Raw genomic sequence first — 56489 nt, 5'->3', positions numbered from 1 at the left:
CGTGGGGCGTTATGTGGGCGGGCAGAACAGTAAGCCCATGAACCGCATGATCATTGAGAACGCGGACATTATCGGGGTGAGCGAGCGGGAGCGCAAGATCATCGGGACAGTGGCGGACTGTGTCCGGACCATTCCCTTTGACGAATCCCTGCTGGACAAAGCCATGCCGGCCGAGGAACAGCTGGCCATTTCCTGCCTCACCGCCATTTTGAAGCTGGCCACAGCCTTAGATAAAAGCCACAAGCAGAAGATCAGTAAAATACAGTGCCGGATCGAGGAGCGGGAATTTATTATCACCGCGGTCACAAGCAAGAACGTACAGCTGGAAAGCTATTTCTTCAACGGGAGCAAGCTGGCCATGCGCAAGGTCTTTGGCCTGAAGCCTGTACTTAAAATCAAGAGGGAAAAAATATGAAAGAAAATTTATACATCAACCGAGAGAAGAGCTGGCTGGATTTTAATTACCGGGTGCTGGAGGAAGCCTATGATAAGACCAACATGATCATGGACCGGATGAAATTTCTGGCCATCACAGCCTCCAATCTGGATGAGTTCTTTATGGTGCGTATCGCCGGCCTCATGGACCAGGTGAATGTGGGCTACAACAAGAAGGGGCTGGACGGCAAAACGCCTACTGAGCAGCTGGCAGAGATCAACACTATTACCCAGGAGATGATGAAAAGACAGTATAACTGCCTGCTGAAATCCCTGGTGCCAGAGTTAAATCAGAATCATATCTTTTTTGTGGAGTATGACGAGCTGACCCCCGAGGAACGGGAATATGTGGACGACTATTTCCTGGAAACCTGTTACCCAGTGCTCACGCCCCAGGCCATTGACAACAGCCGCCCCTTTCCGCTGGTCAAGAACAACCAGGTTTATCTCTGCGTCCAGCTTCTGGATACTCAGGAGGACAAAAAGAAAAAGAAGAAGGACGGCAAAGAAGATGAGGAATACATGGCGATTTTGGAAATTCCAAAGGTACTGGACCGCATCATCGCTTTGCCGAGGGCAGACCGCGACGCGCCCTACCGCTATGTTTTCATCGAGAACATTATTATCCACAACGCCGGGCAGCTTTTTACCGGCTATGACGTCAAGCATGTCTCCGAGTTCCGGATCACCCGAAACGGGGACCTTGCCATTGACGAGGACGAAGCAGAGGATCTGCTGATCGAGATTGAAAAGTCCATCCAGCAGCGCAAATGGGGTGCCTGCATCAAGCTGGAGATCACTAAGGCCATGAGCAAAAAGGCCAAGCGGAAGCTCATCGAGGAGCTGGAAATCTCAGAGGAGGACGTCTATGAGCTCAAGGGACAGCTGGATTTGACCTGCTTTATGAAATTCCAGGGGCGGCCGGAATTTGACGAGCTGCGTGAGCCCATCTACAAGCCATTGCCGTCCAGAGATTTTTACGAGCGGGAGGATATCTTTGAAGTGATCCGTGAGAAGGACCGCCTGCTTCACCATCCCTATCAGTCCTTTGACACCGTGGTCGATTTTGTAAGAAAGGCAGCCGCGGACTCGGATGTGCTGGCCATCAAGCAGACCCTTTACCGCGTCAGCGGGGATTCGCCCATCATTGCCGCCCTTATCGAGGCAGCCCAGAACGGCAAGCAGGTCACAGTGCTGGTTGAGCTGAAAGCCCGGTTCGACGAGGCCAACAACATCGTCTGGGCTAAAAAGCTGGAGCGCGCGGGCTGTCATGTTATTTACGGCCTGGTGGGTTTAAAAATCCACTGCAAGATGATTCTGGTGGTGCGCAAGGAAGAAGACGGCATCCGAAGGTACGTTCACCTGGGTACCGGCAATTATAATGACGTGACCGCCCGTCTCTACACCGATATCGGCATGTTCACGGCCAAGGAGAGCTACGGCTCAGACGTCTCCACCCTGTTTAACGTGCTGTCCGGCTACAGCCATTACACCCTGTGGAAAAAGCTGGAGGTAGCGCCCACCACCATGCGGGAAGCCTTTAACCGCCACATTGACCGAGAGATCGAGAACGTGAAGCTGGGCGTGCGCGGCCGGATTATCGCCAAGATGAATTCTCTGATCGACGACCAGATCGTGGAAAAGCTGTACGAGGCCTCCCAGGCCGGCGTCGAGATCAAACTCATTGTCAGAGGCATGTGCTCGCTTATCCCGGGGATACTAGGAGTGAGCGATAATATCACAGTCCACAGTATCGTGGGCACCTTCCTGGAACACAGCCGGATCTACTATTTTTATAACCAGGGCAAGGAGGAACTTTATCTTTCCAGCGCAGACTGGATGCAGCGGAATCTGAACCGCCGCATTGAGACTTTGTTCCCGGTGGAGGACCTGGATTTGAAAAACGAGCTGAAGCATATACTGGACATCACCCTGCGCGATACCATCAAAACCCGCGTGATGACCGAAACCGGCGAGTACGTGAGGGTTGACAAGCGGGGTAAGGAACTGTTAAGCTGTCAGCAGTACTTCTGCGAGGAGGCCGAAGGACAGTTTGAGGAAGCGAAGCGTAAATTGCGGCTGAAGGCAGAGTAGCGGCGGGTTTGAAATTTGTTGAAAATCCTTAAATAGAGAAGGTGGAGAGAAATGGATAAAAGTATTGGAGTCATTGATATTGGCTCAAACAGTGTGCACCTGGTGGTGGGGGAATACCACAACAACGAGTATTTTCACATCATAGACGATGTCAAGGTAAATGTGCGTCTGTGCGAGGGGCTGTCTGAAACGGGCTGCCTGCGGGAAGACCGCATGGCGCTGGGGGAACAGACCCTTATGATGTTTAAAAATATGTGCGATACCTACAAGCTGGACAAGGTAATCGCCGTGGCCACCGCGGCAGTCCGCAAGGCCAAAAACGGTCAGGTTTTTGTCGATCTGATCAAAAAAACAACCGGTATTGAGATTGAGATCATCCCGGGTGAGACCGAGGCCGCCATGGATTATCTGGGCGCCATTAACACCATCGACATCCGCGACGCGCTGCTCATGGATATCGGCGGCGGCAGCGTGGAGTTTGTCCTGATCCGTGACCGCAAAATGGCGGACGCAGTGAGCCTGCCCTTTGGCTCCATCGACCTGACGGAAAAATTTGGGCTGGAGGATGTGGCGACACCGGGCAAGCTTCAGAAGCTGCACGCCTTTTTAGAGGAGGCCTTCGCAGGGGTTGAGCTGTTTGAAAAAGCCAGAGGACTGCCCGTGCTGGGTGTGGGCGGCACGATTCGGAATATTGGCCGTATCCATCGCCGGGTGGTCGACTATCCTTTGGAAATTGCCCATAATTACCGTATGTGCGAGGATGAGGTCGCTAAAATCTGTCACATGACTGCGAAGATGAACCTGGAGGAACGCAAAAACCTTAAGGGACTGTCCAAAGGCCGGACCGATATTTTTGTGGGCGCCAGCCAGGCGGTTTATAAGGTCATGCAGACCATTTTCTCACCAGAATTGATCATCTCTGACGCCGGTCTGCGGGACGGCTTGATTTTCAAGCATTTCGGCAACGGGCCGGAGGATCTGGTCCACAATATCTTTGATAACTCCCTGGTCAATACCATGCTCAACTACGATGTCAATATTCCACACGCCTACCACGTGTACGGGCTGTCTGTGAAGCTGTTTGAACAGCTGAAGTCTTTGCACGGCATCGAGGAGGATGTGTCCAGGATGATGAAAACCAGTGCCATGCTCCACGATGTGGGGATCAAAATCCAGTACAGCAACCACCACGAGCACAGCTTTTACCTGATTTTGAACTCCGGGCTCGAGGGCCTTTTGCAAAAGGAACTGCTCATGAGCGCTTTTATTGCCCTGAACCACCGGACCAACAAAAAGGTCAAGGTCGAGGCAGAATACATGACGCTGCTGCGTGAGGAGGACAAACGCCTCATTGACAAGCTCAGCCTTTTCCTCCAGATCGCTGAGTATCTGGACCGCAGCATGGACGGCATCGTGAAGGATATCGACTGCGACATTAAGGACGATGTGGTCGAGATGATGGTGCTGACCACCACCCACTCTGTCTTTGCGGATATGATCATCAGCGAGTGCGGTAAAAAATTTAAACGCGTGCTGGGCCGTGAGCTGACCATTAAGAACAAGGTCATCGCCGCGGTGTAGGCAGACATGATTGATGCTACAAAAAATACCGAAAAATCCCATCCGGGGACTTTTCGGTATTTTTGTATCTAAAGCCAGTGCCCGTTTAATTTTTCAGGATGGCGGTCATGGCCTCTTTAAAAGCCCGGGGATTGTCAAGCATTGGGCTGTGGCCTGCATCTTTGATCCGGAATTCCCTTTTGACCGGTGCGGTGAGGCGCTTCAGGTATTTCTCTGCTTCGCTGGCCGGGGTGGTCATGTCACGGTCCCCGGAGATAAAGTAGACGGGCACCTGATAGTCATGGCTGTAGTCATAGAGGGTGAAATTGCCCACTGAGACGAGCAGCGCGGTGTTGATTTTACTGCTCTGGAACAGGCCGAGGATATCCGAAGGTTTAAAAATAGGGCTTTTGAGCGCGGATTTGATGATCGCTCCGGTTTTGCCGTCCGGAAAGTATTTTTGCTTCAGGGCGCTGACTTTGGTCATTTTCTGGAGCATGACTTCATCGAATGGACGCTCTGGATATGGGCCGATACGGCGCAGCTTTTTAATGTCACGGCTGTTGCCGGAGCGGATCACCGCGCCTTTGAGCGCATTGTAGCCAGCCTGCTCGTTTTCGATCACGTCCACCAGCTGGCCTACGCCGATATAGGCCGCTACGTTTTCAGGGTGCTCCAGGGCGTAGAGGGCGCCAAGCACAGTCCCCCAGGAATGTCCCAGAACATAGAGCTTATCTTTATGATATTGTTTTTTAAGCGTTTCGACGGTCTCATGCAGGTCAGTCATGAGGCTGTGCAGGTCGGGAGCCGCGCCGGGATTGCGCATAAAGGTTTTGCCGGTGCCGCGCTGGTCGTAGTGGACCACAGTGCACAGGTCTGAGAAAATCGACTCCATCACATAGGCAAAATAAGCCTCGGATGAGCCGGGCCCGCCGTGGACAAAGAGCAGAACTGGCAGCTCGGGCGCGGCGGTGTAGTGGAGGGTATACTCCTCAATGCCGTTTACAGCAATGTATGTTTCTGTGAAATTATCGGGTATGGGTGCTTTCTTTTTCATGATGACCTCCTTTGGGATTAATATTAGTGTACCCCAGAAGCAGAGGAAAGAAAAGGGAATTCAGGTTTATAAAAGAAAATAAAAAGCAAAAAAGCGTATAATGGGGACAGCAAGATGATTGGAGGATATGGATGGAAGTATTGACATTAAGCAGCAGAGATTTTGAGGCCGGAGGCTGGATTCCCAGAAAAAATTCGGCCAGAGGTGAAAACCGCTCCCCGGCCCTGACACTGGAGGGGATCACGCCAGAGGCCAGGTCACTGGCCATCACCATGGACGACGCGTCGCATCCCTTATTTAAAAATTATAATCACTGGGTCATCTGGAATCTGCCCGTGCAGGCAGAGATTCCGGAGGGTATTCCGGCGGGCAAGATCGTGGACAGCCTGGGCGGAGCGGTGCAGGGGATGGCCTATGGCAGGCATGTTTACAAAGGGCCGAAGCCGCCGTTTAAGTCGGTTCATACCTATACCTTTACCGCCTATGTACTGGACTGTGAGATCAGCCTGCCACCGGAAAGCCACCGGGCTGAGCTGCTCGCAGTCATAGAAGGGCATGTGCTGCAGAGAGCGACCCTGTCGGCAAAGTTCCAGAGCAGGCGTAAGGAGTAGAAGGGATCTGCGGGGGATTTTCAGATTGTACAAAATTCAGGATTTTAAATAAAGAGATTGCGCAAAAGGCGAAAGCAGTTTATAATAAAGGGTAGAAAACTGAATAGAAAATGCGGCATCCGGAATAGTGTTCGCACCACTAATCAGGCTTGCGCAAGGTGTAGACCCACCGTACACAACGGCCTCTTGGGGCACGTACCGCATTACTTATTATAGATGATTTGAGTTCCAAAAACAAGGGATTCGTCCAACTATTTAAGTAGGCTTTTGTTTGTGTTAGCATTTTTAAGAAGAAGAATCTTTTTAGCTGTGTACAGGTGGCGTCTGCCCTGCACAGCTTTTTTATTTGGACTTTCTGATGACAGCGGGGAAGCAGGCCTTTTCCGCTGTCTGCTTATTCACTGAAAGGGAATAATAAGGATGGGAGGTGCCAGTAAATGAAAAAAGAACGATCTCCGGGGTTTTCCCAGAAGGGAGACAGGTACTATGCTAAAGGAAGCTTTTTTGATGAGGATAAAACCTTTGACGGCCGGCTGGCGCGTGTTGAGCGCCATGTGGCCCGGGACCCTGATGCGCCGGACTCCAAACGGCTTTACAGCTTTCACACTTTTGTGATTCAAAAGGGCGCAAAAACCCGGATCTATGTCTTTAAAGGCGTAAAGGAGATTGATCTGACGGGCTATTTTAAGGAAGGTGACCGGGTACGGCATCATTACGGCCATGCGATTCCGGAAAAGTATGATAAGTCTGGAGACTCGGAAGTGGTCTGTATTGTGTGTGGCGAGCCAGTCAGCTGCCGGCGGAGCGTCTGCCCCTACTGCGGAAGTGTTTTGCTGAAATAAGTTGATACAGAAAATACAGAAAAGTCAGCGTTTTGGACTTTTCTGTATTTTTTGTACCCAAATTAAAGCCATTTGCCGGCCTGTTCATGTTATAATGAATGAAAAGTAACTTGGAAAGGAAGAATGCCATGGGTTTAATCACCATTGTGGTCCCCTGTTATAATGAGGAGGCGGTGCTGCCGGCCTTTTATCAGGCCGTCTGTGAGGCGACCGCGGCCTTTCCAGCGTCGGAGGATTTTGAGCTTCTGTTTGTGGACGATGGCTCTGGCGACAGCACCCTCGCAGTGCTCCGGGACTTTGCCGGGCGTGACCGCCGGGTGCGCTACCTGTCCTTCTCACGCAATTTCGGCAAGGAGGCCGCCATCTACGCGGGGCTTAAGCACGCCAGAGGCGACCTGGTGGCGCTGATGGACGCTGATCTGCAGGACCCGCCGGATTATCTGCTCAAAATGTACTTAGCCATCACCGCAGAGGGCTACGACTGCGCAGCGGCCAGGCGGGTGAGCCGCAGAGGCGAGCCGAGAATCCGCTCCTTTCTGGCCAGACGTTTCTACCGGATCATGCGCCGGATATCCAATGCCGACATCGTGGACGGCGCCCGGGACTTCAGGATGATGACCAGGCCGGTCGTCGAGGCGATCCTCAGCGTGACGGAGTACAACCGGTTCTCAAAGGGCATTTTTGGCTGGGTGGGCTTTAAGACCAAATGGCTGGAGTATGAAAACATCAAACGTGCCGCCGGGGAGACCAAGTGGTCGGTCTGGAAGCTGTTTAAATACTCGATGGAGGGCATCACTGCCTTTTCAGTGGCGCCTCTGGCGCTGGCCTCCTTCGGCGGAATAGCCCTGTGCGGCGTGGCCGTTATCGCCATTCTGTTTATCATCATCCGCCAGCTGCTCTACGGCGGCTCCGCCTTTGGCTGGCCCTCCATGGCCTGTATCGTGATCTTCATCGGCGGCATTCAGCTGCTGTGTGTGGGCATTCTGGGACAATATCTGGCCAAAACTTATCTGGAGGTCAAGGAGCGCCCGGTTTACATTGTGCGGGAGGAATCCCGGCATGTGGATAGAGCCGATGGTGAGCGGCAGAGATAAATGGGAATTATTTAAGCATCGTCCGTTACAATAGGCTTCACGGGACATACGAAAAATGCCAAAAAGTCCAGAAAAAGACTTTTCGGCATTTTTTGTACCTTACCTGTAAGAAATGATGACCTGAAAGGATTTGATCATAGATGAAGAAAACAATTATGACCGCCCTGGCCGGGGTCGGCCTGCTGGCGGCTTACAGCATTCTTGTGGAGCCGAACCGCCTGGCGGTAAAAAAACACGTGGTGGGCAGCGGCGAGACGCGGCTACGGGTGGTCCAGCTCACCGATATTCATATCGGCCCCTTTTATCCCAGGCGCAAAGTTGCCCGTCTGGTGCGCAGGGTCAACCGGCTCTCGCCCGACGTGGTGGTGTTCACCGGCGACTTGTACGACCGCTTTATCCATTACCGGCGTGAGGACGCGGCCGGCCCGCTTGCAGAGCTGGAAGCGCCTATGGGTAAATTCGCGGTCTGGGGCAATCACGACTGCACCAAGATGGCAAGATGGTACGCGCCGGTGCTGGAACAGGCGGGCTTTACCCTGCTGGAAAACGAGGCGGTGTGCCTCCCGGCCGGAGAGGGACGGACCCTGGCCATCGGCGGCGTCGATGACTTGCTCTATGGCGAACCCGATGTCCGGCAGACGGTCCGGGGCACAGCGGGCGGTGATTACAGAATCATTCTCATGCACGAGCCCGACGGGGCGGACCGGCTGAAGGGAGCCGGGGTGGATTTGATTCTCTCCGGCCACACCCACGGCGGGCAGATCCGCCTGCCGCTGCTGCCCACCGTGACCACAGACCTCGGGAAAAAATATATCCGCGGCTTTTATACCATCGATGTGGAAAACAGCACGGAGTTGTATGTGAACAAAGGCATCGGCTGCACCCAGATCCCGGCACGCCTCGGCGCGGCGCCGGAGATTGCGGTCTTTGATATTAAGATGACGTAGTATGTGGGAGAGCAAAAAGGTTAAGGTGAAGCTGAATTTGAGAAAAATCTGGAGATAAAGGTTGAGATCATTCGAGTGGAAAATGAATGAACGTCTTGGCGATCACCAAAACGAAAAAAACGCGGCCGCAGGCCGCGTCAAATCAAAATGCGTCAGCAGTTTGCTCCTATAATTCTCCATTTTTAATTAATCCCTAACCCCGGTCAAAGTAAGGTGATTTTCCCTTAGCGGAAAGTGGAATCCCCAGCACCATGGTCATTTTTTCGTCCAGATAGCCCAGAGAAATGGCCGCCTTCCCCACAGAAAACATGATGCGGTTGTCTACATGGGCGGATGCGGCCACGCTCACGGCAGAGCCAAGGGCAATCCCCAGATCCATGGGGTCAAAGGCACAGAGTCCGTTTTCACGGGCGCACTCAGCACAGTTCTCGTGGCCGCAGTACTGGCAGGCCTCGTTCAGGCCTCTCTGGCCAGCGCTGGCGCCGATGAGCACCACAGCCGCGCTGTCGCGCACATTCTGCGCGTCGCGGATAAAAAAGGCCAGATCCTGCGCCTTGCCCAGACGGTCCATTTCAGCTGCCAGCGCCTCCTTTTCCACGTCCGTCAGGTAACAGGAATCAATGTGGTCGACGCCGCGGGCTTTGGGCGCTGTACGGGCAGCCACACACATGCTCTGGGCTACGCTTAAAATACCGGATGTCTCAGCATCCTGAGAATGACAAATCATTTTAAAAGCCTCCTTCTTATGACAATGCTTTTTAAGATTATAGCACAAAGTCCTGTAAGAAACCAAAATTGTATCAAAAAAGCCTTGACCTTCCCCTGCGCGGGAGATGTTATCCTAAAGATAAGAAAAAGCAGGAGGATACTCAGATGACAATCGCCAAGATGGATTATAAAAAAGAATACAAGGATTTATACATGCCGGGAAAAAAGCCCGGACGCATTACTGTGCCAGAGATCGCCTTTATAATGGTGGATGGCGCCGGCGCGCCGGAAAGCCCGTGCTACCAAAACGCGGTGGGCGTCCTGTACGCCCTCAGCTTTGGCATCAAGATGCAGAAGATGAAGGACAGGCCGCCAGAGGGCTATTTCGAATATGTTGTGCCGCCCCTGGAGGGCCTGTGGTGGTGTGTTTCAGATAATCGTGACGACTGGCAGTGGACCTCCATGATCCGCCAGCCTGAATTTGTGACGTCTGAGCTGTATGAAGCTGTGCTTCTGGAGAGCAGGGAAAAAAAGCCGGAGCTTGATTTTGAGACGGTCCGTTTTCAGCGTTTTGACGAGGGAGACTGCGTCCAGATCATGCACATCGGCCCTTATGCGGACGAGGGAAGGTCTTTTGATGAGCTGGCCGCCTTCATGGAAGCCGAGGGCCTGGCCCGCCGCCCAGGGTGGGAACAAAAGCATCATGAAATCTACCTCTCCGACCCGCGCCGGGCAAAGCCAGAGCGCTTGAAAACCGTGCTGCGCATGCCGGTCGCAGCCGTTTAAGATACAAATAATGCGGAAAAGTTTCAATTTTGGACTTTTCCGCATTATTTGTATGTCAAATCACTTTCTGTTTAAAAACTATGGATGGCTTTTCCGAACGATGGATAAGTAATGCCAGGCCACGCTCACCAAAGCCAGCAGTCCAAAATATCCAAACAGGGGAAAGAGGGTGGCGATGAGGTTTTTAAATCCGGCGATACTCCCGAGCGTGGCGGCGGTCATGATGGTGATCAGCAGGCCCTTTCCACGGACAGGGCCGATCCGGCGCACGCGGGTGGACACCGCGTAAAGGCAGGAAAGCCCGGAGCCGAACATGCCACAGAGCAGCAGCAGGGCATAGACAATACCCAAAACCGGATGAATGGCAGAGGCAAGGGTGAGCATGGGCAGGCTGGAGGCCTGGACCAGCGGTAAATGCAGGGCGATGGGCACCAGCACGCACAGGGCAATGACAAACAGCAGAAGCGATCCCCAGAATATCCCCCGGGTAATTGAACGATCCGAGTCCACATGGGGCGCGATGGGCGTGAGTACAGAAATGGCCACCAGCAGGTTGTAAGAGACAAAGGTTAAAGCCGCTATAAGCCAGTTGCCAACCAGTGGATTGCTGCCAGATACAGGTGAGGTGGTCAGTGGAGAGAGAGACAGGTTAAAAAAGGACAGAACACCCACCAAAAGACCGACCGCCACCATAAAGGGAACCACAAAGCCAAAGGCTGAGACCATCCCCCGGGCGCCGGTCGTTCCTGCCGTGGCCAGCAGAAGCCCCATGAAAACACTGCCTGCAAAGGCCGGAAAGCCCCAGAGTTGTTCAAGAAGCGCGCCGGCGCCGGCCACCACGACCATGACCACCGTGAACATAAAAAGCAGGGTAAAACCGCCGAAGATCAGGCGCAGAACCGGATGATAACCCCGGACCACCAGCTTTTCAAAATCCCGGATGCCCGTGCGGTGGGAAATGCGCATAATCATACAGCCAAAAATAAAAAAAACAAACACCGCCACCGCCATACCTGCAATGCCATAGCCGCCGAACACACCGAAAAACTGGTAGATCTCCTGGCCAGAGACAAAGCTTGCCCCCAGGTAGATACCGATAAAGGTCATCATGACCTGCCGCATGGTGATTTTTTTCATGGCCCTTCCCCCTTAAAGCTGATTAAAGGGATTATATCACAAAAACGTTCCACAAGAAAAGAAACAAACAAAAAAGCCCCGGAAGGCTTTTTTGTTTATGCTAAGGTTTCGTGCAAAGATTTCATGATGGCTTCGAAGGAGTCTGGCTGCCATGCGCTTCTGCCGATGAACAGCCCGTTGACATTTTCGAAAGGGGCGTACTGCTTGGCGTTGTCAATGTTGACACTGCCGCCGAACAGTAGCGGAATTTCACGTCCGGCTTTGCCGTAGAGCTCAACCGTGACATCCCGCAAATGGTTATGAATGTCGTTCACCAAAGGTGCTTCAGCGGGAATCCCGTTAACGCCGATGGCCCAGACAGGCTCATAGGCCACCCAGAATTTGCCGATGGCCTCTGCAGGCACATCGTGCAGGGCAATTTTGAGCTGGCGGGCCAGCACTTCTTTAGACACACCGTATTTTTTGTCCTGCATGCTGTCGCCGATGCAGACAAGCGGCGTAAAACCGTGCTTTAAGGCTGCAAGGGTTTTGAGGTTGACGGTGTAGTCGGTCTCGTTAAAGTACTGGCGGCGTTCGCTGTGGCCGATTTCCAGGATGTCCACGCCGATTTCCTTTAGCTGTGTGGGGGAAATCTCCCCGGTAAACTGTCCGGCGTCCTCATAATGCACGTTTTGGGCGCCCAGTTTTAAAGCGGATTTTTTAGAGTCGATGAGCTCACGGATTTTCCAAAGCTGAACATAGGGCGGAATGATGAAAAATTCAAATTCCGGGTAGTTTGGAATAATGTCCGTCAGCGCCTCCGTGTAAGACAGCCCCTCAGCGGTTGTCTTATTCATTTTCCAGTTTGTTCCTAAAAACATCTTTTTCATGATGGAACCTGGATTATTTCATGTAAGTTTTTTCGAGCTCGCGCATGCGTTCTACTTTTTTGGTAGAACCGCCGCCGGCAAATTCACTCTTCAGGTAAGCGTCAACGATCATTTTGCCAAGTTCAACCCCAATGCAGCGTGCGCCCATGGTGATAATGTTGGCGTCGTTAGATTTTGCCAGACGTTCTGCGGCAAAGGTATCGTGGCATGTGCCTGCGAAAGCGCCTGGTACCTTGTTCGCCATCATGGCAACGCCAAGGCCGGTACCGCAGATGATGATTCCTCTGTCATAGGTTTTGTCCGCTACCTTTTCAGCCAGATTAAAAGCAATGTCCGGGTAATCGCAGTCATGGTCAGCAGAATATTTTAAGTCCGTAATGTCGTAACCTTCGCTTTTTAAATGTTCGTAGATCGCATCCTTGAAATCAAAAGCAGCATCATCACAATCAATTGCAATTCTCATTTGTAAATCCTCCTGGAATTTTATTAGTTTCTTTAAGTCTATTATGCCATATTTTTAATTATTTGCATAGCAGAAATTAATTTCCGAATAAAATGTAAAGTTTTATTAAGGTTGCAGGAACACGACAAAATAAACACTGGAAAAAAGCATAAAAACAGGATAGAATGAATGCAATTGAAAAAGAAGGAGGGCGCAGCTTGCGAACAAAAAAAAACGTGACCATCGGCTACGAGAAGGGAATTCATACTCGGGTGGCCGCGATGGTGGTTCAGAAGACAACAGAGCTTGAGGAGCGTTTTGGATGCCGCCTGTACATTAAGCGGGTGGACCGTGCCCTGATCGTTCCCTGCAATTCCGTACTGCCGCTGGTGGGGATGAAGTTAAAGAAGGGCGAACAGATCCAGATCTTTGGCGACGGCACGGGGAGTGAGCAGGCTGTAACCGCCCTGGCCGAGTTTATGGACGGCGCCGGTGTGGTGGATCAGGATGAGGTTGACAACATCATCCAGAAAAATACCCTGACCAGTGAAAAGATTTTTGAGAGCATCCACAACGGCCTCATTGTCATGGACGGCGCAGGGCGCATCACCATTTTCAACGCTGCCGCTGAGGCCATGACCGGCATCGACGCCGCTGAGGCCATCGGCCGTCTGGTGGACGACCTGATCCCCGGCTTCGGCGCAGCGGAAGTGATTGCGACTGGCAGGGAAAAGCTGGGGGTAAAGGAGGCCGTGGGCGGCAACTGGGTCATTAGCGACAAAAGCCCAGTGGTGGTGGAAAACTGCAATGTGGGCGCTGTGGCCGTGCTTCAGGACATCACCCAGATCGAGGCGTTATCCTGGGAGCTGAGCAGTGTAAAAGAGCTGGAGGGCAAGCTTATCAGCATTCTGGAGGCTGTGTACGATGGCATCTGCCTGGTGGACAAGGACCATCGGATCACCTATGCCAATGATGCCTTTACGGGTATTTTGAAAAAGAGGGTGTCCGAGCTTACCGAACAGTGCATCAGCATTTTGTTCCCTGGGGAAAAAATCCCCAATGGTTTTTTTAACGGACAGAGCGGTACGGTCATCACCAACGCCGATGGGCGGGAATTCATGCTGGACGTGCGCCCGATCGCAGTGGATGGTGCGGTCAGCGGCAACGCCATCGTGGCCCGTGAACTGACTGAGATCACCAAGCTGGCCGCCAAGGTAGAGGAGCTTTCCGCCAAGACGGTCATGCTCGAAAAGGAACTGGAAAAGCGGGAGGACATCGGCGCCTCCTTTGAGAAAATCATCGGCAAGAGCGGCGTACTTTTAGAGGCGCTGTCTCTGGCCTCCAAGGCATCCAAAACCGACGCCACAGTGCTCATCCGCGGCGAGAGCGGTACCGGCAAGGAACTGGTGGCCAAGGCCATTCATAACGCCAGCACCCGGAAAGACGCAGCCTTTGTGAGTATGAACTGTGCGGCCATCCCGGCTGACCTTCTGGAGGCCGAGCTTTTCGGCTATGAGAAGGGTGCCTTTACGGGAGCGGTGCGCATGAAACCGGGTAAATTTGAGCTGGCCGACGGCGGCACCATTTTCCTGGACGAGATTGGAGATATGGACCGCGCCATGCAGGCCAAGCTGCTGCGGGTGCTACAGGAGCAGGAGGTTGAGCGGGTCGGCGGACTTGCGCCTGTCAAGATCAATGTGCGGGTCATCGCAGCCACCAACGCGCCCCTTGAGAAATTAATGGAAAATAACAGCTTCCGCAAGGATTTATACTACCGTTTGAACGTTATTTCAGTCATTTTACCGCCTTTACGCCAAAGAAAAGGCGATATTCCCTTGCTTGTGGAAGCATTTATTGATAAAATATGTATGCGATACCAATTACCGCCGAGGCGCATCACAAAGCCTGCGCTTCAGTGCCTGGAGGACTATGTCTTTCCTGGGAACGTCCGTGAGCTGGAGAACATCATCGAGCGGGGGGTTACCCTGAGCGCCGGTGAGTGGATCGGCGTGGACGATCTGCCGTCCTACGTCCGAGCGATTGGGGAAAATATCCCCGGATTTTCGGGTGTGCCGGATGAAAACGGGGAAAAAATACCCACCTTTGCGGAAATGGAGCGGGACCTCATCGCTTCTGCCCTGTCTAAATATAAAAGTTTCAGAAAAGCCGGGGAGGCCCTTGGCCTTGACCACAAGACGGTTTCAGCCAAAGCTAAGAAATATGGGTTAACATAAAAACAGACCCGGTCTTAAGTTTTGGCACGCATCTTGCGTTGTATAATCAGCGTGCCCATTTGGCAGCGTTCAACGGGCATGAAAGAAGCTTCACGGCGAAGTGAATCAAATTTTAGGAGGATATTTATGGCAGGTACAGGTGTTGTAATCGTTTCTCACAGCGCAAAGCTGGCAGAAGGTTTGGCAGAAATTGTCGAAGAAATGAATGATGGTAGTGTAAAGGTAATCGCGGCAGGTGGCGCTGACGGCGGAAGAATCGGAACCAGCGCGATTAAGATTCAGGACGCCATCGAGTCCCTGGAGGACTGTAAGAACATTTTGATTTACGCCGATATGGGCAGCTCGATCATCAGTGCGGAAACCGCCATCGATATGCTCGAGGACGACCTGCAGGAAAGAGTCCATATGGTGGACTGCCCCATCGTGGAAGGCGCTTTCGCCGGTGTGGTGCAGGCGACCATCACCGACGACCCGGAAGAAATCATGAATGTGTCCAAATCAGCTAAAGAGCTGTGTAAATGTTAATAACGGGAGTCACCCGTTAAAATAAAGAATTTCAGGAGGAAATTTATCATGACAATGAAACGTTTGATCAACGATCCCTACGACGTAGTGGAAGAAATGGTGGAAGGATATGTCAAAGCGCATGACCGCTATGTAAAAATGTGTGACCTTGAAGAAGCGCAGGGCCGTGTCGTTGTGGCAAAAGATGCTGGAACAAAAGACAAAGTTGGTGTTGTTATTGGTGGTGGCTCCGGTCATGAACCGCTGTTCATCGGTTATGTCGGTGAAAACTTTGCGGATGGCGTTGTAATTGGTAATATCAATACTTCTCCTTCTCCAGACCCATGCTACGCAGCCGCTAAAGCTGTTGACAATGGCAAGGGCGTTATCTATTTATACGGTAACTACGCAGGCGACGTGATGAACTTTGACATGGGCGCAGAAAAAGCCGATGAAGAAGACGATATCCGTGTTGAAACTGTTCTGGTAACAGACGATGTTGTTTCCTCAGAAAATATCCCTGACCGCCGCGGTATTGCAGGCGACTTCTTCGTATTCAAGGCTGCTGGCGCAAAAGCTGCCATGGGCGCAGATCTGGACGCTGTTGTTGCAGCCGCTTCAAAATGTAATGACAATACCCGCAGCATGGGCGTTGCCATGTCTTCCGCTACCTTACCATCTAAAGGCGGCCCGATCTTTGACATGGAAGACGGCGACATGGAAATCGGTATGGGTATCCACGGCGAACCTGGTGTCAGAAGAGGCAAGATCGAACCGGCTGACGCGGTAATCGACGAAATCATGGACCCAATCCTGAAAGACCTGCCATACGAATCTGGCGATGAAGTTTATGTACTGGTAAACAGTTTAGGCGCTACTCCGATTCTTGACTTACACATCTGCTACAGACGTGTTGCGCAGATCCTGGAAGAAAAGGGCATTAAGGTTCACAGAGCTTTAGTTGGTCCTTTTGCCTGTTCCATGGATATGGCCGGGATGTCCGTTACTTTATGTAAACTGGATGACGAACTGAAAGAATTATTAGATTACCCATGTGACACACCTTACTTCACACAGGTAAAATAATTAAGACGTTAACGAAATTAAGAGAGAATAAACTATAACTGTGTCTCGGGCCCTTAGCGGGGTCCGGGATTCTTTACTTCACAAAGTACGTCCTGTCCTATGTCCCTATCGATAGGACAGGGCGCATTTGGTGAAATAAGAACAAAAGGAGACCAAAAAATGAGCGAATATGTTTTAGATAAACAGTATTTTGTAGATGTTGTCAAAGATCTCATCAAGCTGGCAGAAGACCGTAAGGACTATTTTACAGAGCTGGACTCTGCCATCGGCGACGGCGACCACGGTATGAACCTGTCCATCGGCTTCAGAGAAGTGGATAAAAACCTGGACGAATGGCAGAAGGAAAGTGTTAACGGCTTTTATAAAAAAGTTGGTACCGCGTTACTTGACAAGGTTGGTGGTTCCTCCGGACCGTTATACGGCAGCTTTTTTATGAAATTTGGCCTGCCGGTCAAGACAAAGGGCCCGGACGACGGCGTTACCTTTGACGAATTCATCGAAATGATGGAAACCGGCGTCAACATCATTAAAAAGCGTGGCAAATCGACCACCGGTGAAAAAACAATGCTGGATACTTTAGTACCAGCGGTTGAAACTTTAAAATCCGCCTATGAAGGTGGTGCAGCTCCAAAAGAAGCCATGGCGAAAGCAGTAGAAGCCGGCAAAGACGGCCTTGAATCGACCCGCAATATTGTTGCGACCAAAGGCAGAGCCATGCGTCTTGGTGAACGTGCCATCGGCCATCTGGACCCGGGCGCTGCATCCTCCGCAGAAATTCTGGAAGTATTCTACAATCATATGCCGTAAGAGAACAAAAAGGCAGACAGGTGCGTCGCGAAACAGGACGCACCTGTTTTTTTGTAATTGAAAAGGTAAAGAAAAACCAAGGAAGGGACAACATATGAAAAATACGTTTGCGATCCGCTGCCAAAAGTGCGGCTATGAAAAGGACTTTTACCTGGGCGTTGGGCTGCTCCATTCCGGGGCGCCGGATTTCGATTCGGAGTACGCTGTGCTGCCAAGACTGGTCCGGGACCCGGAGGCGCTGGCCCGCATTAAGCGTCTGGTGGCAGAGGAGGGCGGAACCCTCGTCACCGATTACTGCTACGGCGTTTATCGCTGCCCGGCCTGCGGAGCTTTTTATAAACGCTTTGCCTACGCGGTGGAGAAAGCCGATGGACAGAAGATCATGCCAGAATATATTTGTGAATGCGGCGAAACGCTTGAAGCAGTGGAACCCGAGACCCTTGACCTTTCGGACTGCGTTTGCCCGGAATGTGGCGAAAAGCGGCTGCATGAAGCGGATTCAACCTTTTCGCCCCTGGATAGAGAGGATTAATTATGAGGAAAAGGCACTCTAAGGCTAATGGACAATAAATAAGTACAACAAATAAATAATAAAAAAATATGCATTTTATAGTAGCATTTTACTGTAATGAAGTGTATAATACAGGTATATGAATACTGTCATTTTAAAGGAGAGAGAAATGAAAAAGAAAAGTATGATGACCTTACTCATCGTTGCGCTTCTGTCCCTGGCCATGCTGTCAGGCTGCAGCAGCAGCGGTGGAAACGACAACCAGGCAGCAGGAAACAGCGCCAATGACGACAAAACCTTTGTGGTTGGTCTGGACGATTCCTTTCCGCCAATGGGCTTCCGAGACGATCAGAACAACATCGTCGGCTTTGATGTGGATTTAGCTACCGAAGCCGCCAAACGCATGGGTATGGAACCTAAGATGCAGGTCGTCAACTGGGATACCAAAGAGCTTGAGTTGGACAGCGGCAACATCGACGCGATCTGGAACGGCCTGTCCGTCACACCAGAGCGCCAGGAAGCCATGCTCATGACCAAGCCGTACCTGAAAAACGATCAGGTAATCGTGGTTAAGAAGGATTCCGGCATCGCTAAAAAAGCAGACCTTGAAGGCAAGAACGTCGGCCTCCAGAAGGGCTCCACCGCCTATGACGCCTTTGAAGCGGACGATATCCACACCAAGGTTGCGGGAATGAATGAATACCCCGAAAATGTATCCGCCCTTCAGGATTTAGGCATTGGCCGTATCGACGCCGTCATTGTCGACTCTGTGGTCGCGCGCTACTACATCTCAAGTGAAAACGCAGATTATGTGATCCTGGACGAAAGCCTGTCACCAGAAACCTATGCGGTTGGTGTCAAGAAAGGCAATACTGAATTACAGGAAAAAATTCAGAAAGCCATCGACGACATGGTCGCTGACGGTACTGCCGCTGAAATTTCCAAGAAATGGTTCGGCGAAGACATTTTCTATACAGGAAATTAAATGATTTGAGAATTGAGCATTGAAAATGGAGAATTAGAGGAGCGGATGCGCTGTGCGCATCCTACAGATTGTCAAAAGAGTGCCGCAGGCCGAGACTGCACCTTTTAAGATTTTTTGATACTCTGAAACCATACAGTGGTTTGCCCTTTTAATTCTCCATTCTGCATTCTCAATTCTCCACCTAAAAACGGGAGATATTATGGATTCAACCTATTTTATGAATGTGCTCACGCCAATGCTCCAGGGGTGTCTGGTGACATTGGCTGTTTTTGCGGTAACGATCATTTCGTCCCTGCCGCTGGGATTTTTGTTTACCCTGATGTCCAGAAGCAGGATCATGGCGCTGCGGGGCTTTGCAGAAGTCTATATCTACATCCTAAGAGGAACGCCGCTGCTCTTACAGTTGATGTTTGTCTATTTTGGCCTGCCGCTTCTGCCGGGCGTTGGCAAATTTTTGGTGTTTGACCGCTTTGTGGCAGCCTGCATCGCCTTTGGGCTTAATTACGCCGCCTATTTTGCCGAAATTTTCAGAGGCGGGCTCTTAGCCATTGACAAGGGGCAGTACGAAGCGTCTAAGGTTCTGGGGCTGACTAAGTTTGAGACCATGACCCGTGTGGTCATTCCGCAGATGATCAGAGTCTGTCTGCCCTCCATCAGCAATGAGACCATTACCCTGCTCAAGGATACCGCGCTGGTCACCACCATCGGTGTGGCGGAAATCATCCACTATGCCAAAACAGCAGTGAACCGGGACGCCAACCCCTTTGCCTTTGTTGTAGCAGCCGCCATCTATCTGGTCATCAATTTTGTGCTCACCTTTGTCTTTAAAAAACTGGAAAAGAAATACGAATTTTAGGAGACTGTCATGGAAGAAATCATCAACGTATTCAATTTGAACAAGAGCTTTGACACCAATCATGTGCTGAAGGGCGTCTCCTTTCAGGTGAACCGGGGCGATGTTGTGGCGGTGATCGGCTCCTCCGGCTCTGGGAAATCGACACTTTTACGCTGCCTGATCGATCTTGAAAAGGCCGATAGCGGCACCATCACTATGGAGGGCAAGGACCTGATGAAGGACGGCGTCTATGCTTCCCAGAACGAGATTCGGAGCATTATCATGAAGATGGGGATGGTGTTCCAGCATTTTAATCTCTTTCCGCACCTCACAGTCCGCCAGAATCTGGAGCTCGCCCCCAAGGTTGTCAAGAAGGAAAAGGGCGAGGCCATGGATATGCGCTGTGAGAAGCATCTGGCCCAGGTCGGTCTGCTCGAAAAGATCGACGCCATGCCGTCCACTCTTTCCGGCGGCGAAAAACAGCGCGTCGCCATCGCCCGTGCCCTTATGATGAACCCAGACATTCTGCTTTTTGACGAGCCGACCTCCGCTCTGGACCCAGAACTGACCGGCGAGGTTCTGAACGTTATGCAGCAGCTGGCCGAGGCACACATGACCATGATCGTCGTGACCCATGAAATGAGTTTTGCCAGAGAGGTCGCCAACAAGATCCTCTTTATGAACGACGGCATCATCTTAGAGGAGGGCACGCCTGAAGATATCTTCGAGCATCCGAAAAACGACCGGACAAAGGAATTTCTCAGCAGTATCACGCGCAGATAAGATACAAAAAATACAGAAAAGTCCAAAATCACAAAGGTTTTGGACTTTTCTGCATTTTTTGTACCCAGTTCAGGAAAAAACATCATTTTAAAAGCTGAACGTCTGAAAAATCATGGCTTCTGTAAAAAACCAGAGACTGGTAGCTGGTTTTATAGATGGCGGCCTCAGGAATACCGATACAGCGGGCTGTATTGGTCAGGAGGAAAATGCCGAAATCCTCAATGGGCATCTTCAAACGTCCCTCACAATAGGAAAGCAGACACTCGCGGCGGGCACCGAAGTCGGCGGTTACAATGGCGTTAAACTCAATGGGCCGAATGCGCAGACTGTAATCCCTTATAAAATCATGGTAAATCTGGCTGATGTTCCCGTGAAGAGAGCTGAACAACGTATCATTCTTAAAAACCTCGTAATAGAAATTCTGCGTGTGCGGGTCTGATAAGAGGTTGTGGTAGTAGATCATGGTCAGCCGGAAGTGGCTCTCAAAGGAATTCCACGGTTCGTATTGTTTTTGGCGGATGGCTGAGTCAAGATTGGTAAAGTAGTCGTCGAAAAGACGGCTCACAAAGGTGGCTTTGGTCGCAAAATGGTAGGTCATAGAGCCAAGCGTTGTCCCCGAATGGTCAGCGATCTGTTGGATGGTGGTTGCGTCGTAGCCCTGTTCGTAAAACAGCTCCTTGGCGCTCGCGAGAATGCGCTCCTTTGTCATTTCGCCTTTTGTCATTTTTCGCATAGTTGGGCTCCTTCTAAAAAAGTTCTAACAAAAATTTTAACATGGATTTTAGAGGAGGACAAGGCGTAAACACGCCGGAACAGACAGAATTTTGACGTGTCAATGTAAATATTAGCATCGGCATCAGACCAGGAGTTTTATTTTTGAATGATCGTGTTTTTGTTCAAATTTTTCGCCCCTTAAAAGGTAGGTCTGCATCTGGTCCTCGTCAATTTTAAAAAGCCGGCTCCGATAGAGGTAAAGGTGCGTGATGAGTCCCCTGACGGTGTGCCCCGGCCTTGGATTTTCAATGAAATCGAGGACGATCTCACGCCGCATGCCAAGATCGGCCAGACTGAGGGTGTAGAGCTCAGCGTCACTGAGGCTGTAGCCGCAGTCCTTGATGAACTGGCGGTAGACATGGCGGAAATTCTGGCCCAGAAAGGCCTGGATGGATTCCCGCCGGAGGGTATCGGCGTGAAAGCAGGCGGTCGCGTCATCCTTGAAGACAGCGGCGTAGTACAGAAACGCGGTGTAGGCGTTCTTCTCAATACTGTTGATGCCTTCGCTCTGAGTATGGTTTTCCACAAAGGCGTAGGTCTGGAGATGGAGATCGGAATAGACGGCCTTGATCAGATCTTCCTTTGTCTTAAAATAATAGGCGAAGGTGCCAGTGCGGATGCCAGCCTGAGCGCAGATGTCCTTGACCGACGTCTTTGCAAAGCCCTTGCTGTGAAAATCGGCCCGGGCGATCTCAAGAATTTTGTTTTTAGTTTTCAATCCCTTGTCGGATGCTGCTTTTGCCATAAACCTCTCCCTGATGCTGTTTTTAACAGTATAGCATAACTTTGTTCAGAAAAAAATTAAAAAACTCGAAAGACGTGATTTTATCAGGGTTTTAGAAGAAAAGATAATAGTAAAAACAAAAGTTTTTAATAAAAATGTTTGACAAACCCTGAAATAGGTCCTATAATGCAAACTATAAATCGGCTATTTTGAAAAAAGCCGAAAATATTGCATGGATTCTACGGTTATGTAAATTTAGTATTGGGAAAGGGGTAATCAAATGAATCAGAAACAGGAGCGGATCGAGAATATCCGTAAGGTTGTGGCGCTGGAAACACCGGACTATGTGCCCATTGAGCACGTGGTCACGCCAGAGCTGGCTATCGAGTACGCAGGGTATCCCATGTTTGAGGGGCTTTGGGACACCAGTCTCGCCATCGACGCGATGGGTAAGGCTATCCCGGCCTACGACAGTGATTTTATCCGGAGCACCTTTTACCGTTCACCGCGGTATTACAGCGCTCTGGAAGCCAAATCTTTTGTGCAGAGCAAGGACGGCTATGTCCAGCATCCGGAGGTGCACGCCATGGAGGATACCGAGTACGCGGTGCTCATCGCGGACCCGGCTGCCTTTCTGGCCGGCACATGCCTGCCGAGGCTTTATCAGGTCTTTGACAAGCCAGAGCCTTACCGCAGCATGGCGTTGGCCAGAGGTATGATGACCTTTAACCGGACATTTGGGCCTTTTAACGCAGCGGTGGGACAGATCCTCACGGATAACAGCCTGCCGCTCATCACTTCGGCGTCGGCGGAAGCGCCCTTTGACTTTCTGGCCGATCTGCTCAGAAGCTTTACGGGCATTTCAAAGGATATCCGCCGCCATAAGAGCGAGGTAAAGGAAGCTTGCGAAGCCCTGCTGCCGTTGATGATCCAGAAGGCCTGTGTTGCGCCGCCGGCAGCCCACCAGATGGTCTTTATGCCGCTGCACATGCCGCCATACCTCAGCGAAAAGGTCTTTGGCGAGCTGTGGTGGCCGACCTTTAAGCAGATGGTTGAGGCGCTGGTGGAAAAGGGGCACTATCTCTATATTTTCTTTGAGGGCGACTGGACCCGCTATTATGATTATCTGGAAGAACTGCCAGCCGGCCGGATTCTGGGGCGCTTTGAGTACGCAGACCCCAGGGTTATCAAGGACCGCCTTGGAAAGATCATGAGCGTTACCGGCTTTTTCCCTGTGACCACCATTGCCCAGGGAACAAAGGAGGCATGCCTTGACAAGACCAAAGAGCTGATGGATATTCTGGCCCCGGGCGGCGGCTATGCCTTTGGTTTTGACAAGATCACCACATCGGTGCGGGATATTAACATGGAAAACATTACCGCGGTCAACGCCTATGTCCGTGAGCATGGAAAATATTAGGAGGTGCAGAATGGATAACAACGTAAAAACAGGATTGTTCCCCTTTGAGGACGTAAAGGAAACCATGGCTCTCGATGCAGAAAGGGAGGCGCTGGTGCGCGAAATCTGGGAGGGCGATGAAGCGGCGTTCATGAATTTTGTCATCGGCCTGCTGCAATAGCTTAAGAAAACCGGAATAACACTTTTTCTGAAAAAGGCTTCACATAGCCTTATTTTCAGAAAAAGTGTTATTTTTTACTGTTAAAACAGTAAAAAATAAAATATTTAATAAAAAATCCTTGACAAAAAATCTGAAAAGGTTTATCATTTCAGTAAACAAAAAGAAATTTACTGAAAAAACAGTAATCAAAAAGATTATACTAAAAAATACATTGATCCGGAGCAATGTATTGGTTTCTAAGAGAGGGAATTAAAATGAGTGATGTAAAACAACTGCAAGAGGAAAGAACCCAGCTATTCAAAGATGTTTATGATGGCGTGCAGCCAAAGCGCGTGCCCATTGAATTATCCATCACATGGGACGCGGCTATTCCGTACGCGGGCATGGATATGAAAACAGCCCAGTGGAATCCTGAAACCTTCGAGACTTTTTTCGACAAGGTCTGTTCAGAGTTTCCAACAGATAAAGCGCCCATCGCCCCCACGCTGCGTCCGCCGGGATTTTACGAAATCTTAGGCGCAAAGGGCATTATCATGAGCAATACCGGCACCATGCAGCACCCTGAGGTGCACTGCCTGGAAGTGGAGGAATACGACGAATTTATCGCCGACCCTTACAAATGTATGGTTGAAAAGCTGATGCCCCGCCTGTTTGCAGCGCTGGACACAGAGCCCATGCGCGCAGCTCTCAACTTTGCCAAGGGCTACAAGGCAAAATGTGATATTGACGCGGCTATGGGCGGTGTTGCCGCCGCGATGACCAACAAGTACGGCTTTGCCGCGCTGCCGAAGGGCGGCATGACCGAAGCGCCGCTGGACTTCATGGCAGATTTTATCCGCTCCTTCACAGGGATCATCAAGGATATGCGCAGAAACAAGGAGCAGGTCGTGGCAGCGGTTGAGGCCATTCTGCCGCACATGGAAAAAATCGGTATTGTGCCTGCTTCCTCACGCTATGCGAGAACCTTTATTCCGCTGCACATGGCGCCGTTCATGAAGGAAAAGGACTTTGCCAAATTCTGGTGGCCGACCTTTGAGGCACTGATGCAGTACCTGTCCGACCATGGCGCAGGCGTCAAGCTGTTTGTTGAGCAGGACTGGATGAAAAAGATTGATTATCTGGCATCCCTTAAGGACCGTGTCGAAATGCAGTTTGAATTCGGCGATCCAAAGCTGGCCAAGGAAAAGGTGGGCAAGGACCATATTATTTCTGGCTTCTTCCCGATCACCATGCTCCAGACCGCAACCGAAAAAGAATGTGTGGACAAGGCCAAAGAACTCATCGACATTCTGGCGCCAGGCGGCGGCTTCATCTTTAACACCGACAAGAGCCTGTACTCACTGGCAGGGCCCATTGCAGACAACCTGAAGGCCGTGATCGAAACCGTCAGAACTTACGGCGTTTACTAAGAATTTAAAGGAGAGAAAATCATGAACAGCGAATATTACACAACCTGGGAAGAATACGTCAAGGAACGCCCTCAGTTAGAGGAGATTGCGGACGCCGAGGTGGTGCAGTCCTACGAGGAAGCTATTTACCGCTTTGTGTTCCAGTTGTTTTTATAAAATTTACGTACAGATATGTTACGGAGCCGGGTAAGGCCGGCTCCAGCTTCAAAACAGGGGAAAGAGGAGTAAAATTATGAAGCGAATTAACAGTAAGATTAAGAATTTCTTCGGCTTGGGGGACGCCGGATTTTCATTTATGACCACGGTCGAAACGTCATTCTTCCTCATCTTTTTAACAGACGTTGCGCACCTGCCACTGGCCTGGGCGGCCATTATTTCGACATTAACCGGTGTCTGCGACACGGTTTCCGCCATTGTGGCCGGAGCCATCGTGGACAAATGCAACCTGAAGCACGGTAAATACCGTTCCTGGCTGCTCTACGGACCACCCTTTGTCATTGTCTTTTTCGCGCTCCAGTTTACAAAGGTGGGCACAGACCTCACCGCTGCGATTGTCATTTGTTTAGGATTCATCATCAGTCATTTTATCTGGAATATCGCATGGACTGCCAACCGTTCACTGGTCGGCGCTCTGACCGACGAGCCCACCGAACGCGCCCACTTATCCGGCCGTATCTCAGCAGGCTCCAGCATTGGTAAACTGTTCGCATCGAAGCTTGTTCCGCTCATGGCAGTTGCCTTTGCCGGCCTTTTCGCAGGCGGCGGTGAAGTATGGGGCTATACCCTGACCGCTCTTGTCGGCGCGATCTTAATGTTCATCGGCTATTATGTCCACTACTATATTACCGCGGGCTATGACCTGCCAGAGCCAAAGGCTGAAAAAGGGACAGAGCTGGCCGAGGTTGAGAAGGTATCGGTTCTGGATATGCTCAAGGGCGTATTCGCCAATCCGCCGCTGGTCGCCACAGTGTTTTGTGACTTTATCCGTTTGATCGGCTACTATGCACTTATGGCCTTTGTCGCTTACTACTCAAAGGTTATGTTCCCGGAAAGCTCAGCGGCTGTAACTGGCAATGTACTGCTGGCCTTTAACCTTGGTACACTGGTCGGCTCGCTGCTCTCCAAGCACGCGGTCGCCAAATTTGGAACAAAAATGTCCACCATCATCGGTATGGCGGGCTGTGTGGTCTTTACAGCCATTGCTTACTTTTTCGCAGGCAGCCAGATTGCGGTCATCGTGCTCATCTTTGTGAGCCAGGTCTTCTTTGGTGTGGCTTACGGGCTCACCACCAGCCTTTACACCAACTGCGCCACCTACAGCGAGTACAAAACCGGCAAGAACACCAAAGGCTTTATCATGGGTCTGTGCTCCTTCTCCATCAAGATGTCCATCGTGCTCAGAGGCCTGGTCATCACGACGGGTCTTGGCATCATCGGCTACTCTGCCGAAGCGGCCATCACCGACAGTTTGGTAGGCGGCGCGACCGTCATGTGCTTTATCGTTCCGGCCATCTTCATCGCGGTTGCCATCATCCCGCTTCTGTTCTACAAGCTCAGTGACAAGGAAGTCATGGAAATGGACGGCGAGATTGCCCTCCGCAAAAAAGCCGCCATCGAAAAAGCAGAAGCAGACGACGCGGCAACAGAATAATCCTTCATAGAAAAGTACATAGGGGCTCTCTTTTTTCGGGAGCTCTTTTTTTATACCATCAATAAAAATAAGAATGAGGAATAAAATGAAAAAAAGACAACTTTTGGGCTTGATCGTGAGTGTTGTTCTTTTAGCGGCCGTTTTCGTTTTGCCAGCTCCTCAGGGACTTACCAGTGAAGGCTTTACCACCATTGGTATCCTGCTGGCGTTTCTGATGCTTCTGGTGACAGAGGCCCTTCCCATTGGTGTTATCTGTATTTTCTGTATCGCACTACTGCCCACACTGGGCGCGGCAGATAGTCTGAAAACCGCGCTCAGCGGTTATACCACGCCGATTCTATATTTTGTGCTGGTGTCCTTTGGCATCTCGGAGGCCGTGGCTAAGGTGCCGCTGTCCCGCCGGATACTCATCGGGCTCATGCGGGTCTTTGGCAAAAATGTCAAAACCATCCTGCTGGCCATTATGATCTGTGCGGCGGCCATATCGTCGCTGGTTTCCAATGTGCCCACAACTGCCATTTTCATGGGGATCGGTCTGGGCTTTCTGGAAATCTTTGAATCGGAGGCAGAGCGGAAACGCACTGGAAAGGCCATTATGATCGCCATCCCGGTGTCCAGTATGATCGGCGGCATCATGACGCCTGCGGGCACTTCTTTAAATCTGCTGACCATGGATCTGTTAGACCAGCTGGCAGGCATGAACATCACTTTTGTGCAGTGGATGTTCGTGGGGATTCCTATCGCCGTTGTTCTGCTGCCCATCGCCTGGTTCGTCATTATCAAGGCTTACAAGCCCGCGGAGGTGGGGCAGGAGAAAATTCAGAAGTACCTTGAGACCATCGCGGTGCCGGATAAAATCGAGAAAAAGGAGGCGCTGGTCATGATCATCACACTGGGCATGCTGGCTTTCTGGATTGCCAGCTCCTGGCTCCCGTTTCTGGATGTGACCATCATTGCCCTTTTGGGCTTTGTCTGCTACTTTCTGCCAGGCGTCGAGGTGCTGACCTGGAAAGAATTTGTGAAAAGCGTGAGCTGGGAGGCCTTTTTCCTGGTGGGGACAGTGCTCTGCATTGCCAACTGTATTGTGGACAACGGCGTGAGTGCCTGGTTTATCGATACTGTGCTGCCCGCCACCCTGAGCCTGCCTGCCGCAGGCGTGGTGTTTATCGTGAGCGTCATTGTATTTCTGATGCTGTTAGTCATACCGGTGGCCCCGGCGCTCATCGCGGTCCTCGCGCCAGCGATGGTCAGCTTTGCAGACACAACGGGGGTGAACGTCATGATTCTGCTGGTGGCGATGGGAATCTGCGCCAGCAACTGCTACCTGTTCCCACTGGACACGGTGCCGCTCATCACCTATTCCACCAAATATTACACCATGATGGACATGCCGAAATCCACGGCCTTTATCCAGATGGCACTGGCGGGTCTGGTGGCGCTGTGGGTACCGATTGCCGGCAGTCTTATGGGCTGGTAGGGCTGGCTGTTTTAGTCCTTTTTAGAAGCTGAAATCTTTTGATTTTGGCTTCTTTTTTATGTTTTGGACAAAAAAAGATAATATTATAAAAATATAATGAATTATAAAATTTGAGAAAATCAATAAGTCAGAACTCAACCGTAAAATAGCTTTAAATCCCTTTGAAATAGCCAAAAAATTAAGAAAATTTTAAAAATCCAAAGGATAAAAATTATAAAAGTTTTATAAAATACAAAATTATGGTTGACAAACCAGGTGATAGCGAATACAATAATATTGTAAATTTCATGAGGTTTATAAAATTTGATTGTGAAAAATTTGGAGGGGAAAATGGAAAAAGCAGCAAAAGAAAGCTCTGGTTTCCGTTGGTTTATGTTATTTATTTTGTTGGCCAGCTTTACCGTCACCTTTATGACGCGGTTTATCTGGTCGCCGCTCATTCCTACCATGAGTAAGGAATTTGGCCTGTCCGCCACCGAGGCTGGGGCTTATATGTCGGCCTTTTATACCGGATATCTGATTACACAGATTCCGGGCGGCATGCTGGCAGACCGTTTTGGCGTCAAGTTTGTCATGTCCATCTCGCTTTTGATCGGCGGCGTGGCAACCTTCTTCTTGTCCATGATGACAAGCTATGAGATGGGCTTTGCCCTGAGAGTGGCGACAGGTCTGGGCGCTGGCTGTATCATGGCCTGCTGTGGAAAGATGATCAGCAAATACTTCAAGCCAAACGAAAGAAGTATGGCTTTTGGGATTTTACTTGTCGGCCCGACTGCCGGACTGCTTTTAAGCAATTACCTTGGACCTGTTCTGCTGAGCAGCATGGGCTGGCAGGGTGCTTTCAGAGTAATCGGCATTATCGCCATGATTATTGCAGTTTTAGTTTTTGTTCTTGTTAAAAGCGAAAAGGTGGATAAAAGCCAGATTGCGAAGGTCGGCTTTTTCTCAAGCCTGGGCGATGTTCTGAAAAATAAAGGTGTTGTGCTCGTGGGGCTGGCAGGCTTTGGCCTGATGTGGGTTTCCCTTGGCACTGCGACCTGGGCAAACGCTTATATGGGCTCTCTCGGCATTGAAAGCTCTGTGGCCGGACAGGTTATGATGCTTTACAGCGCCGGCGGTATTATCGCTTCAGTAATTTCTGGCTTTATTGTTGATAAATTCCATCTGGACCGCCGTAAGTTTATTATGGGCTGTTATCTGGTTCTGGTGGTGATCACTGTTATTTTTGGCATGCAGACCAGCGTGGGCGCCCTGATGCTGACCGGCTTTTTGTTTGGCTTTTTCTCTTATACGGCCAACCCGCATCTCAATGCCATTGTCATTGACTACTCCGGCGCGGCCTTCTCGGCAACGGCCACAGGCTTTACCAATGTCATGTTCCAGCTGGCGTCTCTCATCGGCCCGCTGGTATTCGGGTTTATGTCTGACAGCACCGGCAGCTTTTCTTCTGTCTGGATCGCCATGGCGGCAGGCCCGCTTCTGGGGATTCTGGTTCTGCTGGCAGCCAAAAACGCTAAGAAGGCTGAGGAATAAAAAAAGCCCGGCGGCTGCGGGCTTCGTCTCTCCTTTACACAAGGAAGCGAATATCGTCGTGATAAATGGTTTTGGCAGTGTTGATGCCTTTGTAAAGCATGGTAGTGATGGTATTCTGGTCGATGCCCAGAAGCCTGGGAAGGATACCGTTAATAAGAAAAATTACATCGTCGGTGGTGTCCGCCAGAGGCTTTTCAAAGAAATTCAGAAAGTATTCCCGCCGGGCGCCAAAGTCGAGGTAGAGGAGATTTTGGAAATCATGGTCAGAGATCACGACATTGAAGTCCTCCACATAGCGGCGGTAAGTCTGGGTAGCGGTCTTATTCATGATCCGGTAGTTTGAGGTTTTCTTGAGGTTTTCATAGTAAAACCGACGGTTGTTTTCGTCGCTGAGGATAATCTCATAATAAATCCAGGACAGAATGGCGTGGCGCAGGATGGAATTGTCCAGGCCGTCCTTCATCGCTTCGGTGATACGGAGGCTGATCTGGGTGAAAAACTCAGAGTAAATGTGCTGAACAATCTTATCCTTGGTTTTAAAATAATAGGTAAAAAGACCGATGGGAACCTCAGCCGTGTCGGCGATTTCCTTGATTTTGGTCTTTTCGTAGCCTTTGTCATAAAATAACTGCTTGGCAGTTTGATAGATCATGTTACGGGTTTGAACCCCTTTTTCGTACATAAAGCGGCTCCTTTTCATAAACTGTCTCATTAGAATATCATATTTTCCGGGAAAGGACAAGCTTTATGCCTGCGAATGAATTTAAACAGGATGACAATTTTGGAAAAAAATAATTATAATTTTAAACATTAAGAGGTGTAAAATGAGTAAATATCAGGAAAGTTTAGAAAGATGCCAGAAGGCAGTCAATCTTGAACAACCGGACCGCATTCCGGTTATCTGTAAGGTCGATCCGACCTTTGCCATCGAGTATGCAGGCTTTGATATGAAAGAAGCCCTTTGGAATGTGGACCGTATCGCCGAGGCCTACTCAAAGGTTTATGAGGACTTCTATTTTGACGGCGGCGGCTATATGGGCCGTTTCCCGCTTTTCTACAAAGTTATGCAGTCTAAATCTTTTGTGCCCAACGACAGCAACGGCTACGTGCAGCATCCGGAGGTATCCGGCTTAAACGCTGACGAATACGATGAGTATATCGCAGACCCCTACAAGACCATTGTCAACAAGGTAGTGCCGCGTTTATACCCGGCCCTGGCGGCAGAGGGGATGGAAGGCGGCCTGAACTGGGCAAGAGCCATCAATGCCAATAACCGTATTATGGGCAAGATTGTGGCAGGCAACAACCTGGTGGCAGAAAAATATGGGGTTCCAAACCTGCGCCGCGGCATCACCGAAGCCCCCTTTGACTTTGTGGCAGATCAGCTGCGCGGCTTCAGCGGCGCGTCTATGGATATCCGCCGTCATTCCGAACAAATCCGCCAGGCGGCAGAGGTTTCCACACCGCTTATGGCCAAACTGGCCCGTCTGAGCAACCCTACACCAGGCGGCAGCGCATCTGTTTTTATGCCGCTGCACATGCCCTCCTACATGCGCACCAAGGACTTTGAAAAGCTATACTGGCCAAGCTTTAAGGCACTTATCGACGAGCTGGTGGGCGAAGGCTACACCATTCAGGTGTTCTTTGAAAAAAACTGGACCCGCTATTACGAGTTCCTTCAGGAGCTGCCAAAGGGTGTTATCGGCTATTTTGAAGAAGATGATCTGGGCGTGGTCAAGGAAAAGCTGGGCAAAAAGATGTGTATCATGGGCAATATGCCGCTCAGCATCCTGAGAACTGGCACTGTGCAGCAGTGTATCGACACTGCCAAAGAAATCATCGACAAGGCAGCACCGAATGGCGGCTACCTCTTTACCACGGATAAATCGCTGCTCACCGTCAAGGACGTGAAGGCGGAAAATTTCCGCGCGGTCAACGAGTTTGTGCACGAATACGGCATTTACAAATAGGAGGAAAATCATGGAAATCAAATCAGAAGCAATTAAATCCTGGGAAAGCCAGGTAGAAAAGGGCATTGAAAAAGAAGAAAACACAGAGATCATGCAGTCCTTCTGGGATGAAAATGAGGATTCTGTTTTTCAGTTTGTTATGAGTTTAATGGTGTAGAAAATACTCAAAAACGGTACGGTCTGTTTCGGACCGTACCGTTTTTTCTGCGCTTTATGGCACAGAGAATGTAGAAAAAAACTTATCCGCATTGTTTGTATCTCAGGGCAGGCCTATTCATCCTTCATATGTTCTTCGATGTAGGCAACAATTTCGTTTTTGCCGATGCGGTTAACGCCGCTATGCTCAATGTCAAAGCCTGGGTCGATTTCGTAGCCCAGCTCTTTCGACATGACTTCAGCGACGCGCGGGCGGCAGAAGGTGCCCTGGCACCAGCCCATACCTGCGCGGGTGCGGCGTTTGATGCCGTCGATGGTGGTGACGGGGATACCGCGGTGCATGGCGTCCAGAATCGTGGCCTCGGTGACCTGCTCGCAGCGGCAGACCATGCGCTCAGGATCACCCAGTGGCAGATCTAAAAGCGGCAGGATTTCCTTCATTGGTTTTAATTCCTTCTTAGTGATGATGGGATCGCGGTGCGGGTTAAAGCCCGGGTCCTCCCGAAGATCGAGACCAGCGTCTCTCAGAATTCCAGCGACCATCTGGGCGATGGCCGGTGAAGAGGTAATACCTGGCGACTGAATGCCCGCAACGTTGATGAAATGGGGCACACGACTTTCCTCAACGATAAAGTCATCGGTGGTGCTGACTGCCCGCACACCTGTAAAGCTGCGGATAAACTGCTTGATATTCAGCTTGTCTGTGGTCAGGGTCGCTTCCTTGAAAATCTTCAGAAGGCGTTCGGCGTGGGTGTCGCGGTCGACGCTTTCGTCATTGACAGCGTCCGGCCCGATGAGCAGGTTGCCATGGTAGGTTGGTGTGACGAGAATACCTTTGCCCATTTTGGTCGGCATCTGGAACAGCACCTGGTTGATGGCGGAGCCGGAGCCGCGCACCATGAGCAGATACTCGCCGGAGCGCGGGAGAATCTGAAAATCGTCCACGCCCACCATAGCGGAGATTTTATCCGAGTACAGCCCGGCAGCGTTGACCACGTAGCGGGTATCAAAAACCTGGTCGTCGCCGGCAATGACGTCAAAGCCGTTTTCGGTCCGTTCGATGGCTTTTACCGGCGTTTCAAGGTAGAGCTCCACGCCGTTGGCCACTGCGTTTTCGGCCAGAGCGATGGCCATTTCGTAGGGTGAGCAGACGCCGGCGCCTTTGCAGTACAGCGCGTATTTGACCTCAGGGTTCACATTCGGCTCGATTTCCATTATGGCGTCGTGGTCCAGAATTTCGAGATCCGGAAGCCCATTGAGGCGTCCGTTTTCAAGCAGGTCCTCCAGACCTTTTTTCTGTTCCTCCTCAAATGCAAGAACCAGCGAACCAATGGGCGCAAAACCAAAATTCAGCTCTTCGTTTAGCTTCTCAAACTGCCTGCGGCCCTGATAGCACACGCGGCCCTTGAGCTTGGCGTGGGCTTCGGCATAGCCGCCGTGGACAATAGCAGAGTTTGCCTTTGTGGAGCCCATAGACACATCGTTTTCCTTTTCAAGCAGGGCGATTTTGAGATCATATCGGGAGAGCTCACGGGCAATGCTCGTACCGATGATTCCAGCGCCGATTATTACAACATCGTACATTTATATTACCTCCTAGATTCGTTACCTTAATATATATCCTTATTTTATAACGAAAAACAGAAAAGATAAATGCAAATTTTTGCTAAATGCGAATTATTTTAATTTACACGAACTCGAAAAACCGCTCAGCGCGCATGTAGTCAGCCGGATCGGTTTCTTTCTGGTTATAGGCAAAATAAAGCTTGGTGACCGCGGCCTCAAAGGAAATATTTTCCAGAGGGATGCCGCCCTGGCTGATGAGGTCATGTCCGGTGGCGTAGAGGTCGCCCTGTGCATTTTTAAAGGAGATCAGATAATGGTCGGACTCCGGACGGCTGGCGATAAAATCCGCAAGAGAAGCGCCGTCGGGGCCTTGGGTGTTGCCGGTGGCCGAGTGGTAGAGCGCGTGAAGAACCGCGGCCGGCGGCGTGCCGCCCAGATCAATGTAGCGGTAGTCCATGCCCGGATAAGCGCGGAGCGCCAGCACCTTCTGGTTGAACACTGGCGTGGCGGCCCAGCCGGTGTGGTGTGGTCGGTTCTTTAAAGCGTCCATGGACGGGCTCAGCCGCGCGTTTCCATGAGAAAGGCAGTGCCGGTCATTGACGGCGAAGGGGCGTCCGCCAAAGCTCAGGAAATTGTCGTTGACCCAGTCCGCTTCCAGAAGCCGCGTCCCCAGATGAATCTGCGTTTTGCCGTCTTTGTTTTCATAAACGGTGAAAATGCCTGGCAGGCCGGTGTTCAGGATAAAATCCACCGCGCCGCTGAAATTGGGCAGTGCGTTGCTCTCGGGATGACCCAGCGGATGGTTTGAGCAGACCAACACAATGGGAATGGGCGTGGTATTAAAAAAATAGCTTAAAGCCGCCGCTGTGTAGGGCAGGGTATCGGAGCCGTGTGTTACGATAATACCCTTGTAACGGTCAAAATCGACGGTTTTAAGGGCGTTGATGATCTGGGACCAGTGGGCGGGCACCAGGTTTTCGCTCAGAATGGTAAAGGGGCGGCTGACCTCGAAATCGACCAGCCGGGACGCATTTTTCAGATAGGTCTGGATCAGAGCGTCACCCTTTTCGGGGTCTATGTCAATACAGCCGTCATGAATGGCGCTGCCGATGGTACCGCCGGTTTGCAGCAGAAAAATATTTTGGATGATGGGATACATAAGCACTCCTCGATTTTCGTTTTGTCTTAGATTATTTTAACACAGAAAAGAGCCGGAGACCACTGCAAAACCTGAGGCGGCCGCGCCGAAAGAAAGCGAAATGGGAGAGACTTCCAGGAAAATATTTGTTATAATGGGTTCATCACAGACAGGTTTTAAGACAGGAAGGAAATTTCGATGCAGACAGTATTAGGAATTGATACGGGCGGAACGTATACCGACGCCGTTTTACTGGAACAGAAAACAAAAAAAGTGTTAAAAAAAGCAAAATCACCGACCACCAGGGACAATCTGGCCGTTGGGATTGGAAAGAGTATCCGCGGCCTAGGCTTAGGCCCGGAGGATACCATTGAGAAGGTGGTGCTGTCCACCACGCTGGCTACCAATGCTATTGTCGAGGGCGAAGGACGCCCCACAGGGCTGATCATCATCGGCGAACTGCCAAAGGGCGAGCTGCCCGACACACACAGGGCACAGGTTCAGGGAAAGGTCAATATCAAGGGAAAAGAGGTGATCCCGCTGGATACGGCGCAGGTCATCGAAGCCTGCAAAGCCATCGCGCCCCAGGTGCAGGCCTTTGCCGTGTCCGGCATGATGAGCGTGCGCAACGCGGGCCAGGAGCTGGCGGTCAAAAACATCATTAAAGCGCAGTGCGCCCTGCCAGTGGTCTGCGGCCACGAGCTCAGCAGCCAGCTGGGGTTCCACGACCGGACCGTCACCACAGTCCTCAACGCCAGCCTGATCCCCATTCTCGAGGATTTTATCCGTGCTGTGGAGGTGACGCTGGCAGATCAGGGCATTGACGCGCCCGTGTATATGGTAAAGGGCGACGGCAATCTGGCCAGCCTTTCCTTTATTCAGGAAAAGCCCATCGAGTCCATTCTGTCCGGCCCGGCCGCCAGCGTTATCGGGGCTTTGAGCCTGGCAGGCTGCGATGACGGTGTCGTTGTCGATATGGGGGGCACTACCACTGACAGCGGTATTGTCATAGACAACACCCTGACCCTGGCGCCCATCGGCGCGCGCGTTGGCGACTGGCAGACCCAGATCGACTCTGCTCAGATCAACACCTGCGGGCTGGGCGGCGATACACAGATCATTCCAGTGGACGGACGCCCCACCCTGACAGGGCGGCGTGTCCTGCCAGCCTGCCGCGGCGGCAGCGACGGGCTGACCCCTACCGATCTGCTGCACTACACCGGAGATTTTGAAGGCTGGGACCGTGAGCGGGTCGTCCGCGCCGTGGACGCGCAGACAGATAAAAACCCCGATGCCTATGTCGGCGAAGCCGAAGCGCAGATCCTGGGAATCATCAAAAAAGAGGTGCTCAGCCTGTACGAGGAGCATGCGGTTCCCATCATTGCCATCGGCGCGCCGGCCAAAACCTGGTATGAGAAAATTCACGAGGAAACAGGCCGCACTGTCATTGTCCCAGAGCATTACGAGGTTGCCAACGCTGTGGGCGCAGCCATGGCTGCTGTCGAGGAGCGCGTCACCGCGCTGGTGCGCCCCGATGAAGAAAACGACGGTTATGTCGCCCATGTGGCCGGCCAGTGCAGAAGCTTTCAGGATAAAGCCGAGGCCGTGGCGTTTGTGCAAAGGGAAGCCGAAGCCCGGGCGGCCGCAGCTGCGAAAGCGCAGGGCGCTCCGGACATCAGCGTCCAGGTATTCTGCGACGACATCGTGGAGAAAATCGGCTGGCGTGAGCGCTATATCGAGACCCGCGTAAAGGCTGTGGCCAAGGCCACCACCCTCAAGCTGAAAATGCAGGAAGAGAAGGACGAAAGACGGCCGTAGGGGGCGTTAGCGGCAAAATACGCGCGGCTTGAAATTTTTTAAAACTTTTTTTAAAAAAAGACTTGCAATCTTTTGGAAAGCTGTTATAATATGAAAGGTAAGCACGACAGGTGCTCACGATGCGTGCCACTAGCTCAGCTGGATAGAGCGTTCGGCTACGAACCGAAAGGTCGGGGGTTCGAATCCCTCGTGGCACGCCATATATACAGTAAACAGACAGGCTTTCGAGCCTGTTATTAGCCTGTTATTTTTTTATTTGCAGTTTGTTCTTAGTATTGTTCAAAGTTTAATTTCATTACAGATGACGGCTGTATCTGTTTCAAAAGAGTTAGCATTTTATTTTCCATAAAAATTAATCCAGAAAACTTTGACGTGCAAAATATAAAAAAACTTGTGAAAACCTTTTATGTCTGCTATACTATAGCTTATAAACGTACAGAAAATTGTAAAAGTGAATAAAAAATATTAAAGCTTGAAGGCTGTTGATTTGATTGTAATCATGGCTTTTGAGCTTTTTTTGTTGTTCGACAAAAAAAGTAAAGGTAGAGTTTAGTGAATCGAAGAGAAGAATTTTGGATAAAATGCTGGAGGGATGCGGCAGAGTGTTCCCTGTACCGGGAGGCCTTTCCGGAGGAGCGTAAATGCTGGGATGCTTCGGCAGACTACTATGACACGGGTATGGGGAGCAGTAATGAGCGTGTAGATGTTCTGCTGGAGTATTTAAAGTGTCAGGGTTTTTGGGAAGGCACACAAAAACGTGTTCTGGACATCGGCAGCGGCACAGGCTCCTTTGCACTGCCCCTGGCAGAGTGTGGCGCCGCGGTGACGGCTTTGGACTGTTCAGCGGAGATGAACCGTATTGTCTGCCAGAAGGCCCAGGAAAAAGGTGTTGATGTGAAGGTGCAGACCGGCGATTTTAACCGGCTGCCATTTGAAACACAGGCTTATGATCTGGTAATCGGCAGTATGAATCCTGGCCTTTATCATCCGGAGCCTTTTTTAAAAATGCTGAGTCTCAGCAGGGATCTCGTGGTTTACGTGGGAATTTGTGACACGCCTGTTAAACAAAAAAGTGAGAAGTGCCGTAAATCCTTAGACGAAATCCTGCTCGGGCACACCCTGACCCACGGCGGCAGCAATCAGGTAAAGTACCCGTATCAGCTTTTAAAGGCAATGGGCTATGAGCCCATTGTGTTGCCAGTACAATGCCAGTGGCACTGCGCAGAGGAGGAAAACCAGGCGGTGGAGCGTCTGGTCCGCCATTACGAGACTGTGGAAACAGGGATCACGGTTAAAAAATGGCGTGAAGCAATCCGGAACTATGTAAAAGATAATTTGGAAGAAGGACATTTTATCAACGAGGGCAAAACCGTTATGGGTGTTTTAGTCTGTTCGCTAAAATTGGAAGAGACGGCGCTGGAGATGACAGTATGAAAAAAATATTGTACTATCTGCTACGCGCTCTTGGGTTAATCCTTGTCGCAATCAGTCTGAATTTTTTACTGGTTCACCTGATGCCTGGAGACCCGTTATTACACATACTGGGAGAAGAAGAATATTTTACGCTTTATTACAATTACCCGGAAATTCTGGACAAGGTAAGGGTTCAGTACGCTCTGGACGGTTCTCTCTTTGAGCAGTATATCCGGTTCCTTTGGAATACAGTGACCTTCCAGTTTGGAAAGTCTTATATCAGCGGCCAGAATGTGGTTCAGGTGGTGCTGTTCCGGCTCCGCTGGACTCTGATTTTGTCGGTTACGGCCATTATTCTGTCAGCCTTTGTGGGCGGCGCCTTAGGCATTTTTGCCGGGTATCATAAAGGCGGACGGGCAGATTCGGCGCTGACCTTTATTTTTCTGCTGTTCGAGACCATACCGGCCAACTGCCTGGCCCTCATCGTTCTGGTGATCTTCGCCTTTAACCTGCACTGGTTCCCCGTTGGCGGCATGGCCTCGGGCGGGTTGGCCGGCTGGGCGAAATTTGTGGATACCCTGTATCATATGGTGCTTCCGGTCAGCGTATTAGCCCTGTTTAAGACCTCGACTAATTTTTTGATGATGAAAAGCTTTGTCTCACAGATTCGGGATGAAGAATATATCCTCACCGCTGAGGCCAAGGGGCTGCCGCGGCACAAGGTGTTGTTCAGGCATGTACTGCGCAATGTGACCGTCCCCTATGTGACACTGCTGTGCATGCAGTTTGGCTATATGCTTGCGGGTTCAATGCTGATTGAGGTAGTTTTTTCGTGGAAAGGTCTGGGAACGCTCATCTACGACGGCGTCATCCAGCATGACTATCCAACCGTCCAGCTGTGCTTTTTGCTCATTGCAGTCTGTGTCATCTTTTTTCAATTCATTGCGGACATTCTCGCGTGGAAATTTGATCCGAGGATAAAGGACGGTGCGGTCATTCATGAAGCTTAAAAGGTATCAATTAAAACAGGTACACCTTTGTGTCTGGGCAGGCGCCATTATTCTGGCTTTTTTTATCTTTGTTGCTGTCTTTGCAGACGCGCTCATGCCCTATGGGATGGAGGAGCTCACAGCGCCCTTTCAGAGACCGTCCTCAGAGCATCTGCTCGGAACGAATGATATTGGGCAGGACATCTTCAGCGAGCTCATTCTGGGTACCCGGACAACTCTGCTGACTGGAATCACTGCGGCGGCGTGTATCATCATTATCGGGACAGGTATCGGTCTGGCAGGTGGCTATTTTGGCGGACGGCTGGACAAAGCTTTGCAGTCCCTGACAGCAGTCGGGATGACGATACCGCAGTTGCCCTTTGCCATTGTGTTTGTGGCGTTTATGGAGCCCAGCATGTGGAATATTGTGATTGCCATCTGCGTGACCGCGTGGCCGACCACGGCCCGCCTTGTCCGGGCAAAGGTACTGGAAGTCCGCCAGCTGCCCTTTGTCCGGGTTGAGGAGATGATGGGGCAGAAATCCAGCGTCATTATGCTGCGGCATATCTTACCCAATATGAGCGATATCGTCCTGATGCGGGCAACTCTGGCAGTGGCCACCTCAATGGTGACAGAGGCGAGTCTGAGCTTCTTGGGGCTCGGCGTCTATAATCAGAAAAGCTGGGGCTCCATTTTATACTATGCCTTTCATAAAAATGGTGTCGTGGCAGGCTACACCTGGTGGTACGTGCCGCCAATCATCTGTATCAGCCTTTGTATTTTTGCCTTTGTGCTGATCGGCTATTATGGGCTTGGAACCAGGAGTCCGGGAAAACGTGAGGAATATCAGGTAATACAATGATCGAGATCAAAAATTTGACCATACAGTTTAACAGGCAGCCGCCAGTGGTGGAGGATATGAGCCTTACGGTGCCAGAAGGAGGCCGCACTGTTATTTTGGGCGAATCCGGCAGTGGCAAAAGCGTGACTTTGGCGGCCATATTAGGCATTTTGCCAAATGACGCCGCAGTTCGGGGAAGCATAAAAATCGGCGGGGCCGAGGTGCTGGGCCTTAAGGAGCGCGAGCTGCGCAAAATAAGAGGGAAGGTCATCGGCTATATTCCGCAGGGAAGCGGAAACGGGATGAACCCGCTGATGACTGTTGGAGAACAGGTATCCGAACCCCTTGTTGAACACAGCGGCCTCAAAAAAGACGAAGCCCTTCAAAAGGCAAAGGCGTGGATGGAGAGGCTGAGCCTGACGCCGGCCGATAAACTGGCAAAGGCGTACCCCCATACGCTCAGCGGCGGTATGCGCCAGCGTGCGCTCATGGCAATGGGCGCCGCCGGAGGCGCCAGAATCCTTTTGGCAGACGAGCCCACAAAGGGTCTGGATGAAAAACGGATTGCAGAGGTAGAAAAGCTTTTGCGGACATTGGATGACCGCACATTGCTGTGCGTCAGCCATGATATCCGTTTTGCCAGCAGAATCGCAGATACCGTCTGTGTCATGTATGGCGGAAAAACCGTCGAGGTGGCAGCGGCCAAGACATTTTTTAAAAAACCAAAGCATCCCTACAGCAAAATGCTGCTGGAAGCACTGCCGGAAAACGGATTAAACTGCCCGGGCGGTTACGCGCCCTCCATTGATAAACGCTTTGCTTGCACTTTTGCGCACCGCTGTCCACAGGCCAGTGGAAAATGTCTGGAGGCACCCAAAATGGTCAGAGCAGAACAGCATTATGTGAGGTGTCATCTCTATGGGGCTTAAAATTGACCATGTATCACATCGCTATCCGCAGCAGGAAGATTTTGTCCTGAGGGATGTTTCAATCACACTGGAAGACAGCCAGATTGTTGGACTTTTAGGGACAAGCGGAAGCGGAAAATCAACGCTGGGACAGATTGCTGCCGGGCTGATCCGTCCGGCACAGGGAAGGGTACTCTATCAAGGCGAGCCCTTTCAGGCCCTGCCCGCAAAGGAAAAAAGGCGTAAACGCGTCCAGATGATCTTCCAACATCCCGAGGCATCCTTTAATCCCAGGCTTTCGCTGGATAAAAGCATGGCTGAGGTATACAGGCTCTGTAAAAAAGAGTATAACGAAGCGGCGCGGCGCGAAATGACAGAATATTTTGGTATCTATCCAGAGCAGCTGAAACGAGTGCCGGCACAGCTTTCAGGAGGCGAGCTCCAGCGGCTTGCCATTGCCAGAGCGCTTTTGCCAGAGCCGGATATTCTCATATTAGATGAGCCCACGTCCATGCTGGATGTGATTTCACAGGCGCAGGTCATGCGCATGCTGCTCGCACTGCAGAAAAAAAGAAAGCTGTCCTACCTTTTTATTACCCATGACGTGGCCCTCTGCCGTTATGTGTCTCATAAGATTTATACCATTGAAGAGGGCATTATTGTTGAAGACAAGCAGCTTAATCCAGCTGCTGTTGATAAATAACCATTTATTAAAGGAGTAAAAAAGAAATGAAAATTAAAAGAGTGATCGCAGCCTGCTTGGCAGCTGTGATGGTGGTACTGTCCTTGTCGGGCTGTGGAAACGCAGGAGGCGGGCAGCAGGGAAATGGGTCAGGGCACGTAGAGGTGCTGCGTATCGGGACAACCTACAAAAACGATGGCTACAGCGCCATGAACAGTGAAAGCGCTTATGGCCGCCTCAACTACCATTCCTTTTCGCAGCTGAATTTATGGCGTTTTGATGAGGAAGGAAAGCTGACTGGAGACGGCTGTTTTTTCAAAAAATGGGAGATCAGCGATGATAACAGGCAGGTTACCCTTCACTTCGATCCGCTGGGCAGCTTAAAATGGCATGACGGCGAGCCAGTGACCATTGAAGATGTGCTGTTTACCTTCGATTATTATAAGCAGCAGAACATGACCTGGTTCTTAAAAATCACATCTGTCGACCAGATTGATGATACCAGCATCCGTCTCAATTTTGATGACAGCGAAGCGTTTGCGTTTATGAATGAGGCAACCCTGTCCTACTACATTTTACCAAAACACATCTGGGAAAATGTCGCCGAATCCAAAAAGTATACAGAGCCCAACGCCGCAGTCGGCTGCGGACCCTATAAGTTCGTCTCAGCCGACGAGGACGCCCAGACCTCTTACTATGAAGCAGTGAGCGATTATCCGATGGGAGAGATCACTGTGGATAAAGTTGAGCTGAAGAGCTTTGATAACCAGTCCTCCCTGATCATGGCGATGCAGTCCGGAGAGATCGACGTCATGTACGGCTACTCCTCCTCACTGGACACGACGTTGCTGCCAACCATCGAAAGCGACCCCAATATCGACCCGGGAGAAAGCCTGAATTCCGCCACCTATCAGATCGTTTTTGGGTTCAATCAGTACCCGACAAACGACCTTAATTTCAGAAAAGCCGTTCGTTATGCTCTGGATTACGAGCTTCTTGCCCAGTCCATCGGCGGCGGACATGGCCAGATCGCCAATGAAGGCGCTGTATCTCCGGCGTGCCTGGGCTATGACAGCAGCCTTCCAGAAAATAAACGGGACTTGAAAAAAGCCGCTGAGCTGCTGGACCAGGCGGGCTTTGTGGATAAAGACGGCGATGGCATGCGCGAGCTTCCAGACGGCAGCCCCATGAATGTGAAAATCGCCCTTCAGGGATCAACCGAAATTTATAAGCGCATCGCAGAAATGCTTCAGACCAATCTGGCAGAAGCAGGAATACGGGTATCTGTTGACGAGCAGACCATTTCAAATCCAGACTATACCAAACAGCTGAGAACAAACAGCGCGTATGAAATCTATCTGGGTATGACCACGGTCGGTATTGCCAGTTGGACAGGCATTGCCAGCTACATTGCCGATATTACCATGACAAGCAACCAGCATTTTGGAACCTACGCCGACCCGGCCTATCTGGACGCTTACTCAGGAATGATGAAATCTGAAAACTACGATGAATACAGCGCAGCTTTTAAGGATATCCAGAAAATGAACGCCGAACAGGCTCCTGGCATTGCTCTGGCCATCATGAAAACCTACTTCCCTTACCGTACCGATAAGATCACCGGCTGGGTAAACTACCCTTCACGCGGCGTGATCAATGGCGAGACCTGGTATAAGGCCGTCGCCAAATAATACGCGAAACCCGAATTTATAAAAGCTGCATTGCGCCAAAAAAGCGGATGCAGCTTTTATTTTGTTCAGGCATTTACGATTTAAGATTAGAGCTTTCTTAAGAGATTCAGCCTTTTTATAAAGAGAATTTGACAAAAAGCATCCTGTGGGTTATACTAAGAGTGTATTTAAGAGAGTATCAATTGATTTCACATATTTTTGCAAGTCGTTTTTGTCTACTTAAGTTCAATGTAAGCTTGGTGACAAGAGGGTTTGCAAAAATATGTGTTTTTTTATTCTACGATTGCGAATATAATATTTCAGGAGGTACCAATTAATGAATAATGGTACAGTAAAATGGTTTAACAGTGACAAAGGTTTTGGTTTTATTTCAAGAGAAGAAGGCGATGACGTATTCGTTCATTTTTCTTCAATCATGGGCGGCGGCTTTAAGTCTTTAAATGAAGGCGACAAGGTAAGCTTTGATATCGAACAGGGCGCTCGCGGCCTTCAGGCTTCAAACGTAACTGTTATCTAAATAAAACGCCATAAATAGCTTTAAGCCGGATTTTTAATCCGGCTTATTTTTGTGTTTGCGCGCGTTGTTTTTCCAATATCCAGGCACTGGCCTGTTCTGATTTCAAGTGAATGGTGTAGCCAAGATCTCTGGCCGCGAGGACAATTTCGTCTGGTAGACAACAGTTGGAAAAATAAAGCGTTAACTGTCCTTTGGGATTAAAGGTTTTGTATAAGGTTTGTTCAGTGATGTAATCCTTAATGGCTGCTAACCGTTTCATCTATAGGCCTCCTTGCTTTTTTTATAAATATATCCAAAAGAATTTTTTTTAACTACTATAAGATGTTTTAAAGTTTACGGAAAGGGTATAAATGCTTTTGTCAGCATATACAAATCTCCTATAATTTGTATGGTAACCTCTTTTCATTTAGCTCAGTCTCCCTGCGGGACACCCATAAAGCCACTTTCCGAAGTGGCTTTATGTTTAAATACTTTTGTATTGGATATAAATAGTTCTGAACAACATACCTCAAATTTAATTTACATCTCCCCCAAATTTTACTCTCCCTTTTAAAAGTCTCCGGTCCTGAATCGGAGGCTTTTTTATTTCAGGCATAAAAAAAGACCAGACAGCGCTGGACATCAATCAAATCTAACAGGTTTGTCTCAGATGGCTGCGGTCTACTAAAAAGATAGGGGTAGTACCGTGCTCTGAGAAAAACGTTAGACTTCTAATTACTTTTTTATTATACCACATCAGCGTCCATTATGCAAAAATTCTTAAGACATTCCTAAAAGAAGATAAAAAGAAGGGAGCATGTTTAAACGCCCTGGCCAGGGGTATAAATAGTTTTGAACACACATACCTCTTACTTAGATTAAGCGAAATACCTAATCTCCCCCAATACTTTTCCTTTCAAGCGCCCCCGGTTTTTAAGCCGGGGGTTTTTTGTTTGAAAAAGAGGCGCGGAGAGGACAGGAGGGTAGCTTTTTTATTAGGACAGATATAAAAAATGTGTTAAAATAACAGAAAAGGGGAGCGTTGACAGCGCCCTATAAAAAGGCGGTATACTTCATGAATTATAAGATCATTTATTTTGAGGGCGAGGGCTTTACCTCGCTGGCAGATTTTAAGAAGGCATATATCCTTGACATCGACCGGGTGCCCACCATCATTGCCTATGACAAGGGACAGCGGCTTGAGTTGCGGAATATCCGCAGCGTTACCACCGAGGAGCTGAAGGATTTCGGCACCCTGCTCAAAATCACGACAAACCGCCAGAGTGTTTACGCGGCAGTTGTGATCGTCAGCTTTAAGGGCGGCCTGGCTGTAGCCCACAACGTCAAAACCGCCAACCTGAAGGTCCAGCTCGAAAAGCTGGCCGGTCTGGACGATTCGGTGGAGCACTACGGGTATTATGAGGTCCGGAAGAAGTAGAATCAGCCTGAAGAAAGCAAAGAAAGCCACCATCCTGCCGCATGTGCAGGATGGTGGCTTTCTTTTTAATATGAATTTTTATTGTTCGTTCCAGTAAATATTCATGATCTCAATCAGACGTGACCAGTTCTGGTAGCGCTTTTCATAGAGCTCGAAGTTTTCAGTGTGCGATGTGACAGGCGGGTTGATCTTAACGGCCTGCTCAAAAGCTTCCTCGTAGCTTTTGTACAGACCAGTGCCAACCCCCGCGGTGATGGCGCAGCCCAGGGCACCTACTTCATTGCAGTCTACGGTCTCGATGGGAAGCTCGATAATGTCGGCAAAAATCCTTGCCCATACCTGACTTTTGGCGATGCCGCCAGTCAGACGCACCACATCCGCTTTACAGCCCGAGTCCCGCAGAAACCGTATGTGGTAGCGGTGCATAAAAGCAACGCCCTCGGCCAGAGCGTAGGCCAGCTCGGCATAGGTGGTGTTCTGGTCGATATTGAAAAATTCAGCCTTTGCATTTGGGTGGACACTTGGCTGAGCAACAAAAGGAAGGTACATAACTTTGGATGTCTCAATGGGAACTGATGCGATCAGCTCGTTTAAAACCTCGTAGTAAGAGCCGCCCTGCTTTTCGGCAATGTATTTTGCTTCCCCGCCCATAGCTTTGCAGAACCATTCATAATTTGAGCCGGAGGCACCTGTGAAGGCGCAGTTCAGATATTCCCCTTTTGTGAGGTAAGGCATATTTGCCGAAGCGCCTGGGATGATCCGCGTGGAATGAGTCTCATTGATACACCAGGTCCCCGCGACGGCAGTTACAATACCGTCTGCTGTGGCTCCAGCCCCCACCAGGCAGGCCAGGACATCCATCATACCGGCAACCACTGGCGTGCCTGGATTCAGGCCAGTTTCGTCTGCGGCCTTTTCGGTAACCGTGCCGACAATCTGTGAGGAGGCGGTTGCGAGCTCAGGTAAAAAAGGCTCAATTTCTGGGATACCGTACAGGTTCAGGAGCTCTGTGGAGTAGTCGGTGGTCGTCAAATCCAGCATGGCTGAGCCGCCAAAAATATTGGCGTCGGTTGCGAATACGCCGGTCAGACGATACATCAGATAATCCTTGAATAAGAGAATTCCGCCTATTTTTTCATAGACTTCTGGCTTCTGGTCTTTAAACCATCGCAGGATCGGTCCAGGTTCCCCCGCATAGAGGGTTCCCTTAATAATATCGTTGATCCGGTCAAAGGAGCCTTCGCGCTTGTAGCCTTCGACGATGCTGTTGGCCCGGTAATCCTGGGAAAAAACACCGGGCGCGATGGATTTTCCGTCTCGGTCTAAAATGATCAGCCCGTTGCCAAAAGAGCACATGCCAATGCCGGCAATTCTCGAAGGGTCGACGGCGGCTTTAGCAAGCATGGATTTGATGCTGGCTGAGGTGGACGCCCAGAGCCGGTCGACGTCAAACGTCTCAAAGCCGGGCGTGTGCGATTCCAGACGCATCGTCGGGTTAGACGCGCTGGCAATTTCTTTTCCACATTGGTCAAACAATACGGTTTTAATCGAGGTGCTTCCGCCGTCGATTCCAATTAAATAGCTTTCCATAGTGATTCCCCCCTGTTTTGATAATCAAAAGATCAGTGCTAAGCGCGGTTGTCTGAACCCAATAACACGATTTTTTTGCTTACGGCTTCTTTTAGCGCGTTAAGTGGACGAAGATTGGCGGTTGAAGGCCAGATGGCCATGTTTTCCATTTCGTTGAGCTGCTTTTTCATTTCGCGGTAATAGGCGTCAATGATTTCTGAAAAAACATTGAGCTTGCAGATACCAAGGCGGACGGCTTCCCGTACCTGTTCGTCGGGAGTTCCAGAGCCGCCGTGCATAACCAGAGGAACCGATGAGAGTTTGTTCAGTTGCTCGAGCCGGTCAAAATGCAGCCTTGGCTCGTGGACATAGACACCGTGGGCTGTGCCTACGGCAACCGCCAATGCGTCCACATTAGTCTCTTCGATGAAAGCGCTCATTTCATCTGGATTAGTCAGTGAATCATCTGGATTGTCGTAGGTGCCATCCCTGTTTTTCTTCACGTCTGTTTCTGAACGGCCGACAATCCCATCGCCGACATGGCCCAGCTCAGCCTCGACCGATACGCCGTGGGTATGGGCGTACTCGGTTACTTCCCTTGTGTTTTTAACATTTTCTGCAAAGGGCAGAACAGATCCATCGTACATGACAGAGGTAAACCCGCTGTCAACAGCCTTCTTGATAAAGGCTGTGTCTGTGGCGTGGTCGAGGTGCAGACAGACAGGGACAGAGGCGCGGCTGGCCATTTTACGGGCGCCGTCAAGCCAGTATTCCATTTTGTCGCCCTCAATGTCGACACATAAGGCCATGAGAATAACAGGAGAGCGCAGTGCTTCCGCTGTCTCTAAAATAGCGAGGGTCATGTCATTATTGCTGGTGTCAAAGGCGGCGACGCAGTAGTGGCCATCCCTCGCGGGCTTCAAAATTTCAGATAAGGTTACGAGTGCCATTTTTATTCCTCTTTCTGTGGTATATTTTTTGACAACAAGGCTTACAAAACGTCAGGATTGACCAGGAAGCGGGAGGTCTTATCCTCCGGAAAAGACAGCATCTCACGGGCCAGCATTCCAGGTGACTGGGTAAAGGCGTCACGACTGCCGCCGGCCATGTGAGGGCTCAGGGTCACGTTGTCAAGCGTGACCAGTGGGTAGTCCTTTCCAGGCGGCTCTCTGTCGTATACATCCAGCGCTGCGCCCATGATTTTATGGTCTTTTAGAGCCTGCCACAAAGCCTTTTCGTCGACAAGGCCCGATCGGGAGGTGTTGATGAAGTAAGCGGTGGGCTTCATGAGGCTTAGCATATGCGCGTCGAAAAGTCTCTCCGTTTCCTGTGTAAGACGGCAGTGCAGGGTGACAAAATCAGAGCGCTGCAGAAGTGTCTCCAACGAGACCAATTCGATGCCTTTGGTTTCCGCTGTCGGTTTAAAGTAAGGGTCATAGACCAGCAGCTCCATCTCAAAACCCTTCAGGCGCTGGGCCACCTTTTTTCCGATGGCCCCAAACCCCACAATACCGGCAGTTTTTCCCGAAAGGTCGGGCATTGTCTCCTTGTTGGTATAGTCCCGTACCCAGTTTCCAAGCTTTAAGTTCATATGTGCCTTTGCGATGTTTCTGCACTCAGCGATCATCAGCCCAACCGTGTAATCTGCCACAGAGTTGGCGTTCCGGCCCGGTGTGTTATAAACCGCGATGCCCTTCTGCGTGGCATAGGCGACGTTGACATTGTCATAGCCGCCGCGCAGAACACCGATGGCTTTCAGGTGGGGACAGCGGTCGATCATGTCTCGGGTAACCGTACAGAATTGTGTGATGATAATATCCGCGTCCTCAACGGCTTTTTTAATTGCCTCGGGCGGCTCATAAGCCTCGCTGCCACCTGTCTCTACCGCGAGGTTGATAGCCTGCAGCGTATCATAGCTGTCGCAATGCCATTCAACGGTTTCAATGACGTCGCCTCTTTCAGCAAAGGCAGCAAAGCCCCTTTTGATATCCTCTTCAGATATCCAGACATCTCCAATACCCACGATTTTCATTTTTCTCACCCCTTCATATTAAAGTTATCTCAATCATATCACCGTATATAACATTTGTCAATTACAAATGTTATATACGGTGGTGCAAAAAAAGACTGGAAGGCCAGTCTCATTGCAGAAAATAGTCAAATAAGAAAAAACAGGTAAGTTGCCTGTCAGGAAAGCCTTTCGATGATGCCCTCCGCCAGGGCTTCATCGATGATGATGTCTGTTACAATGCCCAGCTTCAGTGCTCCGGTTACCGCGTCGATTTTTTCAGTTCCATTGACAAGCGCCAAAACGCGTTTAACCTTTGCCAGATTTTCAAAGGGAATACGAATCATGGAGGCAGCACCGATGGTTTCGGTGATCCTGCCCTGGAGGTCAAAGTAATGGGTGCAGATGTCGCCGATGATATTGGCAGAGTCTTCGGCGAGGAGCTCGCTCTCACCCGGGTAATATGAGCGGTGCTTCAAGTTGCCGATAGCGCCGATACCGATCACTGCGAGATCAATTTCCTGCCATTGGTCCAATATTTCGGCGTAGGCCTGGGTCCTGGTAAAAAGCTCATAGTCCTTTGGGGACAGGGGGCCCAAGGGAAGGTTGATAAAATGGGCTGTGCCGCCCGTTTTTTCGGAAAGCATCCGTACCATCTCGTTGATCATAAAGTAGGCGGCGGCCTGATTGCTGGCGCCGACCAGAGGGAAAATATCTGCCCGCTGTAAAAGGCTGCTCTCGCTGCACTGCTCGACAAAGCTGTAGACAGAACGGCCCCAGGAAATACCGATTTTATGCAGCCCTTCGCGGCAGAGGTCGTCAAAATAAAGGGCTGCCCGCTGCGCAAGCATCTTCCGGGCCAGCGCGTCATCGTTAAAATGGCCGGGGACAATGGTGACATTTTGAATTGGGAAAATTTCCTTTATCCTTTGGGCGGCTTTGCTGAGGTTGGTCTCGACATCATTGATCTTAATTTCGACGATGCTGCGTTGGCGGGCCTCGCTCAGCATTTTTGATATGCTCTGTCTTGTCGTACCAAGTTTTTTTGAAATGGCCTGCTGTGTCATGTTTTCTTCGTAGTAGAGCCGGGCGACCTGGACCAGCTTCTGTAAGTACTCGGTATCATTCATTGATGTTTTCTCCCGTTTGACGATTCATTTTAGACCATTCTATCACAGTTTGACAGAGGGGACAATTTTATTTTAAACTGTGCTGCCGCACAGCATTTTTGTTTTAGACTCCAGCCGTGCTATAATAAAGAAAACAATCCAAACGAAAGAGGAAAAGATATGAAAAAAAAGATCCGCGTCGCTTTTTTTGATATTGACGGCACGCTGGCCAGCCATAAGGTGGAGAGCAGCAATTTTCTGGACAGGGTGCCGGTCTCGGCGCGCCGGGCGCTGTCTGCGCTCAGGGAGAACGGCATTCAGCCGGTCATTGTGACGGGCCGCGAGCCCAGTGTGATCCGGAGCTTTGTGGCGGATCTGGAGATGGACACCTATATTGCGGCCAACGGCCTGAGTCTGACCCACGGCGGTGTGGAGGTCTGGCGGCAGCTCCTTGCGCCGGAGGTGGTCGCCGCGCTGCTGCGTGAGCTCAGGGATGTCCGCGATGTGGCGGTCGTGCTTGAGAGCACTGCCGGCAATGTGCTGTGCTGGAACGAAAGCCCCTACGCCGTTGATTTTGACGTGAGCATTGAGGGTGCTCTGGGGCGGGCCTGTGAGTACAGCGTGTACCAGCTTGCCATTATCGGCGACGGGCTGAAGGGCCGTGTCCGGACAATGCAGGAGGGGCTGAAGGCGCGGGTGGTGGCGCCGCGGGTGCTGGATATTCTGCCTGAGGCGGTGTCTAAGGCGTCGGCCATTGAGCGGATGCTCGGCCTGCTGAGGCTTGACCGTTCACAGGCCATTGCCTTTGGCGATGAGGAGAACGATCTGGAGATGTTTGGCGCAGTGGACTACACGGTGGCGATGGGGAACGCCATCGACGCGCTCAAGCAGACCGCCACCTATGTGACCGACAGTGTGGATGAGGACGGTGTCTACAACGCATGCCGCTATTTTGGCCTGATTTAGTGTCAAAAAAAGGTAAAAGCCCTTTCGGGCTTTGGGTAGGAATCTCAAAGATACAGGCGGTTTGAGCAGAGGATTGCCTGTTTTTGAGATGAGCAAAATTGGCAATTAAATACGATGATTCCTGTTTCTTTGGAGAATGGATTCGGATGCTGTTATGGATAGAACATAGAGTTAGGCGTGGGCTGAGGATTGGGGAAATCGTCTGCCCGCAAATCAAACAGAGGAGTACTGTTTCGACTGATGAAAAAAACCATCCGAAAAAGGTAAAAAAACTTTATCAGGATATTTTCTTGCGCGCATCATATTTAATTGAATTAATATTATAATAATTGCATGGGTTTGTCAACGATAAAACTGTAATTGATTACGAATATAAAACCAAAAAGGCATTCTTTTTGACCCCAAAACAGGCTGGACTTTGTTTGATAAATGTTTATCAAGCATAAATAGCGTTAAGAATGTGTTTTCCGCTTGTAAAAATATAAAAAAGAGTGCTAAACAAAGCAAAAAATAAAGGGAATTCCGGTAAAAAATAGAGGGTTTTTATAAATATTAAAGTTATTTTTAAATTTTAAAGATTATCTTTAATTGAATAAACAAGATAATAGAGCTACGCTTATTAAGCGATTTTAGAAAAAAGCGGTGCTTTTTGTTGCCTTTTTTACAAAGCGGGCAGGATGGCCCGAAAATGAATTTTGTAAAATAAGCAAAAAAACGGCATTAAAAACGAATTTTTTCCAGTTTATAAGCAATTTACTTTAAGAGTGTTTATTAATCCGTATAAAATATGCTATAATGAAAGCAAAAAATAACTAAAAATACTTTATATCTGCGCGGTGGCGTGTGCCTGCGGGGCGGAGAGGGATGGTGAGACCCATAAAGACAATTAAATATGTTCTGACTGTTTTTTTATGCCTTCTGATGGGTCTGGTCGGTGTGGGCTGCGGCGGTTCGGAGGCGTCGGAAAGCGGCACCTACACGCTGCCGGAGCTGGTGATCCCGGCCTATTCGGGCGCGGACACCTCGAGCTGTGATGTGGGCGGCTTTGACACCACGGGCGCGGACAGCGGCTATGTGATGGCAAGCTACACGGGCGGTGTGCCGGCCAAGCTTCAGGTGGTTAAGGACAGCGTGAAGTACAATTACGATATACCGGCCACGGGCGAGTACACGATTTTTCCGCTCCAGATGGGAAGCGGTACCTATTCCATACGGCTGTTGGTGAGCGTGGGCGATAACCGCTACACCGCTGTGCTGGAGGAGGATGTAGACGCCGCTGTCTCCAGTGAGTTCGCGCCCTTTGTGGTGCCGAACCAGATCGTAGATTACAACGCGGACAGCGCCTGCGTGGCCTTTGCCAGAGAGCAGGCCGCAGGCGTGAGCTCGGACGCGGACGTGGTCAAGGCTGTTTATGCCTACATCAAAGACCATGTGACCTACGACGTTGCCAAGGCCCAGTCCCCGCCGGCAGGTTATATCCCGTCGGTGGACGATACCTTTTTAACCAACATGGGCATCTGCTTTGACTACGCGTCGCTGGCAGCGGCCATGCTGCGGTCCTGCGGTATCCCCACCAAGGTGGAGACTGGCTACATATCGCCGTCGGGCATCTACCATGCCTGGAATGAGGTCTACGTGAAGGATTCGGGCTGGATCGAGGTGGGCTTTAAGATTGACGCGAATACCTGGACGCTGCTGGACCTGACCTTTGCGGCCGGCTCCTCGAAAGGCGACCTGTCAAATTTTATCGGCGACGGCAATGAGAATACCTATGAAACGCAATATACCTATTAGGGAGGTACAGAATGGGAAGAGTAAATAAGAAGCAGGCCATGAGCTCCGCGGAGCTGTCCGCGCTGTTTACCAGCATGTCGATGGTGCTGGATTCGGGCGTGACCGTGAACGACTGCCTGTCAATGATGGCACAGGACGCGGAGGACAGCCGTTTTAAGCGTGTTCTGGATTCGGTTGAAAAAAATCTGCTGGAGGAGTACTTCCTTTATAAAGCCATGGAAAAAACCGGCGGTTTTCCGGAATACGCGCTGGGCATGATCGAGGTTGGCGAGACCTCGGGCCGTCTGGCAGAGGTGCTGGGCGCTCTGGGCGATTACTACCTGCAGGAGGATGGCATCAAGAAACAGGCCAAAAGCGCGGTCCTGAGCCCGCTTTTACTCATCGCCATGATGGCGGTGGTCGTGCTGTTTCTGGTGTACGCCATTATGCCAGTGTTTAAGGATGTGTTCCGCCAGCTGGGGGTGGACCTGAACGGCGCCTCGGGCAACGCGCTGGCCTTTCAGGCTGGTAATGTCATGATGATCGTGGTGGGCGCTGTGCTTGTTTTGCTGCTGGGCTGTGTGCTGTTCTACGTGTTCAGCCCGGCGGGCAGGCGGCTCTTTAACGGGTTGGCGGAGCGGTTTGTGGCCACGCGGGATATTTTTTACCGGCTGGACGCGGCCCGCTTCATGGGCGCGCTGTCCATCCTCATGACCAGCGGCATCGCCATGGAGCAGGCTCTGGGGCTGGCCAGACAGACGGTGTCGAGCGAGGCCTTCGGCGGGAAGATCGACGCCTGCATCGTCTCGGTCGGCCAGGGCGAGCCCTTTGAGGAAGCGGTGTTAAAAAACGGCCTGCTTAAGGGCGTTTACGCCAAGGTGCTCATGGGCGGCAGCAAGAGCGGTTCTTTGGACCGGGCGGCCGCGCGCATTTCAAGGATTTATTTTGAGGAGGCTCAGGATAAGATTGACGGGCTGATCGCCGTGATCGAACCGGCGCTGGTTTCACTTTTGTCCATTGCCATCGGCGTGATTCTGGTCGCGATTCTGCTGCCGCTCATCGGTATTATGGCAGGTATGGGCTGACGGGCAGCTTTATGAAAAGAGGGAATTTTAATGGAAACGAAAAAGAATAAGATACATTTTCTGCCCTCGGTCATCATCTTTGCGGTCATTGTGCTTTTGGTGTGGCTGCTGTTCAGCCGGGCGTCTGCCAGCATGGATACGGACGGCGGCCAGACGCTGGAAACGGCCCTTGAGAACTCAGCGGTGCTGTGCTATTCCCTGGAGGGCTTTTATCCGCCGAGCTTAGATTACCTGAAGGATAACTACGGCGTGGTGGTGGATCAGGATCACTACATTGTCCACTACGATGTCTTTGCGTCCAACATAATGCCGGACATCCGTGTGGTGCCCAAATAGGAAAGGAGCGGGAAATGTTTCATAATAGACAAAACGAGAGCATGCTGTCATCCTTTGTCCTGCCGATTTCACTGGTCTGTCTGTTTGCCCTGTCGGCCCTGATCCTCACCTTTCTGGGCTCGGAGAGTTACAAACACATCAAGGTCAACTACGACGACACCGCGGAAGCCACTGTTGCGGTCTCCTACCTGAGCACCAAGGTGCGCCAGAACAACCGGGAGAATGCCATCACAGTGGTCCACAGAGGGGACGGCGACCGCCTGGAAATACTGGAGCACATCGGAGAAAAGGCCTACCGGACGGTTATCTACTGCCAGGACGGCGTCCTGTATGAGAGCACCTTTTTGGACGGGCAGCCAGACGGCCTGGCAGCCAACGCCATGCGCGTCGCAGATCTGGACGCCCTGCGTGTGCGCGCGGAGGGAAGCGGACTCCTGAAATTTGAGGTGACGGGTAAGGACGGCGCGGTACACGCCTTTTCGCAGAGTGTTGTGGGAGTGGGCAGCCTGGAAGCGGGTGATGCACAGTGAAACAGCGCTTCAGATCATCGGGCTTTTTTGTGGAGCTTATCATCACCATTGTCTTTTTTGCCATTGCCTGCTGCATCATCGTGCAGCTCTTTGCAAAGGCCGGGCTCATGAGCAGCGAGGCTTTAGACAAACGCGGCGCGGCGGCCCAGTGCCAGACCCTGTGCGAGACTATCAAGGGGACCGGCAGCCTGGACAGCGCCCTAAAGGAGGGCTGCTATGAAAAATCTGGCGGTAGTGTCCGCGTTTTCTACGACAGGGACTGGAAAATGACAACAAGGGATGCCGCGGTGTTCAGTGTTACTGTGACCACGGAGGCTGTGGCCCAGACCGCGGGGAGCCTTGAGAAAATGCGTTTTGAAGCCCTCAAAGGCGCTGCGCCGCTCTACACCATGTCCGGCGCTCAGTATTTTAAAGAACCAGCGGAGGTGCAGTGATGCGTAAAAACAGGCAGGGCATGAGCGTGGGCGTCGTGTCACTCATTATGATTTTTGTGGTCTTTCTGCTGGTGAGCCTGGCGGTCCTGAGCCTGACCACCGCGTCGGCCAACGCGCGCATGGCGGACAAATCCCTGTCCATGCAGAGCGCCTACTACGAGGCTGACGCCAACGCCCAGGAAACGCTGGCGCAGATCGACGGCGTGCTGAGGGCCAGCGGCCCAGACCCGGGCGCTCTCGAAGCCCTGAACCGGGGCGTCACCTACGATCCGGAGAGCGCCACGATCCGGTTTGACACAAGGATCAGCGACACCGCTACCCTGAAAAGCGAGCTGCGCGTCGAGGGGGACAGTGTGTCCGTAATTCAGTGGCAGACTGTGCCGGACGGCGAGTGGCAGACAGACAGCGATACTAAGAATTTATGGAAGGGAGGCGTTTAGTCAATGGAATTACTGGATTATCTGGAGGAGTCAGTGGCCCGGAAGGCTTCGGATATTTTCATCATCACCAATTTTCCCTGCTCCTACCGCATTGACGGTAAGATCGTCCGGGGAGGGGGCGAGGTGTTCACCCCTCAGGAGACCGAGCGCCTGATCCGTGAAATCTACGACCTGACCGGCGGCCGCTCCATTGAGAAATTTGAGGAAAACGGCGACGATGACTTCTCCTTTGCCCTGAAGGGGATCGGCCGTTTCAGAGCCAATGTGTACCGCCAGCGCGGCACGCTGGCAGCGGTGATCCGGGTGGTATCCTTTGGGCTGCCAGACCCGGCGGCGCTGTCGATTCCGCAGACGGTGCTGGATCTCAGCCAGAAGAAAAACGGGCTGGTGCTGGTGACTGGCCCCGCGGGCAGCGGGAAATCCACAACGCTGGCCTGTATCATCGACAAGATCAACCGTGAGAAGAGCGGGCACATCGTGACCATGGAGGACCCGATTGAGTATATCCACCGCCACAACCAGTGCATTGTGACCCAGCGTGAAATCCCCCACGATTCCCAGAGCTACGTGACCGCGCTGAAGGCTGTGCTGCGGCAGTCGCCGGACGTTATTCTCCTGGGTGAGCTCAGAGACCTTGAGACCATCGAGATCGCCATGACAGCGGCCGAGACCGGGCAGCTGGTCTTTTCGACCCTGCACACCACCGGCACCGCCAACACCATCGACCGGATCATTGACGTGTTTTCCGCCAACCAGCAGCACCAGATACGCACGCAGCTTTCCATGATTCTGCAGGCCGTGGTGTCCCAGCAGCTGGTGCCCACCGTGGACGGCAGCCTGACGCCAGCCTTTGAGATCATGCTGGTCACGCCGGCCATCCGCAACATGATCCGGGACGGCAAGGTGCACCAGATCGACTCGGCCATTTTCTCGGGCGCCAAGGAGGGCATGTGCACCATGGACGCCAGCCTTCTCGAGCTGTACCGCCAGGGCCGCATTACCGAGCAGACAGCCCTCATGTACAGCCAGAACCACGAGACGCTGGCCCAGAAGCTTAAGGCGGCTAAATAAAAAACTTTACTTTTCAAGCTGCCTTCGGTACAATATATATGAATGATCATTCATATGAAAGGAAGAATCCATGATTGATAAAAATGGCATTGAGCGCTGTGATTTTGCCCACGCGCATGAAGATATTGTGAGAACCGTCATGGACCGGATGCCCGACGAGGAGACCCTTTACGACCTTGCAGAGCTGTTTAAGGTTTTTGGGGACTCCACACGGGTCAAGATTCTCTGTGTTCTCTTTGAGGCTGAGATGTGCGTCTGCGACATCGCCGAGCTTTTAAGCATGAGCCAGTCCGCCATCTCCCATCAACTCCGGGTACTCAAGCAGTCCAAGCTGGTTAAAAACCGGCGGGAGGGAAAAACGATTTTCTATTCACTGGCTGACGAGCACGTCCGCGCGATTTTTAACCAGGGAATGGAGCATATAATGGAATAAGGGTACGGTCTGGAACGGACCGTACCGCTTTTTTAATGGAAAATGGAGCGTTATTCGCTGCGCAGCATGTGTGCTGGGGGAGATTTTATTCCAGCAAAATATTTTTTGTGAATGTCAAGAAAAATTGTCCAAAAAGTTAAAAATTTAAGACAAA

At 50.9% G+C, this 56489-nt stretch carries 59 protein-coding genes and 1 tRNA gene (1 of these 60 running past the window's edge); 45 read left to right on the top strand and 15 right to left on the bottom strand.

What is annotated here, in order from left to right; all coding sequences use genetic code 11:
- The 3 genes in view from DW091_RS14965 to DW091_RS14955 are tightly spaced (at most 51 nt apart) and all read left to right on the top strand, a layout consistent with a single transcriptional unit that may run on beyond the window.
- On the top strand, positions 1-415 hold the 3' portion of the coding sequence (locus DW091_RS14965) for an exopolyphosphatase (protein WP_118518557.1). 1133 nt of this gene lie to the left of the window's left edge; the window shows 415 of its 1548 coding nt (coding positions 1134-1548); the start codon falls outside the window, past its left edge; it ends in the stop codon at positions 413-415.
- Positions 412-2529, top strand: a complete 2118-nt coding sequence (locus DW091_RS14960; protein ID WP_118518556.1) for an RNA degradosome polyphosphate kinase — start codon at positions 412-414, stop codon at positions 2527-2529. Before DW091_RS14965 ends, DW091_RS14960 begins: the two co-directional genes overlap by 4 nt.
- A gap of 51 nt (positions 2530-2580) precedes the next feature.
- A complete protein-coding gene (locus tag DW091_RS14955; RefSeq protein WP_096919075.1) occupies positions 2581-4110 on the top strand; it encodes a Ppx/GppA phosphatase family protein in 1530 nt (509 codons plus the stop codon).
- Positions 4111-4195: 85 nt separating this feature from the next.
- Here DW091_RS14955 and DW091_RS14950 read toward each other — a convergent pair whose 3' ends face one another.
- Positions 4196-5146 carry an alpha/beta hydrolase gene (locus DW091_RS14950; protein ID WP_096919076.1) on the bottom strand — a complete coding sequence of 317 codons (951 nt, stop codon included), beginning with the start codon at positions 5144-5146 and terminating at the stop codon, positions 4196-4198.
- 131 nt (positions 5147-5277) lie between these two features.
- On the opposite strand from DW091_RS14950, the gene DW091_RS14945 reads away from it, so the two are divergent.
- The 4 genes from DW091_RS14945 to DW091_RS14930 all read left to right on the top strand — a co-directional run bounded on the left by DW091_RS14945 (position 5278) and on the right by DW091_RS14930 (position 8640).
- Positions 5278-5757, top strand: a complete 480-nt coding sequence (locus tag DW091_RS14945) for a YbhB/YbcL family Raf kinase inhibitor-like protein (protein WP_058696083.1) — start codon at positions 5278-5280, stop codon at positions 5755-5757.
- 437 nt (positions 5758-6194) lie between these two features.
- A complete protein-coding gene (locus tag DW091_RS14940; protein WP_118518555.1) occupies positions 6195-6599 on the top strand; it encodes a hypothetical protein in 405 nt (134 codons plus the stop codon).
- A 128-nt stretch (positions 6600-6727) separates the two neighbouring features.
- Positions 6728-7693, top strand: coding sequence for a glycosyltransferase family 2 protein (locus DW091_RS14935; RefSeq protein WP_118518554.1), 966 nt, complete (start codon positions 6728-6730; stop codon positions 7691-7693).
- A gap of 266 nt (positions 7694-7959) precedes the next feature.
- Positions 7960-8640, top strand: coding sequence for a metallophosphoesterase (locus DW091_RS14930; protein WP_207665244.1), 681 nt, complete (start codon positions 7960-7962; stop codon positions 8638-8640).
- Positions 8641-8833: 193 nt separating this feature from the next.
- Here DW091_RS14930 and DW091_RS14925 read toward each other — a convergent pair whose 3' ends face one another.
- Positions 8834-9367, bottom strand: coding sequence for a DUF2148 domain-containing protein (locus DW091_RS14925; protein ID WP_058696079.1), 534 nt, complete (start codon positions 9365-9367; stop codon positions 8834-8836).
- Between the two features lie 146 nt (positions 9368-9513).
- Here DW091_RS14925 and DW091_RS14920 point away from each other — a divergent pair, with 146 nt between their 5' ends.
- Complete coding sequence (locus tag DW091_RS14920) at positions 9514-10134, top strand: GyrI-like domain-containing protein (RefSeq protein ID WP_118518552.1); 621 nt, start codon at positions 9514-9516, stop codon at positions 10132-10134.
- Between the two features lie 78 nt (positions 10135-10212).
- Here DW091_RS14920 and DW091_RS14915 read toward each other — a convergent pair whose 3' ends face one another.
- The 3 genes from DW091_RS14915 to DW091_RS14905 all read right to left on the bottom strand — a co-directional run bounded on the left by DW091_RS14915 (position 10213) and on the right by DW091_RS14905 (position 12603).
- Positions 10213-11271 (bottom strand): hypothetical protein, encoded by a 1059-nt coding sequence (locus tag DW091_RS14915; protein ID WP_118518551.1) that lies wholly within the window; start codon positions 11269-11271, stop codon positions 10213-10215.
- Positions 11272-11366: 95 nt separating this feature from the next.
- A complete protein-coding gene (locus tag DW091_RS14910) occupies positions 11367-12131 on the bottom strand; it encodes a triose-phosphate isomerase (RefSeq protein ID WP_224168814.1) in 765 nt (254 codons plus the stop codon).
- A gap of 22 nt (positions 12132-12153) precedes the next feature.
- Entirely contained in the window at positions 12154-12603 is a 450-nt protein-coding gene (locus DW091_RS14905) for an RpiB/LacA/LacB family sugar-phosphate isomerase (protein ID WP_058696075.1), read from the bottom strand.
- Positions 12604-12800: 197 nt separating this feature from the next.
- On the opposite strand from DW091_RS14905, the gene DW091_RS14900 reads away from it, so the two are divergent.
- From DW091_RS14900 to DW091_RS14865, 8 genes are all read left to right on the top strand, one after another.
- The gene (locus tag DW091_RS14900; protein ID WP_118518550.1) at positions 12801-14816 is read left to right on the top strand and encodes a sigma 54-interacting transcriptional regulator; all 2016 of its coding nucleotides are present in this window, start codon (positions 12801-12803) and stop codon (positions 14814-14816) included.
- A gap of 126 nt (positions 14817-14942) precedes the next feature.
- Entirely contained in the window at positions 14943-15341 is a 399-nt protein-coding gene (gene dhaM / locus DW091_RS14895; protein WP_058696073.1) for a dihydroxyacetone kinase phosphoryl donor subunit DhaM, read from the top strand.
- Positions 15342-15389: 48 nt separating this feature from the next.
- The gene (locus tag DW091_RS14890; RefSeq protein WP_339622556.1) at positions 15390-16406 is read left to right on the top strand and encodes a dihydroxyacetone kinase subunit DhaK; all 1017 of its coding nucleotides are present in this window, start codon (positions 15390-15392) and stop codon (positions 16404-16406) included.
- Between the two features lie 159 nt (positions 16407-16565).
- Positions 16566-17213, top strand: a complete 648-nt coding sequence (dhaL, locus tag DW091_RS14885; RefSeq protein WP_058696072.1) for a dihydroxyacetone kinase subunit DhaL — start codon at positions 16566-16568, stop codon at positions 17211-17213.
- A 94-nt stretch (positions 17214-17307) separates the two neighbouring features.
- The gene (locus DW091_RS14880; protein WP_118518549.1) at positions 17308-17745 is read left to right on the top strand and encodes a hypothetical protein; all 438 of its coding nucleotides are present in this window, start codon (positions 17308-17310) and stop codon (positions 17743-17745) included.
- 148 nt (positions 17746-17893) lie between these two features.
- Positions 17894-18709, top strand: coding sequence for an amino acid ABC transporter substrate-binding protein (locus tag DW091_RS14875; RefSeq protein ID WP_058696070.1), 816 nt, complete (start codon positions 17894-17896; stop codon positions 18707-18709).
- A 199-nt stretch (positions 18710-18908) separates the two neighbouring features.
- Positions 18909-19565, top strand: a complete 657-nt coding sequence (locus DW091_RS14870; RefSeq protein ID WP_118518548.1) for an amino acid ABC transporter permease — start codon at positions 18909-18911, stop codon at positions 19563-19565.
- 9 nt (positions 19566-19574) lie between these two features.
- The gene (locus tag DW091_RS14865) at positions 19575-20327 is read left to right on the top strand and encodes an amino acid ABC transporter ATP-binding protein (RefSeq protein WP_074617917.1); all 753 of its coding nucleotides are present in this window, start codon (positions 19575-19577) and stop codon (positions 20325-20327) included.
- Between the two features lie 82 nt (positions 20328-20409).
- Here the strand turns inward: DW091_RS14865 and DW091_RS14860 are convergent, their stop codons facing one another.
- Together DW091_RS14860 and DW091_RS14855 are read right to left on the bottom strand one after the other, a co-directional pair.
- On the bottom strand, positions 20410-21060 hold the full coding sequence (locus DW091_RS14860; RefSeq protein WP_118518547.1) for a TetR/AcrR family transcriptional regulator: 651 nt from the start codon (positions 21058-21060) through the stop codon (positions 20410-20412).
- Positions 21061-21183: 123 nt separating this feature from the next.
- Positions 21184-21846 carry a TetR/AcrR family transcriptional regulator gene (locus DW091_RS14855; protein WP_118518546.1) on the bottom strand — a complete coding sequence of 221 codons (663 nt, stop codon included), beginning with the start codon at positions 21844-21846 and terminating at the stop codon, positions 21184-21186.
- 259 nt (positions 21847-22105) lie between these two features.
- On the opposite strand from DW091_RS14855, the gene DW091_RS14850 reads away from it, so the two are divergent.
- The 7 genes from DW091_RS14850 to DW091_RS14825 all read left to right on the top strand — a co-directional run bounded on the left by DW091_RS14850 (position 22106) and on the right by DW091_RS14825 (position 29475).
- Positions 22106-23245 carry a uroporphyrinogen decarboxylase family protein gene (locus DW091_RS14850; RefSeq protein ID WP_118518545.1) on the top strand — a complete coding sequence of 380 codons (1140 nt, stop codon included), beginning with the start codon at positions 22106-22108 and terminating at the stop codon, positions 23243-23245.
- A gap of 10 nt (positions 23246-23255) precedes the next feature.
- Positions 23256-23405, top strand: a complete 150-nt coding sequence (locus tag DW091_RS20190; RefSeq protein WP_158501407.1) for a hypothetical protein — start codon at positions 23256-23258, stop codon at positions 23403-23405.
- 254 nt (positions 23406-23659) lie between these two features.
- A complete protein-coding gene (locus DW091_RS14840; RefSeq protein WP_058696064.1) occupies positions 23660-24814 on the top strand; it encodes a uroporphyrinogen decarboxylase family protein in 1155 nt (384 codons plus the stop codon).
- 21 nt (positions 24815-24835) lie between these two features.
- Positions 24836-24970, top strand: a complete 135-nt coding sequence (locus DW091_RS20725; RefSeq protein WP_263422116.1) for a hypothetical protein — start codon at positions 24836-24838, stop codon at positions 24968-24970.
- A gap of 76 nt (positions 24971-25046) precedes the next feature.
- Positions 25047-26465: an MFS transporter gene (locus DW091_RS14835; protein ID WP_118518543.1), complete on the top strand. Its 1419-nt coding sequence runs from the start codon at positions 25047-25049 to the stop codon at positions 26463-26465.
- An 85-nt stretch (positions 26466-26550) separates the two neighbouring features.
- Positions 26551-27942 carry a DASS family sodium-coupled anion symporter gene (locus tag DW091_RS14830; protein ID WP_118518542.1) on the top strand — a complete coding sequence of 464 codons (1392 nt, stop codon included), beginning with the start codon at positions 26551-26553 and terminating at the stop codon, positions 27940-27942.
- A gap of 330 nt (positions 27943-28272) precedes the next feature.
- The gene (locus tag DW091_RS14825; RefSeq protein ID WP_058696061.1) at positions 28273-29475 is read left to right on the top strand and encodes an MFS transporter; all 1203 of its coding nucleotides are present in this window, start codon (positions 28273-28275) and stop codon (positions 29473-29475) included.
- A 34-nt stretch (positions 29476-29509) separates the two neighbouring features.
- On the opposite strand, the gene DW091_RS14820 is transcribed toward DW091_RS14825, so the two are convergent.
- Positions 29510-30157 (bottom strand): TetR/AcrR family transcriptional regulator, encoded by a 648-nt coding sequence (locus DW091_RS14820; protein WP_058696060.1) that lies wholly within the window; start codon positions 30155-30157, stop codon positions 29510-29512.
- A 142-nt stretch (positions 30158-30299) separates the two neighbouring features.
- Here DW091_RS14820 and DW091_RS14815 point away from each other — a divergent pair, with 142 nt between their 5' ends.
- Together DW091_RS14815 and DW091_RS20185 are read left to right on the top strand one after the other, a co-directional pair.
- A complete protein-coding gene (locus DW091_RS14815) occupies positions 30300-31445 on the top strand; it encodes a uroporphyrinogen decarboxylase family protein (RefSeq protein WP_074617923.1) in 1146 nt (381 codons plus the stop codon).
- Positions 31446-31455: 10 nt separating this feature from the next.
- Positions 31456-31602, top strand: coding sequence for a hypothetical protein (locus DW091_RS20185; RefSeq protein ID WP_158501405.1), 147 nt, complete (start codon positions 31456-31458; stop codon positions 31600-31602).
- Positions 31603-31715: 113 nt separating this feature from the next.
- Here DW091_RS20185 and DW091_RS14810 read toward each other — a convergent pair whose 3' ends face one another.
- Positions 31716-33185, bottom strand: a complete 1470-nt coding sequence (locus DW091_RS14810; RefSeq protein WP_058696058.1) for an NAD(P)/FAD-dependent oxidoreductase — start codon at positions 33183-33185, stop codon at positions 31716-31718.
- A gap of 103 nt (positions 33186-33288) precedes the next feature.
- The gene (locus DW091_RS14805; RefSeq protein WP_118518541.1) at positions 33289-34326 is read right to left on the bottom strand and encodes an asparaginase domain-containing protein; all 1038 of its coding nucleotides are present in this window, start codon (positions 34324-34326) and stop codon (positions 33289-33291) included.
- Between the two features lie 177 nt (positions 34327-34503).
- On the opposite strand from DW091_RS14805, the gene DW091_RS14800 reads away from it, so the two are divergent.
- The 9 genes from DW091_RS14800 (at position 34504) to DW091_RS14760 (ending at position 43164) form a co-directional block, all read left to right on the top strand.
- Complete coding sequence (locus DW091_RS14800) at positions 34504-36123, top strand: hydantoinase/oxoprolinase family protein (RefSeq protein ID WP_118518540.1); 1620 nt, start codon at positions 34504-34506, stop codon at positions 36121-36123.
- 123 nt (positions 36124-36246) lie between these two features.
- Positions 36247-36323, top strand: a tRNA-Arg gene (locus tag DW091_RS14795).
- 352 nt (positions 36324-36675) lie between these two features.
- Entirely contained in the window at positions 36676-37557 is an 882-nt protein-coding gene (locus tag DW091_RS14790) for a class I SAM-dependent methyltransferase (RefSeq protein ID WP_118518539.1), read from the top strand.
- On the top strand, positions 37554-38546 hold the full coding sequence (locus DW091_RS14785; RefSeq protein ID WP_118518538.1) for an ABC transporter permease: 993 nt from the start codon (positions 37554-37556) through the stop codon (positions 38544-38546). The genes DW091_RS14790 and DW091_RS14785 overlap by 4 nt, the downstream gene beginning before the upstream one ends.
- On the top strand, positions 38536-39387 hold the full coding sequence (locus DW091_RS14780; protein WP_074617929.1) for an ABC transporter permease: 852 nt from the start codon (positions 38536-38538) through the stop codon (positions 39385-39387). The genes DW091_RS14785 and DW091_RS14780 overlap by 11 nt, the downstream gene beginning before the upstream one ends.
- On the top strand, positions 39384-40295 hold the full coding sequence (locus DW091_RS14775; RefSeq protein ID WP_118518537.1) for an ABC transporter ATP-binding protein: 912 nt from the start codon (positions 39384-39386) through the stop codon (positions 40293-40295). The genes DW091_RS14780 and DW091_RS14775 overlap by 4 nt, the downstream gene beginning before the upstream one ends.
- Entirely contained in the window at positions 40285-40977 is a 693-nt protein-coding gene (locus tag DW091_RS14770) for an ATP-binding cassette domain-containing protein (RefSeq protein WP_118518536.1), read from the top strand. The genes DW091_RS14775 and DW091_RS14770 overlap by 11 nt, the downstream gene beginning before the upstream one ends.
- A gap of 26 nt (positions 40978-41003) precedes the next feature.
- Entirely contained in the window at positions 41004-42647 is a 1644-nt protein-coding gene (locus DW091_RS14765) for an ABC transporter substrate-binding protein (protein ID WP_118518535.1), read from the top strand.
- 316 nt (positions 42648-42963) lie between these two features.
- On the top strand, positions 42964-43164 hold the full coding sequence (locus DW091_RS14760) for a cold-shock protein (RefSeq protein ID WP_058696049.1): 201 nt from the start codon (positions 42964-42966) through the stop codon (positions 43162-43164).
- Positions 43165-43207: 43 nt separating this feature from the next.
- On the opposite strand, the gene DW091_RS14755 is transcribed toward DW091_RS14760, so the two are convergent.
- Positions 43208-43423: a hypothetical protein gene (locus DW091_RS14755; protein ID WP_118518534.1), complete on the bottom strand. Its 216-nt coding sequence runs from the start codon at positions 43421-43423 to the stop codon at positions 43208-43210.
- 795 nt (positions 43424-44218) lie between these two features.
- Between DW091_RS14755 and DW091_RS14750 the strand changes: the two genes are divergently transcribed.
- A complete protein-coding gene (locus DW091_RS14750; RefSeq protein WP_058696047.1) occupies positions 44219-44581 on the top strand; it encodes a hypothetical protein in 363 nt (120 codons plus the stop codon).
- A 78-nt stretch (positions 44582-44659) separates the two neighbouring features.
- Here DW091_RS14750 and DW091_RS14745 read toward each other — a convergent pair whose 3' ends face one another.
- From DW091_RS14745 to DW091_RS14730, 4 genes are all read right to left on the bottom strand, one after another.
- A complete protein-coding gene (locus DW091_RS14745; protein ID WP_118518532.1) occupies positions 44660-46171 on the bottom strand; it encodes an FGGY-family carbohydrate kinase in 1512 nt (503 codons plus the stop codon).
- 38 nt (positions 46172-46209) lie between these two features.
- Positions 46210-47100, bottom strand: coding sequence for a class II fructose-bisphosphate aldolase (locus tag DW091_RS14740; protein ID WP_058696045.1), 891 nt, complete (start codon positions 47098-47100; stop codon positions 46210-46212).
- Between the two features lie 41 nt (positions 47101-47141).
- Positions 47142-48182, bottom strand: coding sequence for a 2-hydroxyacid dehydrogenase (locus DW091_RS14735; RefSeq protein ID WP_058696044.1), 1041 nt, complete (start codon positions 48180-48182; stop codon positions 47142-47144).
- Between the two features lie 155 nt (positions 48183-48337).
- Complete coding sequence (locus tag DW091_RS14730) at positions 48338-49288, bottom strand: sugar-binding domain-containing protein (protein ID WP_058696043.1); 951 nt, start codon at positions 49286-49288, stop codon at positions 48338-48340.
- Positions 49289-49447: 159 nt separating this feature from the next.
- Here DW091_RS14730 and DW091_RS14725 point away from each other — a divergent pair, with 159 nt between their 5' ends.
- The 10 genes from DW091_RS14725 to DW091_RS14680 all read left to right on the top strand — a co-directional run bounded on the left by DW091_RS14725 (position 49448) and on the right by DW091_RS14680 (position 56335).
- Positions 49448-50233, top strand: coding sequence for an HAD family hydrolase (locus tag DW091_RS14725; protein WP_118518531.1), 786 nt, complete (start codon positions 49448-49450; stop codon positions 50231-50233).
- A 98-nt stretch (positions 50234-50331) separates the two neighbouring features.
- Positions 50332-50559 carry a hypothetical protein gene (locus DW091_RS20180; protein WP_158577911.1) on the top strand — a complete coding sequence of 76 codons (228 nt, stop codon included), beginning with the start codon at positions 50332-50334 and terminating at the stop codon, positions 50557-50559.
- 538 nt (positions 50560-51097) lie between these two features.
- The gene (locus tag DW091_RS14715) at positions 51098-52027 is read left to right on the top strand and encodes a transglutaminase-like domain-containing protein (RefSeq protein ID WP_118518530.1); all 930 of its coding nucleotides are present in this window, start codon (positions 51098-51100) and stop codon (positions 52025-52027) included.
- An 11-nt stretch (positions 52028-52038) separates the two neighbouring features.
- Complete coding sequence (locus DW091_RS14710; protein ID WP_118518529.1) at positions 52039-53091, top strand: type II secretion system F family protein; 1053 nt, start codon at positions 52039-52041, stop codon at positions 53089-53091.
- Between the two features lie 30 nt (positions 53092-53121).
- Entirely contained in the window at positions 53122-53427 is a 306-nt protein-coding gene (locus tag DW091_RS14705) for a hypothetical protein (RefSeq protein WP_058696038.1), read from the top strand.
- Between the two features lie 14 nt (positions 53428-53441).
- The gene (locus DW091_RS14700; RefSeq protein WP_118518528.1) at positions 53442-53957 is read left to right on the top strand and encodes a DUF4860 domain-containing protein; all 516 of its coding nucleotides are present in this window, start codon (positions 53442-53444) and stop codon (positions 53955-53957) included.
- Positions 53954-54391 (top strand): hypothetical protein, encoded by a 438-nt coding sequence (locus DW091_RS14695; protein WP_118518527.1) that lies wholly within the window; start codon positions 53954-53956, stop codon positions 54389-54391. The genes DW091_RS14700 and DW091_RS14695 overlap by 4 nt, the downstream gene beginning before the upstream one ends.
- Positions 54391-54831, top strand: a complete 441-nt coding sequence (locus DW091_RS14690; RefSeq protein WP_118518526.1) for a hypothetical protein — start codon at positions 54391-54393, stop codon at positions 54829-54831. The genes DW091_RS14695 and DW091_RS14690 overlap by 1 nt, the downstream gene beginning before the upstream one ends.
- Positions 54832-54834: 3 nt before the next feature.
- Positions 54835-55902, top strand: coding sequence for a PilT/PilU family type 4a pilus ATPase (locus DW091_RS14685; RefSeq protein ID WP_058696034.1), 1068 nt, complete (start codon positions 54835-54837; stop codon positions 55900-55902).
- A gap of 70 nt (positions 55903-55972) precedes the next feature.
- Positions 55973-56335, top strand: a complete 363-nt coding sequence (locus DW091_RS14680; protein ID WP_013378785.1) for a metalloregulator ArsR/SmtB family transcription factor — start codon at positions 55973-55975, stop codon at positions 56333-56335.
- The last annotated feature ends 154 nt before the right edge of the window (positions 56336-56489 follow it).

It is taken from the genome of Eubacterium sp. AM05-23 (assembly GCF_003477535.1).
Lineage (GTDB): Bacteria > Bacillota > Clostridia > Eubacteriales > Eubacteriaceae > Eubacterium > Eubacterium maltosivorans.
The sequence above is the reverse complement of the archived record's forward strand: the minus strand, read 5'-3'. Positions and strand labels throughout refer to the sequence as shown.

What these genes read in the sequence shown, in the direction of transcription:
- DW091_RS14735 (WP_058696044.1), bottom strand. Translation starts at nt 48,182, where the DNA reads ATGAAAATCGTGGGTATTGGAGATGTCTGGATATCTGAAGAGGATATC.
- dhaL (WP_058696072.1), top strand. Translation starts at nt 16,566, where the DNA reads ATGAGCGAATATGTTTTAGATAAACAGTATTTTGTAGATGTTGTCAAA.
- DW091_RS14775 (WP_118518537.1), top strand. Translation starts at nt 39,384, where the DNA reads ATGATCGAGATCAAAAATTTGACCATACAGTTTAACAGGCAGCCGCCA.
- DW091_RS14730 (WP_058696043.1), bottom strand. Translation starts at nt 49,288, where the DNA reads ATGAATGATACCGAGTACTTACAGAAGCTGGTCCAGGTCGCCCGGCTC.
- DW091_RS20725 (WP_263422116.1), top strand. Translation starts at nt 24,836, where the DNA reads ATGAACAGCGAATATTACACAACCTGGGAAGAATACGTCAAGGAACGC.
- DW091_RS14955 (WP_096919075.1), top strand. Translation starts at nt 2,581, where the DNA reads ATGGATAAAAGTATTGGAGTCATTGATATTGGCTCAAACAGTGTGCAC.
- DW091_RS14760 (WP_058696049.1), top strand. Translation starts at nt 42,964, where the DNA reads ATGAATAATGGTACAGTAAAATGGTTTAACAGTGACAAAGGTTTTGGT.
- DW091_RS14680 (WP_013378785.1), top strand. Translation starts at nt 55,973, where the DNA reads ATGATTGATAAAAATGGCATTGAGCGCTGTGATTTTGCCCACGCGCAT.
- DW091_RS14875 (WP_058696070.1), top strand. Translation starts at nt 17,894, where the DNA reads ATGAAAAAGAAAAGTATGATGACCTTACTCATCGTTGCGCTTCTGTCC.
- DW091_RS14765 (WP_118518535.1), top strand. Translation starts at nt 41,004, where the DNA reads ATGAAAATTAAAAGAGTGATCGCAGCCTGCTTGGCAGCTGTGATGGTG.
- DW091_RS14725 (WP_118518531.1), top strand. Translation starts at nt 49,448, where the DNA reads ATGAAAAAAAAGATCCGCGTCGCTTTTTTTGATATTGACGGCACGCTG.
- DW091_RS14950 (WP_096919076.1), bottom strand. Translation starts at nt 5,146, where the DNA reads ATGAAAAAGAAAGCACCCATACCCGATAATTTCACAGAAACATACATT.
- DW091_RS14815 (WP_074617923.1), top strand. Translation starts at nt 30,300, where the DNA reads ATGAGTAAATATCAGGAAAGTTTAGAAAGATGCCAGAAGGCAGTCAAT.
- DW091_RS14710 (WP_118518529.1), top strand. Translation starts at nt 52,039, where the DNA reads ATGGGAAGAGTAAATAAGAAGCAGGCCATGAGCTCCGCGGAGCTGTCC.
- DW091_RS14755 (WP_118518534.1), bottom strand. Translation starts at nt 43,423, where the DNA reads ATGAAACGGTTAGCAGCCATTAAGGATTACATCACTGAACAAACCTTA.
- DW091_RS14690 (WP_118518526.1), top strand. Translation starts at nt 54,391, where the DNA reads ATGCGTAAAAACAGGCAGGGCATGAGCGTGGGCGTCGTGTCACTCATT.
- DW091_RS14840 (WP_058696064.1), top strand. Translation starts at nt 23,660, where the DNA reads ATGAGTGATGTAAAACAACTGCAAGAGGAAAGAACCCAGCTATTCAAA.
- DW091_RS20185 (WP_158501405.1), top strand. Translation starts at nt 31,456, where the DNA reads ATGGAAATCAAATCAGAAGCAATTAAATCCTGGGAAAGCCAGGTAGAA.
- DW091_RS14785 (WP_118518538.1), top strand. Translation starts at nt 37,554, where the DNA reads ATGAAAAAAATATTGTACTATCTGCTACGCGCTCTTGGGTTAATCCTT.
- DW091_RS14935 (WP_118518554.1), top strand. Translation starts at nt 6,728, where the DNA reads ATGGGTTTAATCACCATTGTGGTCCCCTGTTATAATGAGGAGGCGGTG.
- DW091_RS14830 (WP_118518542.1), top strand. Translation starts at nt 26,551, where the DNA reads ATGAAAAAAAGACAACTTTTGGGCTTGATCGTGAGTGTTGTTCTTTTA.
- DW091_RS14805 (WP_118518541.1), bottom strand. Translation starts at nt 34,326, where the DNA reads ATGTATCCCATCATCCAAAATATTTTTCTGCTGCAAACCGGCGGTACC.
- DW091_RS14855 (WP_118518546.1), bottom strand. Translation starts at nt 21,846, where the DNA reads ATGGCAAAAGCAGCATCCGACAAGGGATTGAAAACTAAAAACAAAATT.
- DW091_RS14905 (WP_058696075.1), bottom strand. Translation starts at nt 12,603, where the DNA reads ATGAGAATTGCAATTGATTGTGATGATGCTGCTTTTGATTTCAAGGAT.
- DW091_RS14740 (WP_058696045.1), bottom strand. Translation starts at nt 47,100, where the DNA reads ATGGCACTCGTAACCTTATCTGAAATTTTGAAGCCCGCGAGGGATGGC.
- DW091_RS14910 (WP_224168814.1), bottom strand. Translation starts at nt 12,131, where the DNA reads ATGTTTTTAGGAACAAACTGGAAAATGAATAAGACAACCGCTGAGGGG.
- DW091_RS14750 (WP_058696047.1), top strand. Translation starts at nt 44,219, where the DNA reads ATGAATTATAAGATCATTTATTTTGAGGGCGAGGGCTTTACCTCGCTG.
- DW091_RS14870 (WP_118518548.1), top strand. Translation starts at nt 18,909, where the DNA reads ATGGATTCAACCTATTTTATGAATGTGCTCACGCCAATGCTCCAGGGG.
- DW091_RS14945 (WP_058696083.1), top strand. Translation starts at nt 5,278, where the DNA reads ATGGAAGTATTGACATTAAGCAGCAGAGATTTTGAGGCCGGAGGCTGG.
- DW091_RS14770 (WP_118518536.1), top strand. Translation starts at nt 40,285, where the DNA reads ATGGGGCTTAAAATTGACCATGTATCACATCGCTATCCGCAGCAGGAA.
- DW091_RS14860 (WP_118518547.1), bottom strand. Translation starts at nt 21,060, where the DNA reads ATGCGAAAAATGACAAAAGGCGAAATGACAAAGGAGCGCATTCTCGCG.
- DW091_RS14865 (WP_074617917.1), top strand. Translation starts at nt 19,575, where the DNA reads ATGGAAGAAATCATCAACGTATTCAATTTGAACAAGAGCTTTGACACC.
- DW091_RS14685 (WP_058696034.1), top strand. Translation starts at nt 54,835, where the DNA reads ATGGAATTACTGGATTATCTGGAGGAGTCAGTGGCCCGGAAGGCTTCG.
- DW091_RS14925 (WP_058696079.1), bottom strand. Translation starts at nt 9,367, where the DNA reads ATGATTTGTCATTCTCAGGATGCTGAGACATCCGGTATTTTAAGCGTA.
- DW091_RS14820 (WP_058696060.1), bottom strand. Translation starts at nt 30,157, where the DNA reads ATGTACGAAAAAGGGGTTCAAACCCGTAACATGATCTATCAAACTGCC.
- DW091_RS14825 (WP_058696061.1), top strand. Translation starts at nt 28,273, where the DNA reads ATGGAAAAAGCAGCAAAAGAAAGCTCTGGTTTCCGTTGGTTTATGTTA.
- DW091_RS20190 (WP_158501407.1), top strand. Translation starts at nt 23,256, where the DNA reads ATGGATAACAACGTAAAAACAGGATTGTTCCCCTTTGAGGACGTAAAG.
- DW091_RS14915 (WP_118518551.1), bottom strand. Translation starts at nt 11,271, where the DNA reads ATGAAAAAAATCACCATGCGGCAGGTCATGATGACCTTTATCGGTATC.
- DW091_RS14960 (WP_118518556.1), top strand. Translation starts at nt 412, where the DNA reads ATGAAAGAAAATTTATACATCAACCGAGAGAAGAGCTGGCTGGATTTT.
- DW091_RS14880 (WP_118518549.1), top strand. Translation starts at nt 17,308, where the DNA reads ATGAAAAATACGTTTGCGATCCGCTGCCAAAAGTGCGGCTATGAAAAG.
- dhaM (WP_058696073.1), top strand. Translation starts at nt 14,943, where the DNA reads ATGGCAGGTACAGGTGTTGTAATCGTTTCTCACAGCGCAAAGCTGGCA.
- DW091_RS14715 (WP_118518530.1), top strand. Translation starts at nt 51,098, where the DNA reads ATGGTGAGACCCATAAAGACAATTAAATATGTTCTGACTGTTTTTTTA.
- DW091_RS14700 (WP_118518528.1), top strand. Translation starts at nt 53,442, where the DNA reads ATGTTTCATAATAGACAAAACGAGAGCATGCTGTCATCCTTTGTCCTG.
- DW091_RS14890 (WP_339622556.1), top strand. Translation starts at nt 15,390, where the DNA reads ATGACAATGAAACGTTTGATCAACGATCCCTACGACGTAGTGGAAGAA.
- DW091_RS14800 (WP_118518540.1), top strand. Translation starts at nt 34,504, where the DNA reads ATGCAGACAGTATTAGGAATTGATACGGGCGGAACGTATACCGACGCC.
- DW091_RS14745 (WP_118518532.1), bottom strand. Translation starts at nt 46,171, where the DNA reads ATGGAAAGCTATTTAATTGGAATCGACGGCGGAAGCACCTCGATTAAA.
- DW091_RS14940 (WP_118518555.1), top strand. Translation starts at nt 6,195, where the DNA reads ATGAAAAAAGAACGATCTCCGGGGTTTTCCCAGAAGGGAGACAGGTAC.
- DW091_RS14850 (WP_118518545.1), top strand. Translation starts at nt 22,106, where the DNA reads ATGAATCAGAAACAGGAGCGGATCGAGAATATCCGTAAGGTTGTGGCG.
- DW091_RS14920 (WP_118518552.1), top strand. Translation starts at nt 9,514, where the DNA reads ATGACAATCGCCAAGATGGATTATAAAAAAGAATACAAGGATTTATAC.
- DW091_RS14835 (WP_118518543.1), top strand. Translation starts at nt 25,047, where the DNA reads ATGAAGCGAATTAACAGTAAGATTAAGAATTTCTTCGGCTTGGGGGAC.
- DW091_RS14705 (WP_058696038.1), top strand. Translation starts at nt 53,122, where the DNA reads ATGGAAACGAAAAAGAATAAGATACATTTTCTGCCCTCGGTCATCATC.
- DW091_RS14780 (WP_074617929.1), top strand. Translation starts at nt 38,536, where the DNA reads ATGAAGCTTAAAAGGTATCAATTAAAACAGGTACACCTTTGTGTCTGG.
- DW091_RS14810 (WP_058696058.1), bottom strand. Translation starts at nt 33,185, where the DNA reads ATGTACGATGTTGTAATAATCGGCGCTGGAATCATCGGTACGAGCATT.